52 protein-coding genes, 1 tRNA gene and 1 rRNA gene (1 of these 54 cut by a window edge) are annotated in these 56,566 nt (G+C 69.2%); 38 read left to right on the forward strand and 16 right to left on the reverse strand.

Features of this window, described 5'->3' with window-relative positions:
• A 16S ribosomal RNA gene (locus tag J7495_RS09775) occupies positions 1-292 on the reverse strand; the annotation flags it as partial.
• Between the two features lie 143 nt (positions 293-435).
• Between J7495_RS09775 and J7495_RS09780 the strand changes: the two genes are divergently transcribed.
• Positions 436-783, forward strand: coding sequence for a hypothetical protein (locus J7495_RS09780; protein WP_294056305.1), 348 nt, complete (start codon positions 436-438; stop codon positions 781-783).
• 7 nt (positions 784-790) lie between these two features.
• Positions 791-2,293: a lipopolysaccharide biosynthesis protein gene (locus J7495_RS09785; RefSeq protein WP_294056306.1), complete on the forward strand. Its 1,503-nt coding sequence runs from the start codon at positions 791-793 to the stop codon at positions 2,291-2,293.
• A 155-nt stretch (positions 2,294-2,448) separates the two neighbouring features.
• Here the strand turns inward: J7495_RS09785 and J7495_RS09790 are convergent, their stop codons facing one another.
• The 3 genes from J7495_RS09790 to J7495_RS09800 all read right to left on the reverse strand — a co-directional run bounded on the left by J7495_RS09790 (position 2,449) and on the right by J7495_RS09800 (position 4,721).
• On the reverse strand, positions 2,449-3,306 hold the full coding sequence (locus tag J7495_RS09790; protein WP_294056307.1) for a glycosyltransferase: 858 nt from the start codon (positions 3,304-3,306) through the stop codon (positions 2,449-2,451).
• Positions 3,306-3,899, reverse strand: coding sequence for a class I SAM-dependent methyltransferase (locus tag J7495_RS09795; protein WP_294056308.1), 594 nt, complete (start codon positions 3,897-3,899; stop codon positions 3,306-3,308). The genes J7495_RS09790 and J7495_RS09795 overlap by 1 nt, the downstream gene beginning before the upstream one ends.
• Positions 3,900-4,292: 393 nt before the next feature.
• Positions 4,293-4,721, reverse strand: coding sequence for a CBS domain-containing protein (locus J7495_RS09800; RefSeq protein ID WP_294056309.1), 429 nt, complete (start codon positions 4,719-4,721; stop codon positions 4,293-4,295).
• Between the two features lie 131 nt (positions 4,722-4,852).
• Between J7495_RS09800 and J7495_RS09805 the strand changes: the two genes are divergently transcribed.
• Positions 4,853-5,155: a hypothetical protein gene (locus J7495_RS09805; RefSeq protein WP_294056310.1), complete on the forward strand. Its 303-nt coding sequence runs from the start codon at positions 4,853-4,855 to the stop codon at positions 5,153-5,155.
• A gap of 71 nt (positions 5,156-5,226) precedes the next feature.
• Here the strand turns inward: J7495_RS09805 and J7495_RS09810 are convergent, their stop codons facing one another.
• The 6 genes from J7495_RS09810 to hisS all read right to left on the reverse strand — a co-directional run bounded on the left by J7495_RS09810 (position 5,227) and on the right by hisS (position 12,561).
• Entirely contained in the window at positions 5,227-6,729 is a 1,503-nt protein-coding gene (locus J7495_RS09810; RefSeq protein WP_294056311.1) for a hypothetical protein, read from the reverse strand.
• 35 nt (positions 6,730-6,764) lie between these two features.
• Positions 6,765-8,156, reverse strand: a complete 1,392-nt coding sequence (locus J7495_RS09815; RefSeq protein WP_294056312.1) for a DUF4139 domain-containing protein — start codon at positions 8,154-8,156, stop codon at positions 6,765-6,767.
• Positions 8,157-8,298: 142 nt separating this feature from the next.
• The gene (locus J7495_RS09820; protein ID WP_294056313.1) at positions 8,299-9,066 is read right to left on the reverse strand and encodes a DUF4167 domain-containing protein; all 768 of its coding nucleotides are present in this window, start codon (positions 9,064-9,066) and stop codon (positions 8,299-8,301) included.
• Between the two features lie 252 nt (positions 9,067-9,318).
• Positions 9,319-10,149: a peptide chain release factor N(5)-glutamine methyltransferase gene (gene prmC / locus J7495_RS09825; RefSeq protein ID WP_294056314.1), complete on the reverse strand. Its 831-nt coding sequence runs from the start codon at positions 10,147-10,149 to the stop codon at positions 9,319-9,321.
• Positions 10,142-11,215, reverse strand: coding sequence for a peptide chain release factor 1 (gene prfA / locus J7495_RS09830; protein ID WP_294056315.1), 1,074 nt, complete (start codon positions 11,213-11,215; stop codon positions 10,142-10,144). Before prfA ends, prmC begins: the two co-directional genes overlap by 8 nt.
• Positions 11,212-12,561 carry a histidine--tRNA ligase gene (gene hisS, locus J7495_RS09835; RefSeq protein WP_294056316.1) on the reverse strand — a complete coding sequence of 450 codons (1,350 nt, stop codon included), beginning with the start codon at positions 12,559-12,561 and terminating at the stop codon, positions 11,212-11,214. The genes prfA and hisS overlap by 4 nt, the downstream gene beginning before the upstream one ends.
• 135 nt (positions 12,562-12,696) lie before the next feature.
• On the opposite strand from hisS, the gene J7495_RS09840 reads away from it, so the two are divergent.
• The 3 genes from J7495_RS09840 (at position 12,697) to hemW (ending at position 14,967) form a co-directional block, all read left to right on the forward strand.
• Positions 12,697-13,620, forward strand: a complete 924-nt coding sequence (locus tag J7495_RS09840) for a Gfo/Idh/MocA family oxidoreductase (protein WP_294056317.1) — start codon at positions 12,697-12,699, stop codon at positions 13,618-13,620.
• Between the two features lie 74 nt (positions 13,621-13,694).
• Positions 13,695-13,768 (forward strand) — tRNA-Gly (locus J7495_RS09845).
• Positions 13,769-13,809: 41 nt separating this feature from the next.
• Positions 13,810-14,967, forward strand: coding sequence for a radical SAM family heme chaperone HemW (hemW, locus tag J7495_RS09850; RefSeq protein ID WP_294056318.1), 1,158 nt, complete (start codon positions 13,810-13,812; stop codon positions 14,965-14,967).
• A 77-nt stretch (positions 14,968-15,044) separates the two neighbouring features.
• Here the strand turns inward: hemW and J7495_RS09855 are convergent, their stop codons facing one another.
• Positions 15,045-16,256, reverse strand: a complete 1,212-nt coding sequence (locus tag J7495_RS09855) for a penicillin-binding protein activator (RefSeq protein ID WP_294056319.1) — start codon at positions 16,254-16,256, stop codon at positions 15,045-15,047.
• Between the two features lie 11 nt (positions 16,257-16,267).
• On the opposite strand from J7495_RS09855, the gene rsmI reads away from it, so the two are divergent.
• The 4 genes from rsmI (at position 16,268) to J7495_RS09875 (ending at position 19,200) form a co-directional block, all read left to right on the forward strand.
• Positions 16,268-17,110, forward strand: coding sequence for a 16S rRNA (cytidine(1402)-2'-O)-methyltransferase (rsmI, locus tag J7495_RS09860; RefSeq protein ID WP_294056320.1), 843 nt, complete (start codon positions 16,268-16,270; stop codon positions 17,108-17,110).
• Between the two features lie 127 nt (positions 17,111-17,237).
• Positions 17,238-17,594, forward strand: coding sequence for a YraN family protein (locus tag J7495_RS09865; protein ID WP_294056321.1), 357 nt, complete (start codon positions 17,238-17,240; stop codon positions 17,592-17,594).
• Positions 17,595-17,636: 42 nt separating this feature from the next.
• Positions 17,637-18,593, forward strand: coding sequence for a glutathione synthase (gene gshB, locus J7495_RS09870; RefSeq protein WP_294056322.1), 957 nt, complete (start codon positions 17,637-17,639; stop codon positions 18,591-18,593).
• Positions 18,594-18,612: 19 nt separating this feature from the next.
• Entirely contained in the window at positions 18,613-19,200 is a 588-nt protein-coding gene (locus tag J7495_RS09875) for a DedA family protein (protein ID WP_294056323.1), read from the forward strand.
• A gap of 113 nt (positions 19,201-19,313) precedes the next feature.
• Here the strand turns inward: J7495_RS09875 and J7495_RS09880 are convergent, their stop codons facing one another.
• Both J7495_RS09880 and fsa read right to left on the reverse strand, forming a co-directional pair.
• On the reverse strand, positions 19,314-20,201 hold the full coding sequence (locus J7495_RS09880; RefSeq protein WP_294056324.1) for a tyrosine recombinase XerC: 888 nt from the start codon (positions 20,199-20,201) through the stop codon (positions 19,314-19,316).
• Between the two features lie 131 nt (positions 20,202-20,332).
• Positions 20,333-20,986, reverse strand: a complete 654-nt coding sequence (gene fsa, locus J7495_RS09885) for a fructose-6-phosphate aldolase (protein WP_294056325.1) — start codon at positions 20,984-20,986, stop codon at positions 20,333-20,335.
• A 123-nt stretch (positions 20,987-21,109) separates the two neighbouring features.
• Here fsa and J7495_RS09890 point away from each other — a divergent pair, with 123 nt between their 5' ends.
• The 3 genes from J7495_RS09890 to J7495_RS09900 all read left to right on the forward strand — a co-directional run bounded on the left by J7495_RS09890 (position 21,110) and on the right by J7495_RS09900 (position 24,433).
• Positions 21,110-21,778, forward strand: a complete 669-nt coding sequence (locus J7495_RS09890) for a DUF2490 domain-containing protein (protein ID WP_294056326.1) — start codon at positions 21,110-21,112, stop codon at positions 21,776-21,778.
• 251 nt (positions 21,779-22,029) lie between these two features.
• The gene (locus tag J7495_RS09895; RefSeq protein ID WP_294056327.1) at positions 22,030-23,553 is read left to right on the forward strand and encodes a hypothetical protein; all 1,524 of its coding nucleotides are present in this window, start codon (positions 22,030-22,032) and stop codon (positions 23,551-23,553) included.
• A gap of 208 nt (positions 23,554-23,761) precedes the next feature.
• Positions 23,762-24,433 carry a DUF2490 domain-containing protein gene (locus tag J7495_RS09900; protein WP_294056328.1) on the forward strand — a complete coding sequence of 224 codons (672 nt, stop codon included), beginning with the start codon at positions 23,762-23,764 and terminating at the stop codon, positions 24,431-24,433.
• Positions 24,434-24,559: 126 nt separating this feature from the next.
• Here J7495_RS09900 and J7495_RS09905 read toward each other — a convergent pair whose 3' ends face one another.
• Positions 24,560-24,955, reverse strand: coding sequence for a hypothetical protein (locus J7495_RS09905; protein ID WP_294056329.1), 396 nt, complete (start codon positions 24,953-24,955; stop codon positions 24,560-24,562).
• A gap of 88 nt (positions 24,956-25,043) precedes the next feature.
• Here J7495_RS09905 and J7495_RS09910 point away from each other — a divergent pair, with 88 nt between their 5' ends.
• The 9 genes from J7495_RS09910 to J7495_RS09950 all read left to right on the forward strand — a co-directional run bounded on the left by J7495_RS09910 (position 25,044) and on the right by J7495_RS09950 (position 36,510).
• Positions 25,044-25,367, forward strand: coding sequence for a DUF1905 domain-containing protein (locus J7495_RS09910; protein ID WP_294056330.1), 324 nt, complete (start codon positions 25,044-25,046; stop codon positions 25,365-25,367).
• Between the two features lie 53 nt (positions 25,368-25,420).
• Positions 25,421-27,592 carry a primosomal protein N' gene (locus J7495_RS09915; protein ID WP_294056331.1) on the forward strand — a complete coding sequence of 724 codons (2,172 nt, stop codon included), beginning with the start codon at positions 25,421-25,423 and terminating at the stop codon, positions 27,590-27,592.
• A 56-nt stretch (positions 27,593-27,648) separates the two neighbouring features.
• Entirely contained in the window at positions 27,649-29,154 is a 1,506-nt protein-coding gene (locus J7495_RS09920) for a hypothetical protein (RefSeq protein WP_294056332.1), read from the forward strand.
• 79 nt (positions 29,155-29,233) lie between these two features.
• Positions 29,234-30,766, forward strand: a complete 1,533-nt coding sequence (locus J7495_RS09925; RefSeq protein WP_294056333.1) for a hypothetical protein — start codon at positions 29,234-29,236, stop codon at positions 30,764-30,766.
• Between the two features lie 91 nt (positions 30,767-30,857).
• Positions 30,858-32,450, forward strand: coding sequence for a hypothetical protein (locus J7495_RS09930; RefSeq protein ID WP_294056334.1), 1,593 nt, complete (start codon positions 30,858-30,860; stop codon positions 32,448-32,450).
• 88 nt (positions 32,451-32,538) lie between these two features.
• Positions 32,539-34,059: a serine protease gene (locus J7495_RS09935; protein WP_294056335.1), complete on the forward strand. Its 1,521-nt coding sequence runs from the start codon at positions 32,539-32,541 to the stop codon at positions 34,057-34,059.
• Positions 34,056-34,214, forward strand: a complete 159-nt coding sequence (locus tag J7495_RS09940; RefSeq protein WP_294056336.1) for an AtzG-like protein — start codon at positions 34,056-34,058, stop codon at positions 34,212-34,214. The genes J7495_RS09935 and J7495_RS09940 overlap by 4 nt, the downstream gene beginning before the upstream one ends.
• Positions 34,211-35,536, forward strand: coding sequence for an AtzE family amidohydrolase (locus J7495_RS09945; RefSeq protein WP_294056337.1), 1,326 nt, complete (start codon positions 34,211-34,213; stop codon positions 35,534-35,536). The genes J7495_RS09940 and J7495_RS09945 overlap by 4 nt, the downstream gene beginning before the upstream one ends.
• A 74-nt stretch (positions 35,537-35,610) precedes the next feature.
• Positions 35,611-36,510, forward strand: coding sequence for an IS1595 family transposase (locus J7495_RS09950; RefSeq protein ID WP_294056338.1), 900 nt, complete (start codon positions 35,611-35,613; stop codon positions 36,508-36,510).
• Positions 36,511-36,554: 44 nt separating this feature from the next.
• On the opposite strand, the gene J7495_RS09955 is transcribed toward J7495_RS09950, so the two are convergent.
• Positions 36,555-37,415, reverse strand: a complete 861-nt coding sequence (locus J7495_RS09955; protein ID WP_294056339.1) for a hypothetical protein — start codon at positions 37,413-37,415, stop codon at positions 36,555-36,557.
• A gap of 280 nt (positions 37,416-37,695) precedes the next feature.
• Between J7495_RS09955 and J7495_RS09960 the strand changes: the two genes are divergently transcribed.
• The 12 genes from J7495_RS09960 (at position 37,696) to xdhC (ending at position 51,258) form a co-directional block, all read left to right on the forward strand.
• Positions 37,696-39,045 (forward strand): NCS2 family permease, encoded by a 1,350-nt coding sequence (locus J7495_RS09960; RefSeq protein ID WP_294056340.1) that lies wholly within the window; start codon positions 37,696-37,698, stop codon positions 39,043-39,045.
• Complete coding sequence (locus tag J7495_RS09965) at positions 39,045-40,613, forward strand: gamma-glutamyltransferase family protein (protein WP_294056341.1); 1,569 nt, start codon at positions 39,045-39,047, stop codon at positions 40,611-40,613. Before J7495_RS09960 ends, J7495_RS09965 begins: the two co-directional genes overlap by 1 nt.
• Positions 40,607-41,839 (forward strand): allantoate amidohydrolase, encoded by a 1,233-nt coding sequence (locus tag J7495_RS09970; RefSeq protein WP_294056342.1) that lies wholly within the window; start codon positions 40,607-40,609, stop codon positions 41,837-41,839. The genes J7495_RS09965 and J7495_RS09970 overlap by 7 nt, the downstream gene beginning before the upstream one ends.
• Before the next feature lie 37 nt (positions 41,840-41,876).
• Complete coding sequence (locus tag J7495_RS09975) at positions 41,877-43,058, forward strand: alanine--glyoxylate aminotransferase family protein (RefSeq protein ID WP_294056543.1); 1,182 nt, start codon at positions 41,877-41,879, stop codon at positions 43,056-43,058.
• 104 nt (positions 43,059-43,162) lie between these two features.
• Positions 43,163-44,044, forward strand: a complete 882-nt coding sequence (puuE, locus tag J7495_RS09980) for an allantoinase PuuE (RefSeq protein ID WP_294056343.1) — start codon at positions 43,163-43,165, stop codon at positions 44,042-44,044.
• Positions 44,041-44,421: an oxalurate catabolism protein HpxZ gene (gene hpxZ, locus J7495_RS09985; RefSeq protein WP_294056344.1), complete on the forward strand. Its 381-nt coding sequence runs from the start codon at positions 44,041-44,043 to the stop codon at positions 44,419-44,421. The genes puuE and hpxZ overlap by 4 nt, the downstream gene beginning before the upstream one ends.
• Positions 44,418-44,897, forward strand: coding sequence for a 2-oxo-4-hydroxy-4-carboxy-5-ureidoimidazoline decarboxylase (gene uraD / locus J7495_RS09990; protein ID WP_294056345.1), 480 nt, complete (start codon positions 44,418-44,420; stop codon positions 44,895-44,897). Before hpxZ ends, uraD begins: the two co-directional genes overlap by 4 nt.
• A complete protein-coding gene (locus J7495_RS09995) occupies positions 44,894-46,309 on the forward strand; it encodes an NAD(P)/FAD-dependent oxidoreductase (RefSeq protein ID WP_294056346.1) in 1,416 nt (471 codons plus the stop codon). The genes uraD and J7495_RS09995 overlap by 4 nt, the downstream gene beginning before the upstream one ends.
• Positions 46,306-46,644, forward strand: coding sequence for a hydroxyisourate hydrolase (uraH, locus tag J7495_RS10000; RefSeq protein WP_294056347.1), 339 nt, complete (start codon positions 46,306-46,308; stop codon positions 46,642-46,644). The genes J7495_RS09995 and uraH overlap by 4 nt, the downstream gene beginning before the upstream one ends.
• A gap of 1 nt (position 46,645) precedes the next feature.
• Entirely contained in the window at positions 46,646-48,067 is a 1,422-nt protein-coding gene (gene xdhA, locus J7495_RS10005) for a xanthine dehydrogenase small subunit (protein WP_294056348.1), read from the forward strand.
• Complete coding sequence (gene xdhB / locus J7495_RS10010; RefSeq protein ID WP_294056349.1) at positions 48,060-50,375, forward strand: xanthine dehydrogenase molybdopterin binding subunit; 2,316 nt, start codon at positions 48,060-48,062, stop codon at positions 50,373-50,375. Before xdhA ends, xdhB begins: the two co-directional genes overlap by 8 nt.
• On the forward strand, positions 50,368-51,258 hold the full coding sequence (gene xdhC / locus J7495_RS10015; protein ID WP_294056350.1) for a xanthine dehydrogenase accessory protein XdhC: 891 nt from the start codon (positions 50,368-50,370) through the stop codon (positions 51,256-51,258). Before xdhB ends, xdhC begins: the two co-directional genes overlap by 8 nt.
• A 14-nt stretch (positions 51,259-51,272) precedes the next feature.
• Here xdhC and J7495_RS10020 read toward each other — a convergent pair whose 3' ends face one another.
• Positions 51,273-51,686, reverse strand: a complete 414-nt coding sequence (locus J7495_RS10020) for a hypothetical protein (protein WP_294056351.1) — start codon at positions 51,684-51,686, stop codon at positions 51,273-51,275.
• A gap of 101 nt (positions 51,687-51,787) precedes the next feature.
• Between J7495_RS10020 and guaD the strand changes: the two genes are divergently transcribed.
• From guaD to J7495_RS10040, 4 genes are all read left to right on the forward strand, one after another.
• Positions 51,788-53,077, forward strand: coding sequence for a guanine deaminase (gene guaD, locus J7495_RS10025; protein ID WP_294056352.1), 1,290 nt, complete (start codon positions 51,788-51,790; stop codon positions 53,075-53,077).
• Between the two features lie 72 nt (positions 53,078-53,149).
• A complete protein-coding gene (locus J7495_RS10030) occupies positions 53,150-54,112 on the forward strand; it encodes a bile acid:sodium symporter family protein (protein WP_294056353.1) in 963 nt (320 codons plus the stop codon).
• Positions 54,113-54,172: 60 nt separating this feature from the next.
• Positions 54,173-56,449 (forward strand): adenylate/guanylate cyclase domain-containing protein, encoded by a 2,277-nt coding sequence (locus J7495_RS10035; protein WP_294056354.1) that lies wholly within the window; start codon positions 54,173-54,175, stop codon positions 56,447-56,449.
• Positions 56,449-56,566, forward strand: partial view of a hypothetical protein gene (locus J7495_RS10040; RefSeq protein ID WP_294056355.1) — the 5' portion only. The gene runs 62 nt beyond the window's last position; only the first 118 of its 180 coding nucleotides appear in the window; it begins with the start codon at positions 56,449-56,451; its stop codon lies beyond the right edge, outside the window. The genes J7495_RS10035 and J7495_RS10040 overlap by 1 nt, the downstream gene beginning before the upstream one ends.

Raw genomic sequence — 56,566 nt, forward strand, 5'->3', positions numbered from 1 at the left:
CAGTCCCAGTGTGGCTGATCATCCTCTCAGACCAGCTAAGGATCGTCGGCTTGGTGAGCCTTTACCTCACCAACTACCTAATCCTACGCGGGCTCATCCTTGGGCGATAAATCTTTGGTCTTGCGACATCATCCGGTATTAGCTCAAATTTCTCTGAGTTATTCCGAACCCAAGGGCAGATTCCCACGCGTTACGCACCCGTGCGCCACTAAGGCCGAAGCCTTCGTTCGACTTGCATGTGTTAGGCATGCCGCCAGCGTTCGTTCTGAGCCAGGATCAAACTCTCAAGTTTGATGTCCGATACCTCCCAGGTGGAATATCCCGGAGAGGCACCGCTCATTTCAAGGAGCCGTTCCTGCACAAATCTTTCACGTATGGAAACGTGTAGGACATGTTTGATCCTGCCCCCGAGGCGAACCTCAAGAAGCGAAGATCATGGAACGGCTTATTTTGGTTACCCAAGCACCCGGCACCTTGAAGCTGCCGGACCTGGGGCCGCCGCCCACATGTCCCTTCATCTCGACTTACGATGTCAAAGAGCGCAAAAGACCGACGCGTTCCCTAACCCCTTTTTTCATCGGGGCGGTCATGCGCCTGTTTTTGAGTGACCGCTTCGTCGTGCCCGCCGTTTCAGTGGGCCGCGTCGCTGCGGTGAAGGGGCATATATGTGGGGGGTTCGGACCCGTCAACGGCCTTTTGCAATTTTGTGTCGTTTTTTTCGGAGCCGTCCAGAAAACCGCAGAAAACTGCGGTTTACGCGATCTCAATCGGAAGCGGGCATGACGGGTTCGTGACCGAATCAGCCCCCGAATCGCCGAATCAGGCCCCCGAATCGCTGCGCGAACAGGTGCGCAGCGCGATCTTCTGGCGATCGGGCACCCAGATTCTCGCGCAAATGATCTCCTGGGCCTCGACTCTCGCGGTCGTGCGAATCCTCACGCCCGCCGATTACGGCCTGTTCGCGATGACCTCGGTGATCCTGGTCTTCCTCAACTTCCTCAACGGCTCCTCCTTCGCGAGCGTGCTCGTGCGCGACGAATCGGTGAGCCCCCAGCGGATCCGCCAGGCGTTCGGAATGCTGCTGCTGCTGAACGGCGCGCTCGCCGCGATCCAATGGTTCGGCGCCGGCGCGGCCGCGGCCTATTACCACCAGCCGATCATCGCCTCGCTGCTGCGCTGGCAGGCGCTGCTCTACCTGGCGACGCCCTTCCTCGCCGTGCCCGAGGCGCTGCTCAGCCGCCGGATGGAGTTCCGCACCCCCGCGATCATCACCATCGTCTCCACCGCGTGCGGCGCTGCGACCGCGATCGGCACCGCGCTCTCGGGCGCGGGGGTGTGGACGCTGGTCGCTGCCCCGATCGTCATCTTCTGGACGCGCGCGATCATGCTGGTCGTCGCGACTCGCTTCTATGTGTGGCCGAGCTTCGATTTCCGCGGCGCGGGCGGGATGATGCGATTCGGCTCGATGCTGATCCTCAGCCAGGGGCTGTGGATCGTGCAGAGTCAGGCCGACGTCTTCATCGGCGGCCGGATGCTCGATCCGCATGCGCTGGGCATCTATGCCGAGGCGCTGTTCCTCACCCAGATCGTCGCGACCAAGTTCGTGCCGCCCTTGAACGAAGTCGCCTTCCCCGCCTTCGCGCGGCTCCAGCACGATCGCGAGGCGCTGGCCTGGGCCTTCCTCAAGGCGGTGCGACTCGTGCTGCTGCTCACCTGCCCCTTCTATTTCGGGCTCGCGGTCTCCGCCGCGCCGGCAGTGGAGACCTTGTTCGGCGCGAAATGGCTCGAGATGGCGCCGCTGGTCGCGCTGCTCAGCCTGGCGATGCCGGTGGTGACGCTGCAGATCCTGTTCGTGCCGCCGCTCAATGCGCTGGGAAGCCCCCATATCGTCGCGCGAATCGCGATGGCCGGCGCGGTGAGCATGCCCGCGGTGTTCCTCGTGGCGGTGCGCTGGGGGACGTTGGGGCTGGCGCTCGGCTGGCTGGTCGCGGTGCCGCTGCTGTTCGCGGCGACCTTCGCGATGGCACACCGCACGCTGCGGATCAGCGTCGGCGGGCTCGTCCAGGCGGTCGCGCCGGCGGTGACCGCGTCGCTGGTGATGGCCTCGGTGGTCGAGATCGCCGAGCGCTACCTGATCGCTCCCCTGCCCCCGCTCGCCGCGCCCACGCACCTGCTGCTGCTCGGCGCGATCGGCGGGGCGAGCTATGCCGGCATCCTCTGGTGGCTGGCGCGCGACACCGCGCGCGAAGCGCTGGCGCTGGTGATCCGGCGGCGGACGCCGGCGGCGGCCTGAGCTTCCCTCGCCTTTTCACCCGCCATCCCGACACCCTTCAACCGTCATCCCGGCGAAAGCCGGGACCCAGGGTTACGCAAGGAATCGCTCGCTGCCCTGGGTCCCGGCTTTCGCCGGGATGACGACTTATGGGGATGGCTTACAGGGAATGGCCCTCAGGCCGCCTTGGCCATTCGTGCCAGGGCCAGCCGATCGAACCACCAGCTCGAAAGCTCCAGCCGCGGCGCCTCGCGCGCGAGCAGCTCGGGGTAGAGCGGGGCCAGCCGCTCGGGCAGGCCCGCCGCGCCGCGGGTACGCAGGATCTCGCTGACGAGGGCGTTCTGATAGTGGCGCAGCGAATAGTTGATCATCCGGCGATACTGCATCCGCCAGCTCCGCGGCGAAACGAGCGACACCGGCTCGCAGCGGAAGCGCGCCGCCGGGCATAGGATTTGCCGTGCCTCCTGCCAGTCGGCGAGCGTGCCCAGATCGATCTTGGCGAGCGCGCCGATCAGCCCGTCGTCGCCGACGAGGTCGACCGGTAGCCGCACCCCCGCGGCCTTCATCCGCGCGAGGAAACTGCCCTTCAGCGCATAGAGGTCGCCGAACAGGCCATGCTCCTCCTCGATCGCACCTTCATAATAATGGAGGCCCCGCCCATTGTCGGGAAAGCCCGAGGCGCCGTTGGCTTGCGGATCGGCGGCGAGCGCGGCGGCGAGCGCGTCGATCGCGCCGGGGAGGACCTCGGCATCGCCGTCGACGAAGACGTGCGCGGGGCTGAACACGGGCAGTTCGTCGAGCACCAGCCGGTTCCAGCTGCGCGCCTTGCCACCCTCGGCGAAGCGGTGGACGGTGAGGTTGCCCGCGCGCGCCGCGATCGCCTCGGCAATGTCGGCGGTCGAATCGCTCGAGCCGTTGACCGCGACATGGATCGCGACATCGGCGCGGCCGAGCGGCAGGCTCTCGAGGCAAGCAGCGATCCGCCGCTCCTCATTGTGCGCAAGCACCGCCACCGTGATCGCGGGCGCTTCCATCAGTCGGCCTCGGCGATCGCCCAGACGGTGACGGGGAAGCTCGGATCGTTGCGCAGCCGCCGCTGCCAGCCCGCGCGCGCCCAGCGGCGGAAGTTGGCCTTCACCGCCGCGGCATTGCCCCAGCTGCCGGTCTTCACCTTGCCGCCATCGAACCCCGCTTCCTCGAGGAAGTGGCGCATGCCCATCTCGGTCCAGCGCGAGCAATCGATCGGAATCGGGTGGTAGCGGATCAGGAAGGGCGTGATGTTGATGAAATACCCGCCCGGCTTGAGCATCGCGCGCACGTTCTTCGCGGCACGATAGGGATAGGCGAGATGCTCCCAGACATTGTCGGCGATGATCACGTCGAACTTGCGGTCGAGCGTGTCGTTGCAGATGTCGTGGTCGGGCCAGTTCATCTCGGTGAAGCTGCCCCAGGGCCGGTCGCGCCATTTCCAGCCGGCCGAGATCTCGAGCGCGTCGAGGCCGGCGGTGCCGAGCGAATCGAGGAAGGCATCGATCTCGCGATAGGCGACGACGCGCGTGATGTGCGTCTTGTCATAGCCCACCGCCCTCGCCGCGCGCTCCGCCACTCGCAGCAATTGTTCGTGCATCGCGCTTTCCGTCCGTGGCCCTCCCCCCGGAGGTAGCCCGACGGGCGTGAAAGCGGCGTTAAGGCGATGGCAGGTCGATCCAAGCGCCGCTTGCAAGGGCGTGTCATCAATTGCCCAACGGGTTTCGGCACTCCTACAGCTGTCATCCCGGCGAAAGCCGGGACCCGGGGTTACAGAAGTCGTCGCTCGCGGCCCTAGATCCCGGCTTTCGCCGGGATGACGATTTAGGAAGACAGCGTGCCCCTCCCAACCTGCCTTCAAAGGCCGCAATTGATGGCACGCCCAAGGATATGGCGGTCAGGTGTGTCCGAGGCAGCAATCAATCCTCTCCTTCCAGGGGAGGATTTGAATACTGCGGCGTTCGGTCGCGCCGAACCGAAGTGCCGCTACACGCTACGCCGTCTGGATATAGACGCGCATCGCCTCGGCCTCGGACTCGATCCGCTCGATCCGGTACTTCACCAGGTCGCCGATCGAGACGAAGCCGACGCACGCGCCGGCTTCCACCACGGGCAGATGGCGGATGCGACGCTTCGTCATCAGCGCGAGCGCGCCGAGCACCGATTCGCCGGGCTCCACCGTGATCGCCGGGGCGGTCATCACCTCGCTCACCTTGCGGTTCAGCGCCGCGGCGCCTTCGCGGGCGACGCAATAGAGCACGTCGCGCTCGGAGAAGATGCCGGCGACGGTCCTCCCCGAAAGCACCGGCACCGCACCGATCCGCTTCTCCGCAAGTAGCGTGACGGCGTCGGCGACGCTCGCATCGCCGGAAGTCGAGATTACGCTGTCACCTTTACCGTCCAGGATTGCCGCGATCGTCATCGCCACCTCTCCTCATCCTGTGAGGCGCATGAGTCTCCCACGAATGCGCGGCGATTGCAAAGCAACAAGCCGTGATTCACGATCTTTCGGAACCCGTTGAGTTCGCCGCTGCGCGGGCCCACATCGACGGCATGGAACCGCAGCAGCCGCACGGCCTCGACGATCCCGACTATGCCGCCTTCGCCTGGGGCCGGTTCCGGCGGATCCTCGGCTGGATGGCGGCGGCGGCGGTGGTCGCGTCGGTCGCGGCGGATGGGGTGCTGTGGTGGATGATGGGCTGGTTCAGCCCGTTCACGATGATCGTCACCTTCCTCGGCACCTTCCTCACGATCATGAGCGCGGCGCTGCTGATGGGGCTGATGTTCCTGAGCTCGGGCTCGGGGCACGACGAGCAGGTCGAGGATCGGCTCAAGGGCGAGATCGACTTGGATTGAGCGCAGACGCCATCGACGGCGCCATTCCCCTCCCTTCCAGGGAGGGGAGCCAGGCGTTGAGCCGCTACAGCTCAGTCCTTCGCGCCCGCGTCGGTGACGGTGTAGCGCAGCGTCGCGGTGCCGTTCGCGGGGATTTCGGTGATCCACACGTCGTGGCCGTTGCGGCGCCGGAGCCCGTTCGCGCGCACGCGCTCGCTCGCATTCAGCTCGGTGAACTCCGCCTCATAGTGGATCGGCGTGGGCAGCGCGTTGGTGACGGTGAGGCGGAACCGGCCCTCTCTCACCTCGCGCTCGATCCGCGCCGCGACCTGGGTGGCGCCCGCCACGTCGATCTCGACTTCCTCGTTCACCGCCTTGTCGCCGATCGAGCCCTCGCCGACGAGCAGCCGCGCATCGCCCGACGGCTGGAACACCGCGACCGGCCCGGCGGGGAGCGGCAGGCCGAGCCCGCGTTCCTTGCGGTTCTGCGCGCGCAGCATGATGCGCGTGTCGTCGGCCACACCGGCACCAAGGCGGTTGCGGTAGAAGATCGTCACCGGCACCGCATGCCGGTCGAGCATCGTCACTTGCTTCTGGCTCTTCGCACCGATCGTCGTCGCCATCGGCACGCGATAGAGCTTGAGGTCGCCGAGTTCCTCCTGGATCGCGACGACGCTGTCCGAATTGCGCTTGATGCTGACTGAATTGGCCAGCGACGCGCGTATGCCGGTGACGACGATGTCGCCATCCTCATAGGCAGGCGCCAGCGGCGCGGCGACGGGCATGACGGCGGGGTGGAAGAAGCATTTCAGCACCAGCGGCGGCGCCTCGCGCTCGCTCGAGCCCGGCGCCCGGTCGGTGCGGTTGACGTGGCCGGCGACCACCATCGTCTGCGCATCGGCGAAGCTGGTGACGTCGCCGTTGGCCAGCGTCACCCAGGCGAACAGGTCGGCGGTGCGCCCGTCGGGGCGGAGCGTCGCGACATAGTTCGCCTGCCAGTCGAAGCCCCAGGCAAGATAGGAGAGCGTGAGCGTCACCCGCCGCTCGGCGGTCGAATCGGTCTGGACCGAGAGCGTCGGCTTGGGGGTGAGCCCGGCGGGGACTTGCGGAAACAGCACCGATTCGCTGCCCGGTCCGCAGTTCGCCGCGACGAAGCCGTCGCGCGTCTGGAGGATCGCACCGCCGTCGGGGCCCGAGCGCAGGATCGCCGGCTCCTCGACCGTGCCGCTCGCGAGCCGGCGGCGCAGCGTCACCGGCCGGCCGAGGCTGCGGGCATAGAGGCTGTAGGGCGCGAGCAGGTCGGCATCGAGGTTCTTCTCGCGCACCCCGTCGGGCAGGCCCGAGACGATCGCGCTCTTGGGCAGCATCCCGCCCGCGACGCCTTCGAAGCGGATCGTCGCGCGGCCGGCGGGGATCGTCACGGTGCGCGTCTCGGTCACCAGCGCATAGCCGCGCAGCCAGGCGAGATCGAGCGCATCGTCGCTGCCGCGATCGGGCGCGCGATAGACCGTGACCGCGACCGATTCGGGCCCCGCCGACGCGACCACAGGCTGGGCGCGCGCGACGCCCGCCGGGGCCGCCAGCGCCAGGAGCATCGCGAGGAGTGCCCGGGGGCCCATCTGCCCGCGGCTCAATAGCGCGTGTTGAAGACCGCGGTCACCGTCGCCTCGCCGTTGGCGGGCACGGCGACTTTCCACATAGCCTCGTCCGCGCTGCTGCGGTCGCTCGGCTGGCTCTCGCTCTCGATCCGCGTGTCGGCCCACCAGGCGTCGAGCCCCGACTGGGCGAGCTCGACCGTCACCGGCTCGGGCCGGGCGTTGGTGAAGGTGTAGCGCATCGTCGTGCGCCAGCGGTCCGCGCTCAGCCGCTCGCGCTTCTCGACCACGGGGCGGACCTTCACGTCGAACGCCTCGCCGGTCTTGAGCGCGATTCGCGAGCCCATCGGCGTGTGCGGGATCGCGGCCTCGCCGATGAACTGCGGCACGCCGCGCGCGTCGCGCATGTAGACGCGCACCGTGCCCGCGGGCAGCGCATCGCCCAGCCCACCCTCGCGCGACGAGGTGAAGCGCAGCACCGAATCGACGCTCTTCGCTTCGTCGGACGAGCTCAGCCAGCCGTTGCGGAAGAAATAGGTCTTGGCCGCGGGCGCGTTGACGTCGAGGAAGCTGACCTGCTTCTGCTGGGCGTTGGCGATCGTCGTCCGCCCCTTGAGCGGATAGAGATAATAGTCGCCCAGCCGCTCGCGGCTCGCGCTCTCGGTGCCGGGCTTGTTGCCGGGAATCCCGATCGAGCCGGTGGTGCGATAGGGATAGGGCCGCGCCACGCCCGACAGCTGGCCCGGCGTGCCCGCGACGAGCAGGGTGTTGGCGTTGGCGTAGGTCGTGCCGCTGTTGTTGGTCAGTGTGATCCAGCCCTGGACGTCGATCCGGCCCGCGGTCTCGTCGAACAGCGCGACATAGTCCGCCTGCCAGCCGAAGCCGCGCGAGAGATAGTTGAGCGTCACCGGCTGCGCGCCCGCGCGATCGCCCGCGAGCGTGATCGACAGCGTCGGCCGCGCGCGCAAATTGGGCGGCAGCGTCGGGAAGATGACGCGCTCATGCTCGGTGTCGAGCACTTCGATGCGGTCGCCGATCTGCAGCACCGTGCCGTTGTTGTTGGCGAGCACCCTGGCGGTCTCGCGCGTCTCGCCGCCCTTGGCGTCGGTGCGCACCAGCGTCACCGTCGTGCCGACTGCCTTCTCCATCAGCTTCTCTGGCGTCAGCAGGTCGAAGTCGAAATTCTGCTCGACCACGGTGACAGGGCCGGAAAGCGTCACCGTCTCGGGACGGATCTGCGCGGAGACGTCGGGGAATTCCTGGCGCCAGCGGCCGTCGCGGATGCTGAGCGTGCGCTTGTCCTGCACCAGCGCGAGGTCGTTGTTGTAGATGGTGACCGAGACGTCGCCCTGCGCGGTTCCACCCGGCGCTTCCTGGGCCTGGGCCGCGAGGGGAATCGCAACCAGCGTGAGTGCCAACCAGCGCATGTGCGTCCTCCCCAGGCTATGTGCCAGCCATGCTAGCAGCCCCGAGGCTATCGGCCACTAGCTTTCCGGCAAGTGAACGCATGAAAAAGCCCGGCGCGGACGGCTCCGCACCGGGCTTTTCGGTCTCGACGCGCGCCTGAGGTCAGGCGGCCGCTTCGCCTTCGGGATTGCGGCGCGGACGGCCGCGGCGCTTCTTCTCCACCGGCTCCTCGTCGTTCGCCGTCTCGGTGGCGATCGCCGGCGGCAGCACCGCCAGGTCGATGCCCGCGGGCTCGGCCTCGGCTGCAGCGGCTTCCTCGCGGCGCGGACGGCCACGGCCGCGGCGCGGCGCGGGGGCGGCCTCCTCGGCGACGGGCGCCTGCTCGGGCGCTTCCTCGGCGTCGGCGTGGTAGCTGTTGCCGTTGGCGTGACCGTTCACGCCATTGGCGCGGCCGTTGCGCTGCTCGCGATCGCCCCGCTCGGCGCGATCACCCCGCGCCTCGCGGCGGTCGTCGCGCTGCTGGCGGTCGCTGCGCTGCGGACGGTCGTCACGATCGTCGCGCTCGTAGCGGACCTGGTGCTCGCGCGGCTCGTCGGAACGGTTGCCGTCGGCTTCCATGTCGTAATCGTCGCCATCGTCGTCGTCGCGCTGGCGACGCTGCTGGTTCTGATCCTCGAAGCGGGCGCGGTTCTCGTTGAGAACGCGGAAATAATGGTCGGCGAACTGGAGATAATATTCGGTGTTGACCCGATCGCCCTGCATCTGCGCGTCGCGCGCGAGATTCTTGTATTTCTCGAGCAGCTGCGCGGCATTGCCGCGGGCGCGGTTGTCGATCCGGCTGCCGTTGCCCTGGTTGTTCGGGTTTCCACCCTGCGACCGATTCTGGCCGCCGCGGCCGCGACGGCGGCCGGCCTGACGATTGTTCATCAAGGTCTCTGTGTCCTGTCTAAAAAACTGTCCGCCGATCCATTCAGGGTCCCGGATGCCAAGTTAAGCCACGGGAGGGGCCATGATGCTCCTCCCGATTGCCACGGCTGCCGGACTAGGCAGCTCGCATGCCTGGATTGGGGCGCGCACGCCTCAACGGCCTGATTTTCAACGGCTTGGTTGAATGTGCCTTGCCCCGTGGCCGTCTTAGCCGGTGGAGCCACATTCTCCAAGCACAAATATGTGTCTTCCGTCTTACAATTCAACTGCTGCCACCACTCGGGAAAGTCCCCTAAGGTCGGAAATTACGCGAGGGCTCAGGCCCGATCGGCGGACGAGCGTGGACACTGCCTCTCCCTGGGTCGAGCCGATCTCGAGCAGCGCGATCCCGCCTTTCGCCAGCAGCCTGGCCAGGTCGGGGACGATGCGGCGGTAGTCGTCGAGCCCGTCCGCACCGGCGAACAGCGCCTGGGGCGGCTCATGCTCTCGAACCTCGCGCGGCAGCGCTTCGGCCGTCCCGATATAGGGCGGGTTGGCGAGGATCAGGTCGAATTGGCCGTCGAGGCCCCTCGCCCAGTCGCCGGTGCGGAGCTCCGCACGATCGGCCATCCCCAGCGCCTCGGCATTGCGGCGGGCATAGGCAAGCGCGTCGCCCGACGCATCGATCCCCAGCCCCTGCGCCTCGGGCCATTGGTCGAGCGCGGCGAGCAGCAGCGTGCCGGGGCCGGTGCCGAGATCGAGGACGCGCCCCGGCGCGCGATCGGCAAAATGCTCGACCGCGGCTTCGATCAGCGTCTCGCTGTCGGGCCGCGGTACCAGCACGCCGGGGCCGACGCCCAGCTCGATCGTCCAGAAGCCGCGGCGTCCGGTGATATAGGCGATCGGCTCGTGCGCGAGGCGGCGCCCGACCAGCGCGGCGAAGGCGTCGGGCACCGGATCGTCGAGCCGCGACAGCAGCAGCGCGTCGCGCGACACGCCCAGCGCATGCGCCATCAGCAGCTCCGCATCCAGCCGCGGCGTCTCGGAGACGGCGGCGAGCGTCCCGGCGGCGTCCGCGAGCGCGGCGCGCACCCGAAGCTCACCCATCCAGCTGCGCCAGCCGGTCGGCCTCGTCCTGGGCGATCAGCGCGCCGAGCATCTCGTCCATCTCGCCCTCGAGGATCGCGGGCAGGCGGTGGAGCGTCAGGTTGATCCGGTGATCGGTCACGCGGCCCTGGGGAAAGTTGTACGTCCGGATCCGCTCCGAGCGATCGCCCGACCCCACCATCGAGCGCCGCGCGCCCGCGCGCTCGTTCGCCAGCCGCTCGCGCTCCAGTTCGTAGAGCCGCGTGCGCAGCACCTTCATCGCCTTGTCGCGGTTCTTGTGCTGCGAGCGCTGGTCCTGCTGGGTCACCACGATGCCGGTGGGGATGTGGGTGATGCGGATCGCGCTGTCGGTGGTGTTGACGTGCTGCCCGCCCGCGCCCGACGAGCGGTAGATGTCGACGCGCAGGTCCTTCTCCTCGATCGCGACGTCGACGTCCTCGGCCTCGGGGAGCACTGCCACCGTCACCGCCGAGGTGTGGATGCGCCCGCCCGCCTCGGTCGCCGGCACGCGCTGCACCCGGTGCACGCCGCTCTCGAACTTCAGCCGCGCGAACACGCCGCGCCCCTCGACCCCGATCACGACTTCCTTGTAGCCGCCCGCTTCCGATGGCGAGGCCGAGATCAGCTCGACCTTCCAGCCCATCCGGTCGGCATAGCGCTGGTACATGCGCAGCAGGTCGCCGGCGAACAGCCCGGCCTCGTCGCCGCCCACGCCGGCGCGGATCTCGAGCATCGCGGCGCGCTCGTCGGCGGCGTCCTTGGGGAGCAGCGACAGCGCGAGCTTGCGCTCGGCGTCGGCGAGCGCGGCGTCGTTGGCGCGCAGTTCCTCCGACGCCATCGAGCGCAGTTCCTCGTCGGCGTCGTGCGTCATGTGCTGGAGCGACGCCGCCTCGGCGCGCAGCCGCCGCACCTCGGCCGCCGCGACGGCGACGGGCTCGAGCTCGGCATATTCCTTCGAGACCTGGACGAAACGGTCGCCCGGCAGGTCGCCGGTCGCCATCATCGCCTGCAGTTCATCGCGCCGCGCTTCGATCGCGGCGATGCGATCGGCGGGGATTTTGGTCATGGCTCGGAAACGATCCCCAACGAGATGCCTCGCGCCAGCGCTTCACCGAACGCCGGCGAGACGCGCGCCGCCGCTTCGATGGTGAGAGCGCGCTGCACTGCCTCGTAGATTTCGCGTCCCAAGGTCTCCAGCGGCACCGCCGCTTGCATCCCATCGTCGAGATTCTTCAAGCTGGCCTCGCCGCGAGACAACTCGTCGTCTCCGATGATCACGGCGAAACGCGCCTTCAGGGCATCCGCTTTCTGCATCCGACGCTTCATATTGCCACGAAAAGCCATGTCTGCAGACAGACCGCCGCGCCGAAGCTCGGCGAGTACCCACTGCCCCTTGAGCGCTGCAGCATCGCCCATCGGGACGATCACCGCATCCACACGCGATCCGGCCGGCTCCTCCAGCATCATCGCCAGCCGCTCGACGCCTGCCGCCCAGCCCACACCCGGCGTCTCGGGCCCGCCGAGCGAGCCGATCAGCCCGTCGTAGCGCCCGCCCGCGAGCACGGTGCCCTGCGCGCCGAGCCGGTCGGTCACGAACTCGAACGCGGTGTGCCGGTAATAGTCGAGCCCGCGCACCAGCCGGGCATTGCGCGTCCAGGCGACCCCGGCCGCGTCGAGCCCCCTGGTCACCGCCTCGAAGAAGTTGCCCGCCTCGGCAGTCATGAAGTCGTCGATCCCCGGCGCGCTGTCGGCGATCGGCCGGTCGCGCGGGTCCTTCGAATCGAGGATGCGCAGCGGGTTCTTGTCGAGCCGCGCGACGCTGTCCTCGGAAAGCGCGCCGCGATGCGCTTCGAAGTGGCGGACCAGCGCGTCGCGCCAGGCGTCGCGCGTCTCGGCGTCGCCCAGCGTGTTGAGCTGGAGGGTGATGCCCTCGGCGATCCCCAGCTCCTTCAGCAGCTGATCGGCGAAGACGAGCAGCTCGACGTCGGCGGCAGGCTCGGCCGCGCCGATCACTTCGGCGTCGAGCTGGTGGAACTGGCGGAACCGCCCCTTCTGCGGCCGCTCGTAGCGGAACACCGGGCCCGAGGAGACGAGCTTCAGGGGCGCATGCTGCTGCCAGCCCTCGGTGATGAAGGCGCGCGCGATGCCCGCGGTGAACTCGGGGCGCAGCGTGATCGAATCGCCGCCGCGATCCTCGAAGGTGTACATCTCCTTGGAGACCACGTCGGTGGTCTCGCCGAGCGAGCGCGCGAACACCGCGGTCGCTTCGAACACGGGGATGTCGACGCGCTGGAAGCAATAGAGCTTGCGCACGCGATCGAACGCTTCGAGCACCGCCGCGAACCGGCGCTGCTCGTCTCCGAAAATGTCCTGGGTGCCCCGGATCCGGCCGGGCGTTTCTATGCGTGCCATTGGGGGCGGCTACCTAACGAAAGCCGAGGCGGAGCGCCAGTATTCCGTTACCCCCAGCCGTCATCCCGGCTTTCGCCGGGATGACGGCTGGGAAGCGCGCTGCTAGGCGGCCCGCGGAACGGGTCGGAGAACGACATGAGCGAGCGGATCAGGCTGGGGCTGGTGGGCGTGGGCAAGATCGCGCGCGACCAGCACCTCCCCGCGCTCGCCGCGAGCGAGGACTTCGCGCTGGTCGCCACCGCGAGCCAGGGGCCGCAGCTCGACGAGGTGCCGGGCCATCCCTCGATCGAGGCGCTGCTCGCCGCCGAGGACATTGACGCCGTCTCGATCTGCACCCCGCCGCGCGGCCGCCACGCCATCGCGCGCGCGGCGATCGAGGCGGGCAAGCACGTCATGCTCGAGAAGCCGCCCGCCGCGACGCTCGCCGAGATCGCCGACCTCGCCGAGCGCGCGCGGGCACGGGGCGTGACGCTCTTCACCAGCTGGCATTCGCGCGAGGCCGGCGCGGTCGACCGCGCGGGCGAATGGCTCGCGGACAAGCGCGTCACCGGCGTGCGGATCGTCTGGAAGGAAGACATCCGCAAATGGCACCCCGGACAGGAGTGGATCGTCGAGGCGGGCGGCTTCGGCGTGTTCGATCCGGCGATCAACGCGCTGTCGATCGCAACGCGGATCCTGCCCGAGCCGCTGCTGGTCGAATCGGCCGCGTTCGAAGTCCCCGCCGGCCGCGGCGCGCCGCTCCGCGCGACGGTGGCGATGCGCTGCGGCGACGCACCCGCCAGCGCCGACCTCGACTTCCTCCAGACCGGCCCGCAGACCTGGGACCTGGAAGTCGATACCGACGGCGGCGCGCTCCGGCTATCGATGGGCGGCGCGATCCTGCACCTGCCCGGCGAGCCCGACCTGACCTGGCCCGACCGGGAGTATCCCCGGCTCTACGCACGCTTCGCCGCGCTGGTGCGCGAGGGGGCAAGCGACGTCGACCTGCGGCCGTTCCAGCTGGTCGCCGACGCCTTCGTGCTGGCGGAGCATCGGATGGGCGAGCCGTTCGCGTTCTGACGCCCGGGTTGACCTTCCCCCGCCGCTCGTGGCACTGGCGGCGCCCGCGGCGCAATCTGCCCCGATGGCGACGGGCGGGTATAGCACAATGGTAGTGCAGCAGCCTTCCAAGCTGAATACGCGGGTTCGATTCCCGCTACCCGCTCCAGCCTTCCAGATGCGCGCGACACCCTCTCTACGAGCGTTTCGATGAACTCGCCTTCGCCGGTGACCGAGCAGCCCCTCGCCCTCTACATCCACTGGCCCTTCTGCGTGTCGAAGTGCCCGTATTGCGACTTCAACAGCCATGTCCGCGAGTCGGTCGACCAGGCGGCGTGGCGCGCGGCGCTGCTCGCCGACCTGGCGCACGAGGCGGCGCAGCTGCCCGGCCGCCGGCTCGGCTCGATCTTCTTCGGCGGCGGCACGCCCTCGCTGATGCCGCCCGAAACGGTCGCCGCGCTGATCGAAGCGGCCGAGGCGCATTGGGGCTTCGAGCCGGGGATCGAGATCACGCTCGAGGCCAATCCCTCCTCGGTCGAGGCCGCACGCTTCGCCGACCTCGCTTCAGCCGGGGTGAACCGGGTGTCGCTCGGGCTGCAGGCGCTCGACGACGCCGCGCTCAAGTTCCTCGGCCGCGCGCATGGCGTCGACGAGGGACTCGCCGCGCTCGCCACCGCGCAGCGCGCCTTCGAGCGCGTGAGCTTCGACCTGATCTATGCCCGCCCCGATCAATCGCTCGCCGACTGGGAAGCCGAGCTGACCCGCGCGCTGGGCTTCGGCACCGGGCATCTCTCGCTCTACCAGCTCACCATCGAGCCCGGCACGCGCTTCGCGACGCTGTTCGAGAAGGGCGAGCTCGCCGCCTACGACCCCGACGAGGCCGCCGACCTGTTCGCCGCGACCCAGGCGCTCACCGGCGCCGCGGGGCTGCCGGCGTACGAAGTCTCCAACCACGCCCGCGCGGGCGAGGCGAGCCGCCACAACCTCGCCTATTGGCGCTACGCCGATTACGCCGGCGTCGGCCCCGGCGCGCACGGGCGGCGCGGCGGAGTGGCGACGCTCCGCCGCAAGAAGCCCGAGAACTGGATCGCCGCGATCGAGCGCAACGGCCATGGCATCGAGCGCGAGGACGGCCTCGTCCCCGCCGAGCGCGGGATCGAAGCGCTGCTGATGGGCTTGCGGCTCGCGGAGGGCGTCGACCTGCGCCACGTCGCGCGCGTCGCCGAGGGCGAGCCGCCGCTCGACCCGGCTGCGCTCGCTCGCCTCGAATCGCACGGCCTGCTCCGCCGCGACGGCGACCGGCTGCGAGTCACCGGCGAAGGCATGCCGGTGCTCGAAGCGATCCTGCGCGAGATCGTGCGGGCCTGACAGCCGCCGGCAATACAACCGTCATCCCGGCTTTCGCCGGGATGACGGCTTATGGGTCGGGGAGAATTGAAGCCCGCTCAATCCGCGAACTTGGCCGGCGCCGGCGACACCGTCACCGTCGTGCCGCCGCGGATCTCCTGCACTTCGAACGCGCGCTCGGCGATGCCGTCGCGGCCGAAGCGGAACGCGCCGTCGAGGCCCGCGAAGCCGTCGCGCTCGGTGAGGCGGCGCTCGGGGAAGATCGTCCCCGGCTCCCATTCGCGCGCGATCCGCACGGTCAGCAGCACCGCGTCATAGCCCATCGTCGACAGGCGATAGGGCGCCACGCCGAAGCGCGCGCGGTACTTGGTCGCATATTGGCGGTAGAGCGCGTTCGGCACGCTCGCATACCAGGCGCCGGTGAGCGCCGGGTTGGCGCCGATCCCCGAATCGAGGTTCCACTGGTCGGTGCCGAGCACGCGCGCGGCCTTGCCGCCCGCGGTCTTGCGCAGGATCGGCACCGCCGTCACCGCCGAGCCGCCGCTGCCCGCGATCAGGACCGCCTGGAAGGGCTGGCGGCCGAGCTTGTTGATCGCCGCGGTCATCGAGCCGGCGCGGCCGTCATAGCTCTCCATCGCCACCACCGTGCCGCCCGCCGCCTCGACGGTGCGCAGGAACGCGGTCGACGAACGCTCGCCGTAGAGGCCGACGGGCATCAGCCCGGCGAACTGCGTCACGCCGCTGGTCCGCGCATATTGCACGACGCGCTCGATCGACTGCGCCGGATTATAGCCGAGCAGATAGGTGCCCGCACCCGCGACGCTGGTGTCGTTCGAGAAGCTGAGCACCGGGATGTGCGCCTGGCGCGCGATCGGCGCGACCGCGCGCGCTTCCTCGGCGAGCAAGGGCCCCAGGATCAGCCGGTTGCCGTCGGAGATCGCCTGCTGCGCCGCCACCGCCGCGCCGCCCTGGCCGGCGGTGTCGTAGGTGGTGATGCGGATCATGTCGCTCTTGGTGTCGAGGATCGCGAGCTGAGTCGCGTTCTGGAGCGAGCGGCCGACCGCGGCATTGGGGCCCGAGAGCGGCACGAGCAGTGCCACTCGGTGGCGCTCGACGTCCTGCGGGAGCGCCGCGGTGAGCGGGCGCTCGACCGGCTTGGGCTTGGGGGCTTCGGGCACCGGGCGCGGCGGCGCGGGCGGCACGACGCGCGGGCCCGACGCGCAGCTCGCGAGAAACATCGCGGCGCCGAGCGCGGCCCAGCGAAGCGCGTGCAACACGCCCCGTTGCGGTTTGGTTGCTCCCTCTGCCATGATTCCTCCCGATGACATCTGCTCTTTCCCCCGGCCTCTACATCGTCGCGACGCCGATCGGCAATCTCGGCGATCTCTCGCCGCGTGCCGCCGAAATACTCACGAACGCCGCGGTAGTTGCGGTGGAAGACAGTCGCGTGACGGCCGGCCTCTTCCGCCACCTCGGCGTGAAGGGCCGGATGACTCCCTATCACGACCATAATGCCGATGCGGTGCGCCCCGGCCTCATCGCGCGGATGGGCAGCGAAGCGGTGGCGCTGGCGAGCGACGCGGGGACGCCCTTGATCTCGGACCCCGGCTACAAGCTGGTCCGCGACGCGCGCGCGGCGGGGCATATGGTGACGACGATCCCCGGCCCCTGCGCGGCGATCGCGGCGCTGACGCTGGCGGGGCTGCCGACCGACCGCTTCCTGTTCCTCGGCTTCCTGCCGGCGAAGCAGCAGGCGCGCGCGACCGAGATCGCCGAAGTGGCGAGCGTCCGCGCGACCCTGGTGCTCTACGAATCGGGCCCGCGCCTCGCCGCCTGCCTGTCGGCGCTCGCCGAGGGGCTGGGGAATCGCGAGGCGGCGGTGGCGCGCGAGATCAGCAAGAAGTTCGAGGAATGCGTGACCGGCACGCTCGCGACGCTGGCCGACCGCTATGCCGAGGCGCCGCCCAGGGGCGAGATCGTGGTGATCGTCGCGCCGCCCGGCGAAGCGCCCCCCGCCACTGCCGAGGACGCCGACGCGGCGCTGGCCGAGGCGCTCACCCGGCTGCCGGCGAGCAAGGCGGCGGGCGAAGTCGCCAGGCGGCTCGGGCTCGACCGCAAGGCGCTGTATGCCCGGGCAATGGCGATGAAGGAGGACGGGGGATGACAGCGAAGCATGCTAGCCCCTCCCCTTCAGGGGAGGGGTTGGGGGTGGGGCGTGTAAGTCTCGCCGAGACCGACGTATTTGCTGACAGGCCCCACCCCAACCCCTCCCCTGAAGGGGAGGGGCTTTAGTGGCGCGCAACCGCCGCCTCGCCGAGGCGCGCGGCCGCGAGGGCGAGCGCCGCGCGGCATGGTGGTTGTGGCTGCAAGGCTGGCGCATCCTCGACACCCGCGTGCGAACGCCGGCCGGAGAGGTCGATCTCGTCGCGCAGAAGGGCAAGCTCATCGCCTTCGTCGAAGTGAAGACCCGCGCAACTGCCGCCGAGCTCGACTATGCGATCGACGAATACCGCCTGCGCCGCGTCGCCGCCGCCGCGGAGGTGCTGATGCCCCGCTACGCCACCAACGGCGAGGACATCCGCGTCGACGTGATCCTCATTGCTCCCCGCACGCTCCCTCGCCATATCGAGAACGCCTGGATGGGGTGACTTAGTTCCCTAAATCACCTAAGCATGGGCGAAGGAGATCGAATGCCGCTCAACGTCGCCGTCCAGATGGACCCGCTCGATGCGATCAACATCGCCGGCGATTCGACCTTCGCGCTGATGCTCTCGGCGCAGGCGCGCGGACACCGGCTGTTCCACTACGCGCCCGAGGATCTCAACTATTCGGGCGGCCAGGTCTGGACGAAGGCGCATCCCGTCTCGGTCCAGCGCGTCGTCGGCAGCCATTTCCAGTTCGGCGAACCGGTGCGGCTCGACCTCGGCGACGAGGCCGACGTCGTGCTGATGCGCCAGGACCCGCCCTTCGACCTCGGCTATATCACCGCGACGCACCTGCTCGAGCGGATCGCGCACAAGACGCTGGTGGTCAACGACCCCGCCTCGGTCCGCAACGCCCCCGAGAAAGTGTTCGTGCTCGACTATGCGCGCTTCATGCCGCCGACGCTCGTCACCCGCAGCCTCGACGAGGCGCGCGCCTTCCTCGCCACCCACGGCGAGATCGTCGTCAAGCCGCTCCACGGCAACGGCGGCAAGGCGATCTTCAAGGTGGGCAAGGACGGCGCCAACCTCGCCTCGCTGATCGAAGTGTTCAACACCGCCTATCGCGAGCCGCACATGGTGCAGGCCTTCCTCCCCTCGGTCGCGGCGGGCGACAAGCGGATCGTGCTGGTCGACGGCGTGGTGGCGGGCGCGGTCAACCGCGTGCCCGGCGAAGGCGAGATCCGCTCGAACCTCGCGGTGGGCGGCACCGCGGCCAAGACCGAGCTGACGGCGCGAGAAGTCGAGATCTGCGAAGCGCTCGGCCCCGAGCTCGAGAAGCGCGGGCTCATCTTCGTCGGGATCGACGTGATCGGCGGCGAATGGCTCACCGAGATCAACGTCACGTCCCCCACCGGCATCGTCGCGATCGATCGGTTCAACGGCACCGACACCGGCGGCATGATCTGGGACGCGATCGAAGCCCGCATCGCGGCGCGCGGCTGACAGGGAAGCATCGGGGGGGATGAACGCGGCGGACCTGGGCTATCTCGGCATCTTCCTGCTGATGGTGCTGGAGAATGTCGTGCCCCCGATCCCGTCCGAGGCGATCATGGGGATCGGCGGCATCGCCGTCGCCAGGGGCGAACTCGACTTCGTGCTGCTCGTGCTCGCCGGCACCGCGGGCACGGTGGTGGGCAACCTCTTCTGGTGGGAGATCGGCCGGCGGCTCGGCTATGCGCGGCTGAAGCCGATTTTCGACCGCTGGGACCGCTGGCTGACGATGGACTGGCAGCATGTCGAAGCACTCCGCCGCTATTTCGACCGCTGGGGCGGGCCCACGGTGTTCCTGTTCCGCTTCATGCCGATCGGGCGGACGATGATCTCGCTGCCCGCCGGGCTGATGCACATGCCCTTCTGGCGCTTCGTCGGCTATACCGCGGCGGGAAGCGCGGTGTGGAACCTGCTGCTCGTCGGGCTCGGCTACGGGCTCGGCGTGGGGATCGCGGACATCGACGCCTGGGTGAAGCCTGCCGTGATCGCGACCGCGGTGGCGATCGTCGCCTGCTATCTGTGGCGCGTGATCACCTGGAAGCCGCGCGAGAGGCGCTGACCGCTCTCTTCAATCGTCATCCCGGCGAAAGCCGGGACCCAGGGCCACGAGCGACGTCCTCTGCAACCCTGGGTCCCGGCTTTCGCCGGGATGACGGTTAAGGGGTACCGGGCTTAGGCCCGCGGATGCGCATGGCGGTAGACGTCGAGCAGGTGCGCGGCGTCGACGGCGGTATAGACCTGGGTCGAGCTGAGGCTGGCGTGGCCGAGCAGCTCCTGCAGCGCGCGCAGGTCCGCCCCTCGACCGAGCAGGTGCGTCGCGAAGCTGTGGCGCAGCGCATGCGGCGTGGTGCGCTCCGAGAGGCCCAGCGCGGCGCGGGCCGAGCGCACCGACTTGCGGATCGCCCCCGGCGGCAGCGGCCCGCCCCTGGCGCCGCGGAACAGCGGCTGGTCGCGCGGCGTCCCCCAGGGCGTGAGCCGGGCATAGGCCTCGATCGCTTCGCGCACCTCGGGGAGCAGCGGCACGATCCGCGTCTTGGCGCGCTTGCCGGTGACGCTGATCGTCTCGCCGAGCGGAAGGACGGCGCCGGTCAGCCCTACCGCCTCGCCGATGCGCAGCCCCGCGCCGTAGAGCAGCAGCAGCACCGCCCAGTCGCGCGCGGCGATCCAGGGCTCGGCGGCTTCCTCCGAGGCGAGTTCGGCGAGCGCCACCGCTTCGTGCGGCGCGACCGGGCGCGGGATGCCCTTCTTGACGCGCGGGCCCCGGAGGCGGGGAAGGTCGGCGCCCTCGGTCGCGAACCTGAGAAACCCGCGCACCGCCGACAGCTCCCGCGCGGCCGAGGCGTTGGCCAGCCCCTCGTTCCGGCGATGCGCCAGGTAGGCGCGCAGGTCGGCGGCGGAGGTTTTCGCAAGCGCCGCGGGGGTGACCTCGCCGCCCCAATGGCCCTGGAGGAAGGCGAGCAATCGCTCCGCGGTCGCCTGATAGGCCCGCACCGTATGCGCCGAGCGCCGCCGGTCGCGCGCCAGGTGCCGGGCGTAACGGAGGGGCAGCGGATCGGTCATCGCCTCACCATACCCCGCTTCGTCATCCCGGCGAAAGCCGGGACCCAGGGCCGCGAGCGATGTCCTCTGCAACCCTGGGTCCCGGCTTTCGCCGGGATGACGGTTGGGTTTTCAATTGGAGGGGGCGCCCGTCACCCGATCTTCTGCCCGGTCTTCTCCCAATCGGCCATGAACGCCTTGATGCCGTTGTCGGTCAGCGGGTGCTTGACCAGCATCTTGATGACCGAGGGCGGCGCGGTCATCACGTCGGCGCCGATCTTGGCGGCCTCGAGCACATGGATCGGGTTGCGCACGCTCGCGACGAGGATTTCGGTCGCGAAGTCGTAATTGTCGTAGATCAGCCGGATGTCCGAGATCAGCTCCATCCCCGGATAGCCGATGTCGTCGTGGCGGCCGACGAAGGGCGAGATGAAGGTCGCGCCCGCCTTGGCCGCGAGCAGCGCCTGGTTCGCCGAGAAGCAGAGCGTGACGTTGACCATCGTGCCGTCGTCGGTCAGCGCCTTGCACGCCTTCAAGCCGTCGATCGTCAGCGGCACCTTGACCGCGACATTGTCGGCGATCTTCCGCACGATCTCGGCCTCGCGCATCATCCCCTCGAAATCGAGCGCGACCACCTCGGCCGAGACCGGTCCGTCGACGATCTCGCAGATCTCCGCCACCACTTCGAGGAAGTCGCGCCCCGCCTTGTGGATCAGCGAGGGATTGGTGGTGACGCCGTCGAGCAGCCCGGCGTCGGCCAGGTCGCGGATGTCGGCGGTATCGGCGGTGTCGGCGAAGAATTTCATGGATGCGGGTCCCGATGCGGTGATCGCCGCCCGATAGCGCAGCCGCTCCACCCTGGCCAGTCGCGCCGGCGGACGCGCGGCACCGTCGCCTTGTTACGGAAATGTTGCTACGCGCCCTCCCCCATGCGCTCCCTCTTCCCGCTCGCCCTCGCTTCCCTCACGGCGCTCGCCGCGACGCCCGCCTCGGCGCAACAGACCGACGAGCAGCTGTGGCTTGCGAGCACGGGCTCCGCGCCGCTCGGCGACGGCATGCGCGTCACGGTCGAGGCGATCGCTCGCTTCAGCGATCGTGCCGCGGGCTTCTTCCACGACGAGATCGGGGGCTCGCTCAGCCGCACGGTGGCGCCGGGTGTCGAGCTCGCGATCGGCTATCGCCACGTCGACGACTATGACCACGGCCGCGCCAAGCCCAACGAGGAGCGCCTGCGCCAGTTCGTCACCGCGCAGCTCGGCCATGGCTTCACCGCGCGGCTGCGATTCGAGGAGCGGTTCCAGCGCGGCGGCAGCGAAGTCGCCTTCCGGATGCGCCCGCAGCTGCGCTTCACCCTGCCGCTCGATCGCCACGGCCTCCAGCTCTTCGCGACGCAGGAGCATTTCCTCAACTTCAACGGCACGCGCTGGGGCGTGCGCTCGGGCTATGAACGCATGCGCAATGCGGTGGGGCTCTCGATCCCGCTCTCGCCGAAGCTGCGCGGCGACCTGGGCTATCTCAACCAATATCGCTTCGGCCGCGCCGGCGCGCGCGACCAGATGGACCATGCCGCCACCTTCTCGATCGCGCTGACGCTCTAAGTCGATCCCGGCCATTCGGGATCCGTATCGCGAATGATTCCATATTGATCGATATTCACGTCGCAGATCCGCTGACACGATACCTATGGGATTGGAGTCGAACCCGAATCCATCCGAAGTTGGAATCGTCGAATTTTCTGGCGACTTTCATTGTCGAACGATCGCCTTGACTCGCATTAACCATGACGGAATCCCGCTTCTCCCGGGCGATTGCTTGAGTCGTCCGCAATCCCGCAAGAGGAGCACCCCCGATGGACGAACTCACGCTCGATCGCGAACCCGACGCCCTTGAAGCCCTGGGCGCCGCGCCGACCCCGTCGCTGACCGCCGGCTACGATACGATCGGCAGCGCGCTGCGCGCCTCGGCGGTGACCGCGGACATCGTCGAGGGCGGATCGAAGGTCACGGTCAACGTCACCGTCTGCGAAGGCGTGGTCGAGATGAGCGAGTCGCTCAAGATCAGCCAGTCGCTGTCGGTCGACTATCTCGGGCTCGTCTCGGTCGACCAGAAGCTCGACTTCGTGCGCAACCAGAAGGCGACAAACGAAAGCGTCTCGATCGTCGTCTATGCGCGCCACGAGCTCGGCAGCCAGACCGCGCGCGACCCGAAGCTCAAGCCCGACCTGCCCGGCGATCCCGCCAAATTCGCGCGCGAGCGCGGCGATTCCTACATCGATTCGATCGAGCGCGGCGGCGAATATTATGCGGTCTACACCTTCTACACCCAGACGACGGAGGAGCAGAAGTCGCTGGTCGCGTCGCTCAAGGCGAAGGGCATCTTCTCGAAGGTGACGGTCAATGGATCGCTCGAGACCGCGATCGACAATTTCACCAAGACCACCAAGACCAACTGGCGCTACGACCAGGAGATCTCGGGCATCCGCAATCCCTCGCCGCCACCGCGCGAGCAGCTGATCGACTATGCGCTGAAATTCCCCTCGATCGAGCTCGATGCGCCGACGGTGATCGGCTTCACCACCGCGGGCTATGAGAATGTCCCCGGCTTCAGCCTCGACTTCCAGCGGATCGTCGCAAATCGCCGCTATTTCGTAGGCAGCACGATCGACGACGGGCTCACCAGGTCGCTGCTCAAGATCGTGTCGCTGCAGAACAAGGTGGCGTGGCTGAAGGGCATCTACGGCTGCTACGGCTTCACCGGCGACCCCGAGCTCGACGCGTTCGGCACGCTGCTCGAGGCCGACCGCCGCACGATCCGCACCCAGTTCGAAGCCTATGAGGATGCGCCGCTCAGCGAGTTCAAGCACCCCGCCCTGCCCTCGCTCGACAAGGGGATGCCGCTGCTCAGCTTCACCAAGGGCACCTCGCCGATGTTCGGCAGCAACGGCGGCAATCCGTTCGACTATGGCATGCCGATCGAGGATGCGCTCGCCAACCAGCGGCGGCTCAACTGGCTCCAGCTGCGCGGCAACAAATATGTCGACCAGATCGGGCTGCGCTACGTCGACGTGCACGGCGAGGGCCCGATCCAGCGCTTCGGCCAGGACGGCGGATCGCTCCAGAATGCGCTGAGCTTCGAATCGAACGAGTTCGTGAAGCGCGTCGACAGCCGCACGGGCGACCTGGTCGACCGGCTGCGGATCGAAACGACCCGCGGCGCGGTCACCGAGGTCGGCCGCAACGGCGGCGATCCGCACAATTGGGAAGTGCCCCAGGGCACGGTCGTGCTCGGCATCCAGGGCCGCGCGAACAAATATCTCAACGCGATCCAGATCGTCTGGGCGAAGCTCGAACCGGCGACGTTCCGCAAGAGTTGAGAGTCCGTTTGAAATGCGCCTCACGGCGCGTGGCGGTGCCGGCCCACTCCCCCCGGGCGGGGAAGTGGGCCGGCACCGCCTGGAAACTCGCTCTTCCGCGAGTTTCCACACGAAGGCTGATCCGCCTGTCCCGCGCCTGCACGGCGGTCCCTCCGCCGTGCGGGCGAAGACAGCTTCCAAGCCGTGCAATTTCGGCTAGGAAACGGCCATGCTTCGCGAACCGGCCATCGCGGCGCTGCTTCTTGTCGCGACTCCCGCGGCGGCGCAGGACGTCGACACGCAATTCTGGCTGAGCGGCTCGCTCCAGGCCGACGTCGTCTCGCACCTACCCGTCTCGCTCGACACCACCGCGCGCTTCGGCGACGCGGCGGACGGGCTCTACGAATGGGCGCGCGGCGGCTTCGCCGGCTATCGCACCGACGGCGATGTCGAGCTGCTCGGCGGTTACCAGCGCGTCACCGGCTATCGCGGCGGCCAGGTCACCCGGCTCGAGCAGCGCATCCGCCAGCAGGTGACGGTGCCGGTGGCGAAGCTGTTCGGCGGCACGCTCACCTCGCGCACGCGGATCGAGGAGCGCTTCCGCCGCGGCACCGGCGGCATGGGGCTGCGCATCCGCGAGCAGGTCCGCTTCACGCTCCCGCTCCGGAAGGGCGGCCCTTCGTTCATGGCCTGGCACGAGAGCTTCCTCGAAGCCAACGACACGCGCTGGGGCTCGAACGCGGGGCTGCGGCGGATGCGCAACTACCTCGGCTTCGAGCTGCCGCTGACCAGGGAGCTCCGCGCGCAGGCGGGCTATCTCAACCAGTATGACTTCGGCGTCGGCGGCAAGCGCGACGCGATGGCCAATGTGCTGCTGCTGTCGATCGGGGCGAAGTTCTAGGATTGGACGGCATCAAGCCCCAAATCGTCATCCCGGCGAAAGCCGGGACCCAGAGCCACGAGCGATGTCCTTTGTAACCCTGGGTCCCGGCTTTCGCCGGGATGACGGGTAATGGAATGGGGCAGCCTACGGTGCCACCAGCATCAGCCTGGCCTTGGGCTGCGCCAGCTTGCTCAGCTTGATCGTGTACACCCCCGGCTCGAGCTGGAAGGCGACGATCTTGGCGATCGACGAGCAATCGGGGCCATGGCCGTGCTCCACCGATTCGAGCGGCTTGTCCGCGCCGAACGGAGTCACGTCGATCCAGCCCTTCTGGTCGAGCGCGACGCCGTACTTGCCCGCCGCCTCGATCTTGAAGCCGATCATCACCGCACCGTCCCTGGCGTCGAGCACCACCGCCTTGCCCGGCCCGAACGAGTCAGCCGGCGTAGTCCAGCCGGCGAGCTTCGCGGGCAGCGCCGCATCGGTCGCGGCGCATTGCGGCGCGGTCTGGACGGCAAGCAACAGGGCGGCGAACAGCATCGGCGAGTCTCCTTCTGTCCCGCGATAAGCGATTCGCAGCGCTGCGGGAACGCTTTCCCGCCATGCCGCCCACGGCTAAGCCAGCCGCATGCCGCGCGAAGCCGAACCCCTGCTGGACGTCGCCTTCGACGCCGAAGTGATCCACTGGCGCGGCCCCGCCCCGTTCCTCTTCCTGCCGGTCCCCGAGCCGCTCGTCGGCGAGGTCCGCTACGCCGCGCGGTTGGCGAGCTACGGCTGGGGCTGCGTGCCCGTCGCCGCGGAGATCCAGGGCTTCGCCTTCACCACCTCGCTCTTCCCCCGGGACGGCGGCTACATGCTGCCGGTGAAGGTCGCCGTGCAGCGCGCCTGCGGCATCGGCCTGGGCGACCGGGTGCAGGCCAGCATGCGCATCGAGGACCGCAACCCGGGCTGAGCCGCGCCCGGCCGGGACTGGACCTGCGGCCAGCACGCCCTAGATGAAGCGCTATGCCCGGCAACCGCGCCCGCGTCCTCGTCCTCCACCCCGCGCTGGGGCCGCTCGACTATCGCGTGCCGCACGGCATGCACGTCGAGCCCGGATCGATCGTCACCGTGCCGATCGGGCCGCTGCAATATGCCGGCGTGGTCTGGGAAGCCGAGCGGCTGCCGACCGAGGAAGTCGGCGACAATCGCCTGCGCAACCTGATCTCGGTCGCCGACGCGCCGCCGATCCCCGCGCCCGTCCGCCGGCTCGTCGAATGGACCGCCGACTATTATCTCGCCCCGCCCTCGGCCGTGCTGGCGATGTCGCTGCGCACTTCGGCGGCGTTCGAATCGGCGCCGACGATCGTCGAATACCGCGCCACCGGCACCCAGCCGCCGCGGATGACCGAGCAGCGCACCCAGGCGCTCGAGCGGATCGGCGAGCGCCAGGGCGTCGTGCGCGAGCTCGCCGCGATCGCCGACGTCTCGGACGGCGTAATCCGCGGCCTGATCAAGGCCGGCGCGATCGAATCGGTGATCGTCGACACCGACACGCCCTATCCCCGCCCCGACCCGAGCTACGCCCCGCCGACGCTCTCGCAAGCGCAGGCCGACGCCGCGAGCATCCTGCGCCAGTCGGTCGGCGCGGGCGGGTTCCAGCCCTTCCTGCTCGACGGCGTCACCGGCTCGGGCAAGACCGAAGTCTATTTCGAAGCCGTCGCCGCCGCGATCGCCGCGGGCAGGCAGAGCCTCGTGCTCCTGCCCGAGATCGCGCTCACCGAACCCTTCCTGAGCCGCTTCGCCAGGCGCTTCGGCTGCGATCCCGTCGCCTGGCATTCGGACCTGCGCCAATCGCAGCGCCGCCGCGCGTGGCGCGCGATCAGCCGCGGCGAGGCGCTGGTGACCGTCGGCGCGCGCTCGGCGCTGTTCCTCCCCTACCCCAACCTCGGCCTGATCGTCGTCGACGAAGCGCATGAGACGAGCTTCAAGCAGGAGGAAGGCGTCCACTACCACGCGCGCGACGTCGCGGTGGTACGCGGCAAGTTCGAAGGCTGTACGGTCGTGCTTGCCTCGGCGACGCCTGCGATCGAGACGCGCCACCAGGTCGAGCTCGGCCGCTATGAGGAGCTCAAGCTGCCGGGCCGCTACGGCAAGGCCGAGCTTCCCGACATCGAGGCGATCGACCTGATCCAGGAGCCGCCCGAGCGCGGCCGCTGGCTCTCGCCGCGGCTGGTGACGGCGATCGACGCGACGCTCGAACGCGGCGAGCAGGCGCTGCTGTTCCTCAACCGCCGCGGCTATGCCCCGCTGACGCTCTGCCGCAATTGCGGCCACCGCTTCCAATGCCCGAACTGCACCGCCTGGATGGTCGAGCACCGGCTGGTCCGCCGCCTCGCCTGCCACCATTGCGGGCTGGTCGCGCCGGTCCCCGAGAGCTGCCCCGAATGCAAGGCCGAGGACAGCCTCGTCGCCTGCGGCCCGGGGGTCGAGCGGATCGCCGACGAAGCCAAGGCGCTATGGCCCGAGGCCCGCACCGCGATCGTCACGTCGGACACGCTCTGGTCGCCCGCCAAGGCCGCCGAGTTCGTCCACCGGATGGAGCATGGCGCGATCGACATCGTGATCGGCACCCAGCTCGTCACCAAGGGCTATCACTTCCCCAACCTCACGCTGGTCGGCGTGGTCGATGCCGATCTCGGCCTCTCGGGCGGCGACCTGCGCGCCTCGGAGCGGACCTTCCAGCAGATCATGCAGGTCGCCGGGCGCGCCGGGCGCGGCGAGAAGCCGGGGACGGTCTACATCCAGACCCATGCGCCCGAGGCGCCGGTGATGCAGGCGCTCGTCTCGGGCGACGTCGAGGGTTTCTACGCCGCCGAGACCGAGGCGCGGCGCGAGGCCGAGGCGCCGCCCTTCGGCCGCTATGCCGCGATCGTCGTGTCGAGCGAGGACAAGGCCGCCGCCGAGGAGACCGCCAGGGCGATCGGCAAGGCGGCGCCGCGGATCGAGGCGATGCACGTCTTCGGCCCCGCCCCCGCCCCGCTTGCGATGCTGCGCGGCCGCCACCGCTACCGGCTGCTGGTCCACGCCACCCGCGCGCTCGACGTGCAGGACGTGATCCGCGACTGGCTGGGAGGCCTCTCCTGGCCCAGCAAGGTCCGCGTCGCGGTCGACGTCGATCCTTACAGTTTTGTGTAGCGGTTGCATGGACTTGCACCCTCGATAAGGTAGCGCCGAGCCGAGAGGATTCGCCGATGATCCTGCGTTGCCTGACCGCGTTGCTGCTGCTCCTGCTGCCCGTCGCGGCGCATGCCGAATGGATGCGCGCCACCTCGCAGCATTTCGTCGTCTATTCGAACGACAGGCCCGAGGCGGTGCGCGCCTATGCGACCAATCTCGAGCGCTACGACAAGGCGATGCGCACCTTCCGCAACCTGCCCGATCCGCCGGTGCCGCTCTCGGCGCGCGTCACCGTCTATGTCCTCGACAATATCGCGGACGTGCAGCGGCTGAGCGGCCCCAATGTCTGGGGCTTCTACATCCCCCGGCCGGCCGAATCGGTCGCGTTCGTGCCCAAGCGCGCGGGTAGCCAGGGCTATGTCAACTTCGATGCGCAGGTGATCCTGCTCCACGAATATGCCCACCACTTCATGTATGTGAACGCGCCCAACGCCAGCTTCCCGGCCTGGTTCACCGAAGGCTGGGCCGAGTTCAACTCGACCGCGCGCTTCGATCCCGACGGCAGCATCGCCTTCGGCGAGCCGCCCAGGGCGCGCGCGAACATGGTGCTAAAGGGCAATGCGCTGCCGATCCGCAAGCTCCTGTTCGCGCCGCGCGACAGCCTCAGCGGCGAGGAGTGGCTGGGCATGTACGCCCGCGGCTGGCTGCTGGTCCATTATCTCACGCTCGGCGGCAAGCGCGACGGCCAGCTCACGGCCTATCTGATCGCACTCAACCAGGGGAAGAGCCCCGAGGAAGCCGCCAAGGTGTTCGGCGACCTCGATGCGCTCGACCGCGAGCTGGGTCGCTACAAGCTGGGAACGCTGCGCGTCGCCGAGCTCAACCCGGCGGCGCTGGCGATCGAGCCGGTGGCGGTCGAGCCGCTGAACGCCGCCGAGGCCGCGATGATGGACGTGCGGGTCCGCGTCGCGCGCGGCGTTCGCGACAAGGACGCCGCCGGCGTCTACGCCGACGCCCAGCGCGCCGCTGCAAGCTATCCGAACGATCCCGTCGCCCAGTTGCTGCTCGCCGAGACGGCGCTCTCCGCCAAGGACTATGCGGCCGTCGACGCCGCCGCCGACCGCGCGGTCGCCGCCGACCCCAAGTCGGTCGAGGCCTATCTGGTCAAGGCACGCGCGAAGATGGCGGTCGCGGTCGCTGCGGGCGATCAGAGCAAGGAGAGCTGGAACGCGATCCGCAGGCTGATCGGCATCGCCAACCGGACCGATCCCGACGATCCCGAGCCGCTGATCGCCTATTTCGAGAGCTATGCGCTCGCCAGGCAGCCCCCGACGCCGGTCTCGCGCCAGGGGCTATACAAGGCGTTCGAGCTCGCGCCGCAAGTGCCGTTCGTGCGGCTGAAGGCGGCTGAATCCTATCTGTTCGAAGGCAAGCCCGAGGCGGCGCGGACGCTGCTGCTGCCGCTGGTCAACTCGCCCCACGGCGGCGCCTATGCGAAGCAGGCGGCGGCGCTGATCGCGAGGATCGACGGCAAGCCCGCGCCCGCCGACGACGGCAAGACAGGCGACGGCGGGGATTGAATCCGGTCCGGATCAGAGCGTCGCTTTTCGACCGTAGGGGAGCGAGTTAGGCTTCGATCCGAATCGGGGGAGAGCGGGGATGGTTCGCGGGCTGTTCATGGCGCTGTGGCTGCTGGTCGCCATGCCGGGCGCGGCGCGGGCGGCGTGGATCGAAGTCGATACGCCGCACTTCATCGTCTATGCCAACGACGGCGCGGACAAGGTGAAGGCCTTCGCCACCGATCTCGAGCGCTTCGACAAGATGATGCGCCTCATCCGCAACGCGCCCGATCCCGCGCTCAGCCGCAACAACCGGCTCTCGGTCTACATCACCGGCGACACCGACGACATCGCCAAGCTGGCGGGAGCGGCCAATGTCGCGGGCTTCTATCGCCCGCGCGCCAGCGGCTCGGTGGCGTTCGTGCCGCGCGTCTCGGGCGCGGGCGGGTTCAACGACCTCGATCCCAAACAGATCCTGTTCCACGAATATACGCATCACTTCATGTGGAGCGTCTATCCCAATGCCGCCTATCCCGGCTGGTTCATCGAAGGCTTCGCCGAATTCTACGCGACGGCGAAGTTCCGCAAGGACGGCACGGTCGAGATCGGCTATCCGCCGCAATATCGGGCGGACACCCTGCTCGGCGGCAATGCGCTGCCGATCGAGAAGCTGCTGACCGCGGACACGCTGAAGCTGACCGACGACCAGCGCAACGGGCTCTACGGCCGCGGCTGGCTGCTGGTGCATTACCTGTCGGTGGGCAGCACCGAGCGCCGGGGCCAGCTCGCCGCCTATATCCGCGCGGTCAACGAAGGCAAGTCGGCGCTGGAAGCCGCGGAGGTGTTCGGCGACCTCAAGGCGCTCGACCGCGAGCTCGAACGCTACAAGACCGGCCGGCTCACCGGCTATGCGGTGCCGGGCGACAAGCTGCCGATCGGCGAGATCACCGTACGCCAGCTCACCCCCGGCGAAGCGGCGACGATGAAGGTGCGCATCCTCTCGAAGAACGGCGTCGACGCGAAGACCGCGCCCGGCGTCTACGACCTGGCCAAGCGCGCCTGCGCGCCGTTCGCGACCGATCCGGGCGCGCAGATGGTGCTCGCCGAAGCCGCGTTCGACGCGGGCGACTATCCCGCCGCGCTGGCCGCGGTCGACCGCGCGCTCGCCGCCGATCCGAACCGCGAGGACGCCTACGTCTATCGCGCGATGGCGCTGATGGAGGCGGCGAAGAAAGCCAAGGACTCGAGCAAGCCCATGCTCTCGGCGATCCGCAAGGCGATCAGCGCGGCGAACCGGCTCGACGTCGAGGATCCCGAGCCGCTGATCCTCTTCTTCCAAAGCTATGTCGAGTTCGGCCTGACCCCGCCCCCGATCTCGCGCGAAGGGATGTACAAGGCGTTCGAGCTCGCGCCGCAGGATGCCGAGCTGCGGATCAACGTGGCGCGGGTCTATATGCAGGACAAGCAATATGACTATGCCCGGGTGATCCTCCAGCCGCTCGCCTTTGACCCGCACAACCGCTCGATGGCGCAGGCCGCCGCCTCGATGATCGCGGCGATCGACGAGATCCGGAAGGCGGAGGCAGGCGCGAAGGCGAAGGACTCGCCCGCGCCGGGTCCTGCTCCGGGTTGAATCGATCCGCCGGGCGGCGAAACCTCGTGTCATCATGGGCACTTGCACGTGCGGAGCGAATGGATAGGCTCGGCGCAAAAGGGGCACTTCCATGATCCGGACTCTCGTTTTCGCATTGCTGCTGCTGCTCGTCCCCGGCACCGCGAACGCCGCCTGGCAGGAAGCGACCACCAAGCATTTCGTCATTTATTCGGACGACACGCCCGCCCGCATCTCGAAGTTCGCGGTCTCGCTCGAGCGCTATGATCGCGCGATGCGGATCTTCCGCGGGGTGCCGGACGACCCCGTCCCGCCTGTCGACCGCGTGACGATCTACGTCCTGTCCTCCAGTTCCTCGATCACCTCGCTCGGCTATGAGGGCGCCGCCGGCTTCTACCTCGCCCGCGCCGGCGAGCCGGTGGCGTTCACGATCAAATACGGCGACCGCCCGGGGGGATCGCGCGAGCGCGTCAAGGAGGAATATGAGCTGAGCCCCGCAGTGGTGCTGCGGCACGAATACGCGCACCATTTCATGTTCGGCTACATGCTGAACATGTTCCGTCGAGGCGCGCTGCCGACGTGGCTGACCGAGGGCTTCGCCGAATTCCACGCGACCGCGATCGAGGGCGAAGACGGGTCGATCACCTTCGGGCAGATGCCCGGCTATCGCGCCGGCAACTTCCTGTTCGGCGGCGCCGGCTGCAACGCGCAGAAGATCCTGACGTCGAACGACCTGCGCAAGCTCACTGCCTGCTATTACAGCGATCTCTATGCCTATGGCTGGCTGATCGTCGACTATTTCACCTTCACGCCCGACGGGCCGAAGCGGATGGGCGACTATCTCCGGGCGATCAACGAGGGCAAGCTGCCGAGCGAGGCCGCGAAGGGGCTGGGCGATCTCGACGAGCTCGACAAGAAGCTCGAACGCCACCTCACCGGCCGCAAGCTGCCGGCGTTCGTCGTTCCCGCCGAACAGCTCAAGATCGATCCGCCGCAGATCCGCGCGCTCACCCCGGCGCAGGCGGCGATGATCGGCGTGAAGATGCGCGCCAAGGCCGGCGTGGAGGAAAAGGAAGCGCCGGCGCTCTACGAGCGAGCGGCGCGCGCCGCGGCACCCTATCCCGACGATCCCTATGCCCAGACCGTCCTCGCCGAAGCCGCGTTCGACGCCAAGCGCTACGACGAAGCCGAGGCGGCGGGCAAGCGCGCGTTCGCGGCCGATCCGAAGGCGACCGAGGCGATGCTCTACATCGGCCAGGCGAGGATGGCGCGCGCCGCGAGCGCCAAGTCGACCGATCCGGCCGCCTGGAAGGAAGCCCGCGGCTGGTTCGTCAAGGCCAACCACAACGACCCCGACGATCCCCGCCCGCTGATGCTCTATTATCGCAGCTTCCTCGTGGCCGGACAGGCGCCTTCGGCGAACGCGCTGGCGGGCCTCTACCAGGCGTTCGAATTCGCACCCTATGACCGGCGCAACGTGTTCCTCGCCGCCTATGCCTTCCTGACCGAGCGCAAGCTGCCCGAGGCGCGTGCCGCGCTGGCCACCGCCGCCTACAATCCCGACTGGCCGAAGCTGCGCGAACGGGCGGGCAAGTTCATGGACCTGATCGAGGCGGGAAGGATCGAGGAGGCCGAGGCCGCGCTGCTCCCCTGGGCGCGCGACCCCGACTATGAGGATCCCGCGGACAAGAAGAAGGGCGAGTGAGGGCGCCGGTCCTGCGAGCCGACGCCTTGAACCCGCGGCGATTTTCGCCGAAAGCCTGAAGCCTCGAGCGAAGGGATTTCGGGTCGCGATGCGTCGGTTGCTTTGGCTGCTTTGGATGATGCTGGCCGCGCTCGGCCTGGGCGCGGCGCCGGCGCATGCCGACGACATCTCGGCGGCAGGCCGCGGCGTGGTGCGCATCGTCACCATCGCCACCGTCGGCGACGAAGTGGTCGGCTTCGGCTATGGCAGCGGCTTCGCGGTCGCGCCCAACCGCGTCGTCACGAACTTCCACGTGATCGAGCTCGCGACGCGCTATCCCGACAATGTGCTGATCGGCGTCGTCCCCTCCGAAGGCGACAAGCCCTATCAGGGCAAGCTGATCGCGGTCGACCGCGACCATGACCTCGCGCTCGTCGAATTCTCGGGCGGCCGGCTGCCGCCGCTCACCCTGTTCAGCGGGCCGGTGCAGGAGGGCGATTCGCTGATCGCGCTCGGCTATCCCGGCAACGTCGACCGCGCGGTGGCGAAGAGCGGTGCGGACTATATCACGCCGCAGTCGCCGGTGCGCTCGCAGGGCAATCTCTCGGGGCTGCGCACGCTCGACGGCACCAGCGTGCTGCTCCACACCGCGAGCATCGCGCACGGCAATTCGGGCGGGCCGCTGCTCGATCGCTGCGGGCGCGTGCTCGGCGTCAATTCGGCCGTGACCAACACCGAATCGGGCGATTCGACCTTCGGCTTCGCGATCGCCGAGAGCGAGCTCGGCGCCTTCCTCGAGTCCGCCAAGCAGAGCTATGCCAAGGTCGACGTGCCCTGCACGAGCATCGAGGAGCAGCTCCAGCAGGACCGCAACGCCGACGAGGCGGCGAAGCTCCAGGCCGACGAAGCCGCGCGCCAGGCCGCCGCGCGCGCCGCGAGCGAACGCCAGTCCGCGCTCGAGCAGGCGCGCGCCAATGCCGAGAACACGCGCGAGAACTACATCTTCATCGCGATGGCGATGCTGGTGTTCGGCGGGCTGTGCATCGGCGGCGCGGGGCTGCTCTATTCGCGCGAGCGCCAGCGCGAGGCGATGTGGGTTGGCGCGGGGGGCGTGGTGCTGTTCATCGGCGCGGTCGCGCTGTTCCTCAGCCGGCCGAGCTTCGACGAATCGAAGATCGTCCCCGTCGCCAGCGCCACGGGTGCGGCGGCGCCCGCCGCGGCGGTGCTCGGCAAGCAGGTCTGCACGATCGTGCCCGAGCGCAGCCGCGTGACGGTGAGCAACAACCCGCAGGTCGAGCTCGAAGTCGGTGCCGACGGCTGCATCAACGGCAAGACGCAATATGCCGAGGACGGCGCACGTTGGCAGCGCATCCTGGTGCCCGAGCAGGAGCAGACCGTCTCGGTGCTCGACTACGATCCGGCGAGCGGCACCTACAGCAACACGCGCTACCTGCTCTCGGCCGAGCAGATGAAGCGCGCGCGCGAGCTTCGCGCCGCGGTGGTGCTCAAGGCCTGCTCGGCCGACCAGGCAGCGCGCGGCAACCTCGTCACCCAGCAGCAGCAGATCCGCGCGGCGCTGCCGCAGCAATATAACGAGAAGCTCGTCTACCATTGCGCGCCGGCGCGATGAGCGCGGACCGCGACGCGCTGGAGGCAATGCTCGCGCTCGCCGCGATCGGGCTGCCCGAGGAATGCGTGCCGGGCGTGAAGGCGAACCTCGAGCTGCTCGCGAGCCATTGGCGCAACGTCGAGGCGTTCGAACTGCCGGCGGACGAGGCCGAATGAGTCTGTTCGCGATCGCTGAGGCGGTCCGCATCGGCGCGAGCAGCGCCGTCAACGAGGTCGACCGGGCACTGGCGCGCATCCGTGACGCGAACGGCACGCTCAACGCCGCCACCCGGCTGCTCGCCGATCGCGCCTTCGCCGATGCCGATGCGATCGACCGGCGGATCGCACTGGGCGAGGACGTCGGGCCGCTCGCGGGCGTGCCCTTCGGGGTCAAGGACCTGTTCGACGTCGCCGGGCTGCCGACCACCGCCGGCGCAGGCATGCGCCGCGACGCCGCGCCCGCCACGCGCGACGCCGAGGCGGTACGGCGGCTCACGGCCGCGGGCGCGTTGCTCGTCGCGACGCTCAACATGGACGAGTACGCCTATGGCTTCGCGACGGTGAACGCGGCCCATGGCACCACGCGCAACCCGCACGATCCGGCGCGGCTCGCGGGTGGCTCCTCGGGCGGCTCGGCGGCGGCGGTGGGCGCCGACCTGCTGCCGCTGACGCTGGGATCGGACACCAACGGATCGGTGCGCGTGCCCGCGAGCCTCTGCGGCATCCACGGGCTCAAGCCGACCCACGCCAGCTTGCCGATGCAGGGCGTCTTCCCCTTCGTCGACAGCTTCGACGACATCGGGCCGTTCACGAAGCGCGCGGACGAGCTCGAGCTGGTCTGGCGGATCCTGGGCGGCGCCGGCACCGCGGCCACCGCCTCCCCGCGCGCGGCGAGGCTCGGCGGCTGGTTCCTGGCGGACTCGGACCCCGACTTCGTCCCCGCGCTCGACGCGATCGGCGAGTTGCTCGGCGGCCTCCCCGAAGTCGAGCTGCCCGAAGTCGCCCGCGCGCGCTCGGCCGCCTTCCTGATGACTGCCGCGGAGGGCGGCGCCTTCCATTTGCCGACGCTGCGCAGCCGCGCGCTCGAATACGACCCCGCCACCCGCGACCGGCTGATCGCGGGCGCGCTGCTGCCGCACGCGGCCTATGCCGCGGCGGAGGCCTTCCGCGCCTGGTTCCGCGCGCAGGTGGCGGCGCTGTTCGAGCGGTTCGACGTGCTGGTCGCGCCCGCCGCGCCGTGCGTCGCGCCGCTGGTCGACGATCCGGTGATCGAGGTCGGCGGCCAGCGCGTCCCCGCGCGCGCCAACCTGGGGATGCTCACCCAGCCGATCAGCTTCATCGGCCTGCCGGTGGTGACCGTGCCGCTCCGCCGCCCGGGCCAGCTCCCGCTCGGCATCCAGCTGATCGGCCGCCGGGGCGACGAAGCGACGCTGTTCGCGCTGGCCAAGCAGCTCGAGGCGGTGGGGATCACGGGGTATTCGGCACCCCGTTCCGCCTAGGTTCCGTCGGCGGGTTGCAAAATAGGGCAATTATCCCCTTGCGACATGTAAACGTTTGTGGTACACAATCGGGCATGACGAAAACCAGAGCCCCCACGCTCCGCGAGTTTCAGGACCGCTTTCCGACCGAGGAGGCGTGCCTGGATCACCTGTTTCAGGTTCGCTACGGCGCCGACTTCGATTGTCCGGGCTGCGGGCGCGAGGCGCGCTATTCGCGTGTGGCGAAGCGCCGTTCGTACCAATGCCAGTGGTGCGCGCACCAGATTTACCCGACTGCCGGAACCCCCTTTGAGCGCACGCGCACGCCGCTGCGCGACTGGTTCTTCGTGATGTTCCAGTTCTGCGCCTCGCGGAACGGCGTGGCGGCGAAGGAAGTCGAGCGGCAGCTTGGCGTCACCTACAAGACCGCTTGGCGCATGTGCCACGAAATCCGGAAGTACATGGGCGAGGTCGATGGCAGCGGGCCCATCGGCGGCGATGGCAAGATCGTCCAACTCGACGAAACCTTTGTTGGCGGGCGCTTCGATCGCGGCAAGCGCGGCGGCGATCCGGCAGAAGGCAAGGCTATCGTGTTCGGCATGCTCGAATGCGGTGGCGCTGTGGTTACGGCGCTCGTTCCGAACCGCACGCGAGGCACACTTTTCCCGCTGGTGAAGGCGACGGTCGCGCCGCGATCGCTGCTTCATACCGACGAATATCGGACCTACATCACGGTGGGGAACATGGCGGGAATGGCGTACACGCATGAGGCGGTGAACCACCGGATGGGCGAGTATGTGTGCCGCCGCACTGGTGCGACCGTGAACGCCCTTGAGGGGTTCTGGGCATCGCTCAAGCGGGGCATCAACGGTACGCATATCCATGTCAGCTCGAAGCATCTGCCGAAGTATCTCGGGGAGTTTGAGTATCGTTGGAACATGCGTCAGATGCCCCATCTGATGCTGCCTCGCCTGATGGCCTCTTTCGCTCGATAGGCGGCGCCATCGCCTCTAGGAGGCGGTCAAACCGTTCGTTGGGATCATTCATCAGAAGCCCCTCCTTTCCGGAATGGCAGGTTTTTGAGCCACTGTTCCGCCTGACCATTCGACACATGCAAATCTCTGTAGCTGTCGCGCTTACCCCAGTCATGGGCACGCATATTGTAGGTGCGCACATTCAGGTTTTTGTTGGCGGAGCACATGCTGATCGTGTCGATCTCAAAGGCTATCCAATGCGACTTATCGATCAAAAGCAGCGGCTCATTTGCCACAAGCTCGTCAACGTCACTGCTGTTCTGCCGGCCCCACACATTCAGCAAACCGTCAACGGCAGACTGTCGCAACGCCTTCGTGAAATCGAGCCATTTTGCGTCTTGATGGTCTGTCGGCCAGCCAGCGCCGATCGCCAGGTTACGCAAATCAAGCAGTGGAATACGTTCATTGGCTATCGCTCCCGCGCGCGAAACCTTGGTTTCAACGGATGCAGTCACCCGCGCTACAGCGCGCAATCCTAATACGGTTCGAATCCGCTCGATTATCATGACCACAAGACCGCGCGCCTGATGTGTCGGATCACTTTTCAACTTGGCAGTTTCGCGCATCTGGCGCGCAGACCACAGCACCACCACAATCCAGAGGCCGAGCAAAACGGATGCCCAAGGCAGAACGTACGCGGCTTTGGTCATTGCGGCCAACATGACCCATTGATTATCTGACCAAGCCTTGGCGATCGGGTTAGAGGCGCTGCTCGCGATCTCGAGAAGGAAAAAATACCCGGTGATAAGCGCGCTAGGTACCCAGACAATGAATTTATGAATGAGTTCCCAAGTGTGCCGATGCATGCGCGCGATCTCGCCCCCGCCGACTCGCAGTTCGCGACCGGCCTCATTGGAGGCGACCAACTACTAGATTTAACGCTACATGTCCAAAGGGGATAGGTGCCCAAAATAGGAATTGAGGCGCGAGCCTGCCTGCCGCTCTTTCGCATCGTCGATCCGCACCCGCGCCCCCTTCGAGCCGACGCGCACTCGCTCATGCCGAACAGCGGTTTCTCGCATGATTGGTGTCAACCGTGTAAACTGTATTATTCAAATAATACACTCGCCTTCTTGCTCCAGGGACTCTTTTCATGCCGCACCCGCCCGCTATGCTCGCGGGCAACGAGCTTGCGGGGGCGCAACCATGACCGACACCGAGGAACCGACGCTGGGGCCGCTCGACCGGCGCTTCGAGCTCAGCGCGCGCGGCACCGACGCGCGCACCGAAGTGCTGGCGGGCGTCACCACCTTCCTCACCATGGCCTATATCGTGCTGGTCAACCCCGCGATCCTCGGCGAGGCGGGGCTGCCCGTTGCGGCGGTGGCGGCGGCGACCTGCATCGCGGCGGGGTTTGCGAGCATCCTGATGGGCCTCGCCGCCAACATGCCGCTCGCGCTCGCGCCGGGCATGGGGCTCAACGCCTATTTCACCTACACCGTCGTGCTCGGCATGGGCGTTCCCTGGCCGGTGGCGCTGGGCTGCGTGCTGATCTCGGGCGTGGCCTTCCTGCTGCTCACCGTCGCGGGCATCCGCCAGCTGATCATCGCCGCGATCCCGCAGCACCTCTTCGCCGCGGTCGCGGGCGGGATCGGGCTGTTCATCGGCTTCATCGGGCTCGAGAACGCCAGGATCATCGTCGCCAGCCCCGCCACCCTCGTCACGCTCGGCAATCTCCACGCGCCGAGCGCCTGGCTCGCGCTGCTCGGCCTGCTGGTGATCGCGGTCCTCGCCGCCTGGGGCGTGCGCGCGGCGATCCTGATCGGCATCGTCGCGACCACGCTGGTCGGCTGGCTCGCCGGCGCGGTGAGCTTCCACCCGCAGCCCTACGACCTCGCCGCCATCTCGCAGACCGCCTTCCACCTCGACCTCGCCGGGGTGTTCGGCCTTTCGGGCAGCCACGGCCTGGGGCTGTTCGAGATCCTCTTCGTCTTCCTGTTCGTCGACCTGTTCGACAACATCGGCACGCTCGTCGGCGTCACCAAGCGCGCCGGGCTGATCGACGCCAACGGCAAGGTGCCCCGGCTCAACCGCATCCTCCTGACCGATTCGATCGCGACGATCTTCGGCGCGCTGATGGGAACGAGCACGGTGACCAGCTATGTCGAGAGCGCCGCCGGCGTGCAGGCGGGCGGGCGCACCGGCCTCACCGCGGTGGTGACCGGCGTGCTCTTCCTCGCCGCGACCTTCCTCGCGCCCTATGCCCAGCTCGTGCCCCTCGCCGCGACCGCGCCCGCGCTGATCCTCGTCGGCGGGCTGATGATGGCGCCGCTCGCCGAGATCGACTGGGCCGATGCCGAAGCCGCCGTGCCTGCCTTCCTCACCGTCGCGATGATCCCGCTGACCTTCTCGATCGCCAACGGCCTCGCCTTCGGCATCACCGCGCATGCGCTGATCAAGCTGATCCGCGGCAAGATCGGCGGCAAGGACTGGCTGCTGCTCCTGCTCGGCGCGCTGTTCGTCGCGCGCTTCGTCTGGCTCTCGGCGGCGGGCTGATGCAGAAGACCGTCCGATACGCGCGCGGCGTGGTGACCGCGCCGCACCATCTCGCCAGCCAGGCAGGGCTGAGCGTGCTGCAGGAGGGCGGCACCGCGGCCGATGCGGCAGTGGCGGTCGCGGCGACGCTGGCGGTGGTCTATCCGCACATGACCGGGATCGGCGGCGACAGCTTCTGGCTGGTCAGCGAGCCAGACGGCACGATCCACGCGGTCCATGGCTGCGGCGGCGCGGCACAAGCGGCCACGCTCGAGCGCTACGCCGGGTACGACGCGATCCCCACGCGCGGGCTGCTCGCCGCGAACACCGTCGCGGGGACGATCTCCGCCTGGGAGGCGATGCTCTCGGCCAGCCTGCTCCCGCTCGACCGCGTGCTGCGCGACGCGATCCACCATGCCCAGTCCGGCGTCCCCGTGACGCGCAGCGGCGCCGACATCGTCGCGACAAAGGGCACCGAGCTCGCCGCCCAGCCCGGCGACTGGAGCGCGATCTACGGCGAGGTGAGGAAGGGCGACCTGCTCTACCAGCCCGCGCTGGCGCGGACGCTGCGCACGCTCGCGGCCGAAGGGCTTCGCAGCTTCTACACCGGCAGCGTCGGCGCCGCGATCGCCGCGGACTTCGCCGAGCTCGGCGGGCTGGTCACCGCCGACGACCTCGCGGCACACAGGGCCGAGCGCCCCGAGCCGCTCCACCGCCGCATCGACGGCGCGCGGCTCTACAACAGCGCGCCGCCGACGCAGGGCTTCGCCTCGCTGATGATCCTCGCGCTCTACGACCGGATCACCGCAACGGCGGCGGACGGCTTCGACCATGTCCACCGGCTGGTCGAAGCGACCAAGAGCGCCTTCATGATCCGCGACGACGTGGTCGGCGATCCGCGCTACATGCCGGGCTATGTCAATCTGCAGGCCATGCTCGATCACAATGGCTGGCTGGAGCAGCGCACCAGCGCGATCGACCTCGAGCGCGCCCTGCCCTGGCCGCGCCCCGCTTCCGCCGGCGACACCTGCTGGTTCGCCGTCGCCGATGCCGAGGGGCGTGTCGTCAGCGCGATCCAGAGCGTCTATTTCGAGTTCGGCTCGGGCGTCACCCTGCCGCGCACCGGCATCACCTGGCAGAACCGCGGCAGCAGCTTCCGCCTCGCGCCCGACGGCTGGAACGCGCTGATGCCCGGCCGCAAGCCCTTCCACACGCTCAACCCCGCGCTCGCCGAGTTCACCGACGGGCGGATCATGGCCTATGGCACGATGGGCGGCGAAGGCCAGCCGCAGACCCAGGCGGCGATCTTCACGCGCTACGCCCACCACGGCGTCGAGCTGCAGGACGCGATCACGCGCCCGCGCTGGCTGCTCGGCCGCACCTGGGGCGAGGCGAGCGTGACGCTCAAGATCGAGGACCGATTCCCGCCGCCGCTGATCGAGCAGTTGCGCGCGGCGGGGCATGACGTCGAAGTGGTGGGCGGGTTCAGCCAGATGATGGGCCACGCCGGCGCGATCGTGCTCCACCCCGACGGCAGCTACGAAGGCGCGACCGATCCGCGCAGCGACGGCGCGGTGGCGGGATGGTGAGCGGCGCGCGAGCGGTGGCGCGATGCGACGAACTCGGCGCCGCGCCCTACAGCGACGCGCCCGACCTGCTGTTCCGCGCCTATCTCACCCCCGCCTTCGCCGCCACCCAGCGCGCGATCGCGGGCTGGATGCAGGAAGCGGGGATGCAGACCCGCATCGACGAGGCGGCGAACCTGGTCGGCAGCTACGAGGGCATCGGCGACGCGCCGCCGCTGATCCTCGGCAGCCATATCGACAGCGTCCGCGACGCCGGCCGCTACGATGGCCCGCTGGGCGTGATGCTCGCGATCGAAGCGGTCGACGCGCTCCACCGCGCCGGGCGGCGGATGCCCTTCGCGATCGAGATCTACGCGTTCGGCGACGAGGAAGGCTCGCGCTTCCCCGCCTCGATGCTCACCAGCCGTGCGGTCGCGGGGACGCTCGACCCTGCGACGCTGGAAGTCGAAGACGTCAAGGGCCTGTCGCTCGACGAAGCGCTCGCCCCCTTCGAACTGTCGACGCTGCGCTTCGCCCGCGCCGCGCACGGGCCCGCGCTCGCCTATTTCGAAGCGCATATCGAGCAGGGCCCGGTGCTCGAGGCCCATGGGCTGGCGGTGGGCGTGGTCACCGGCATCGCCGGGCAGCTGCGCTACCGGTTCACCGTCACCGGCATGGCCGGGCATGCGGGCACCACGACGATGCCGCTCCGCCACGATGCCCTCGCCGCCGCGGCCGAGATGGTGCTCGCCGCCGAGCAGGTCGCGCGCGAGGCGGCGTCGGACCTGGTGGCGACGGTCGGCCGCCTCACGGCTGCGCCCGGCGCGCCCAATGTGATTCCGGGGAAGGTCGAGTTCACCCTCGACGTCCGTTCGCTCGACGCCGGCCGCCGCGACGCTGCGGCGCGCACCATCCTCGCCGAGTTCGACGCGATCGCGGCGGCGCGCGGCGTCGCGCTCGTCGGCGAGCAGGTCAACGACCTTGCCGCCAGCCCCTGCGATCCGGCGCTGATGGACCTGCTCTCGGCGGCGGTCGCCACCGCCGGTCGACCCGCGTTCCGCCTCCCCTCGGGCGCGGGGCATGACGCAATGACGATGGCCGCGCTCTGCCCCACCGCGATGCTGTTCCTCCGCTGCCGGGACGGCATCAGCCACAACCCCGCCGAGCATGTCGACGCGCAAGACGCCGAGATTGCGCTACAGGTGATGCTCGGCTTCATCGAACGGCTTGGAGACAGCGTTGCACCCTGACCTATTCGGCGAGATCGATCCCCCGCAGCGGCTGCTGATGGGCCCCGGCCCGGTCAACGCCCACCCCCGCGTGCTGCGCGCGATGTCGGCGGACCTGCTCGGCCAGTTCGACCCCGAGATGACCGGATACATGGAGCAGGTGATGGCGCTCTACCGCCCGATCTTCGGGACGGAGAACCGCTGGACCTTCCTGGTCGACGGCACTGCGCGCGCCGGGATCGAGGCCGCGCTGGTCAGCCTCGTCGCGCCCGGCGACACGCTGCTGGTGATCGACTTCGGCCGTTTCGGGCTGCTGCTCCGCGAGATCGGCGAGCGGATCGGGGCGAGGGTCGAGATGCTCTCGGTGCCGTGGGGTGAGACCGTGCCGATGGACCAGGTCGCCGCCGCGATCGAGCGGACCGGGCCCAGGGTCGTCGCCTGCGTCCATGGCGACACCTCGACCACCATGGCGCAGCCGCTCGACGGGCTCGGCGACCTCTGCAAGGCGGCGGGCGCGTTCTCCTATGTCGACGCGACCGCGACCATCGGCGGCATGGCGATCGCCGCCGACCGCTGGAGCGTCGACGTCGTCACCGGCGGGCTGCAGAAGTGCTTGGGTGGACCCCCCGGCTCGGCACCGATCACCGTATCGGATCGCGCGGCCGGGCACATCTTCGCGCGCCGCCATATCGAGCAGGGCATCGCACGAGCCGATCTGGCGAACGGCACCGGCGCCCGCATCGGCTCCAACTATTTCGACCTCGCGATGGTGATGGACTATTGGAGCGAAAAGCGGCTTAATCACCACACCGAGGCGACGACGATGCTCTATGGCGCGCGCGAATGCGCCCGCGTCGTGCTCGGCGAGGGTCTGGAGGCGCGTTACGCGCGTCACGCGGCAGCCGGCCGCGCGGTGGTCGCGGGCGCAAGGGCCCTGGGACTGACCGTGTTCGGCGACGACCGTTTCCGCATGACCAACGTGACCGGCATCCTGATCCCCGAGGGCGTCGACGGCGAGGCCGTGCGCCGCCGGATGCGCGAGGATTTCGAGATCGAGATCGGGACCAGCTTCGGCCCGCTCCAGGGCCGCGTGTGGCGGATCGGCGCGATGGGGTACAATGCGATGAAGCACAAGGTGCTGATCACGCTGGGCGCACTCGAAGCAGTGCTGCGCGCGGAGGGCTTCGCCTGTCCCGCGGGTGCCGGCGTGGATGCGGCGCTGCGGAGCTACCACGGATGATCGTTTCCATGCCCGTCATCCCGGCGAAAGCCGGGACCCAGGGTTGCAGAAGACGTCGCTCGCGGCCCTGGGTCCCGGCTTTCGCCGGGATGACGGTGTAGCGGATGACCCGCGACCTCGTCGGCTACGGCCCCAATCCCCCCGACCCTCGCTGGCCGGGCGGGGCGAAGGTCGCGGTTCAGTTCGTGATCAATTACGAGGAAGGCGCCGAGAACAGCACCCTCAACGGCGACGAACGCTCGGAAGGCTTCCTCTCCGACATGGTCGGCGCCGCTACCCATCCTGCACGCGCGATGGCGATGGAGAGCCTCTACGAATATGGCTCGCGCGCCGGTTTCTGGCGGCTCCACCGCCTCTTCGCCGAGCGACAGGCGCCGGTCACCGTCTTCGGCGTCGCGCAGGCGATGGACGCCAACCCCGCCGCGGTCGAGGCGATGCTCGCCGCCGGCTGGGAAGTCGCGAGCCACGGCTATCGCTGGATCGACTATCAATCGATCCCCGAGGCGGTGGAACGCGAGCACGTCGCCAGGGCGATCGAGATCCACACCCGCCTCACCGGCAGCCGCCCGCTCGGCTGGTACCAGGGCCGTACCTCGCCCAACACTGCGCGGCTGGTCGTCGAGGAGGGCGGCTTCGTCTATGACGCCGACAGCTATGCCGACGACCTGCCCCATTACGACCGCCGGCATGGCCGCGCGCAGCTGATCGTCCCCTACAGCCTCGACGCCAACGACATGAAGTTCGTCGCGCTCAACGGCTTCACCGAGCCCGACCAGTTCTTCCGCTATCTCCGCGACACCTTCGAGCAACTCCGCGCCGAGGGCGGTCGGATGATGTCGGTGGGGCTGCACGGCCGCATCGCCGGGCGGCCGGCGCGCGCGCTCGCGGTGGCGCGCTTCCTCGACCATGTGATCGCCAGCGGCGACGCCTGGATCGCGCGCCGCATCGACATCGCGCGCCACTGGCTGGCGGAGCATCCGGCATGACGCTCAACGACCCCGCCATCGTCGCCGAAGTGACCGCCGCCTTCCACGAATACGAGCGCGCGCTGATGGCCGACGACATCGCCGCGATGGACCGGCTGTTCCATGCGAGCGAGTTCACGGTCCGCTACGGAGTCGGCGAAGTCCTCTACGGGATCGAAGCGATCCGCGAGTTCCGCAAAGGCCGCGGCGGCTCGCCCCAGCGGCGCCTCGGCCGGGTCGCGATCGCCACCTATGGCAGCGACTTCGCCACCGCGAACGCCGAATTCTTCCGCGAAGGAATCGACAGGCGCGGTCGGCAGAGCCAGGCCTGGGTGCGCTTCGACGACGGGTGGAAGGTGGTCTCGGCGCATGTCTCGATCGAAGGGGCAACATCGTGACGCGGCTCGAGGATCGCGAAGCCTTCATCGCGCGCTATTCGGCGCTGTTCGAGCACAGCCCCTGGGTGGTCGAGCGCGCCGCCCAGCGGCTGCCGCTGCCGAGCCTCCACGCCGGGCTGATGCGCGTCGTCGCCGACGCCACGCCCGAGGAGCAGCTGGCGCTGATCCGCGCGCACCCCGAGCTCGCCAGCAAGGCCGCGGTCGACGGCACCCTCACGCAAGCGAGCGCCGCCGAACAGGCCAGCGCCGGGCTCGACCGGCTGACGCACGCCGAATTCGACCGCTTCCACGCGCTCAACACCGCCTATCGCGACAAATTCGGCTTCCCCTTCATCGTCTGCGTCCGCCTTTCCAACAAGGCCGGCATCCTCGCCGCGATGGAACGCCGGCTGGGTAACGATCGCAATGTTGAGGTCGCCGAAGCGCTGTACCAGATCGGCGAAATCGTCCGGCTGCGGCTGGAGATGATCGCATGAGCCTGGCCGAACTCGAAGCGCGCGTCGCGCACGACCTCGCCTGCCTCAACTGGGGCGAAGCCGACTGGCTCGCACCGCAGTCCGATACCCACGACGTCGTCATCATCGGCGGCGGCCAGAGCGGGCTGGGCGCCGCCTTCGCGATCATGCGCGAGCGGATCGGCAACGTCCTGATCCTCGACGAGAACCCATCCGGTTACGAAGGCCCCTGGGACAGCTACGCCCGCATGGCGACGCTGCGCACCCCCAAGCATCTCACGTCGATCGATCTCGGCGTCGGTAGCCTCACCCCGCGCGCCTGGTGGGAAGCGCAGCACGGCGCCGAAAGCTGGGCCGAACTCGGCAAGATCCCGCGGCTCGAGTGGATGGCGTACCTCCGCTGGTACCGGCGTGTGCTCGGGCTGCCGGTGCGCAATGACGCCAGGGTCACGCTGATCGAGCCGCTCGGCGGCCGCTTCCGGCTGCACCTTGGCGATGGCACCAGCCTGCTCGCGCGCAAGGTCGTGCTCGCCACCGGCATCCAGGGCGGCGGCCATTGGCACATTCCGCCGATGATCGCCGAAGCGCTGCCGCGCCACCGTTACGCGCACACCAGCGAAGCGATCGACTTCGCGAGCCTCGCCGGCAAGCGCGTCGCGATCCTCGGCGGCGGCGCCTCGGCGTTCGACAATGCCAGCACCGCGCTCGAGGCCGGCGCGGCGCGCGTCGAGGTGCACATGCGGCGCAGCGAGATGCCGCGCGTCAACCCGATCCGCTTCATGGAAGGCGCCGGCATGATCCAGCGCTATCCCGCGCTCGACGACGCCGGCAAGTACGACGTGATGAAGAGCTTCTTCGGTCGCGCGATGCCGCCGACGACCGACATGTTCGAGCGCGCCGCCGCCTTCCCCGGCTTCGCGCTGCGGCTCGGCAGCCCCTGGCTCGACGTCGTCGAGACGCCCGAAGGCGTCCGCGTCTCCACGCCCAGGGGCAGCTTCACCTGTGACCAACTGATCCTCTCGACCGGCCTCGTCACCGATCCCGCGCTCCGCCCCGAGCTCGCGCTGGTGCAGGGCAGGATCGCGCGCTGGGGCGACCGCTTCACCCCGCCGCCGGGCAGCGCTGACCCGGTGATCGACACGCATCCCTATCTCGGCCCCGGCTTCCAGCTGCTCCCGCACAAGCCCGAGGATGCCGACGCGCTTCACGGGCTGTTCGCGTTCAACTATGCTGCGGTGGTCAGCCTCGGGCTGTCGGCCTCGGCGATCTCGGGTCTCAGGCACGCATTGCCGCGGCTGGCGACGGGGGTCGCGGACCAGCTGTTCCTCGACGAGCGCGAGACGATCGTCGCCGCCTATCACGCCTATGCGGTGCCCGAATTCACCGCCGAATGGCGCGACGAGACGCCCGGCGAGACAGGAGAAGCCGCATGACCAGCCTCAGCACGCATGTGCTCGACACCGCGCACGGGCGCCCCGCCGCGGGTGTGAAGGTTCGGCTCTGGCACGATGGCTCGCTGCTGTTCAGCGGCGCGACCAACGACGATGGCCGCTGCCCCGAGCTGATCGCCGACAAGCCGCTGACGCCGGGCACCTACACGCTGGAGTTCTCGATCGCCGACTATTTCCGGGGCCTCGGCATCGCGCTCGCCGATCCGCCGTTCCTCGATCTCGTCGCGATCGAGTTCGGCATCGCTGAGGCGGGCGGTCATTATCACGTACCGCTGCTCGTCTCGCCCTATGGCTATTCGACCTATCGGGGGAGCTGAGTTGACGGTCTCGCGCATCCGCTTCCTGCTCGACGGCAAGACCGACGTCGAAACGGGTGCGCGCGCGATCGGAACCGCGCTCGAGCTGCTGCGCGAGCATCTCGGGCGGACGGGCACCAAGGAAGGCTGTGCCGAAGGCGATTGCGGCGCCTGCACGATCCTGCTCGGCGAGCTGGACGGCGAGCGCGTGGCATGGCGCGCGGTCAATGCCTGCATCCTCTTCGCGCCGATGCTCGACGGCAAGGCGGTGCTGACCATCGAGAGCCTCGCGCGGGGCGGCGTACTTCATCCGGTGCAGCGCGCGATGGCCGACGGGCACGGCTCGCAATGCGGTTTCTGCACGCCGGGGTTCGTGATGTCGCTCTACGGCCGCAGCATCGGGGCGGTCGGCACCGAGGGGGTGGCGGTGAAGGATGTGGTGGCGGGCAACCTCTGCCGCTGCACCGGCTATGGGCCGATCCTGGCAGCGGGCGAAGCCAATCCGCCCGGCATGCGCGACGATGCCAAGGTGGCAGCGCTGCTGCGCTGTCTCCCCCCAGCAACCGAGGGTGACGGCTGGTTCAAGCCACAGACGGCCGATGCGCTTGCGGCGCTATTGCTCGATCATCCCGAGGCGCGGATCGTCGCGGGCGCGACCGATGTCGGGCTGTGGGTCACCAAGGCGATGCGCGAGCTCGGCACGGTGATCTTCATCGGCGACGTGGCCGATCTGCGCGGGATCGAGGAAAGCGATACCGGCCTCACGCTCGGCGCGGGGGTGCGCTATTCGGACGCACGCGCGGCGCTGGCGCGGCTGCATCCCGATCTCGGCGAGCTGGTGCGGCGGATCGGCGGGGTGCAGGTGCGCAACTCGGGGACGATCGGCGGCAACATCGCCAACGGCTCGCCGATCGGCGACACCCCGCCCGCGCTGATCGCGCTCGGCGCGACGCTGACGCTGCGGCACGGTGACGAGCGGCGGACGATGCCGCTGGAGGATTATTTCCTCCGCTACGGCAAGCAGCACCGCTTGCCCGGCGAGTTCCTCGAGAGCGTCTTCATCCCCCGCCCCGCCCCTGACGCGCTGATCCGGATCACCAAGCTTTCCAAGCGCTTCGACAGCGACATCTCGGCGGTGTGCGGCGCCTTCGCGCTGCGGATCATCGACGGCGCGGTAGCCGAAGCGCGCGTCGCGTTCGGCGGAATGGCGGGAACGCCCAAACGCGCAGCCGCTTGCGAAGCGGCGCTCACCGGCAGCGCCTGGAGCAAAGCCACGATCGAAGCCGCGGCGGCGGCGCTGTCCCAGGACTATCAGCCGCTCAGCGACTTGCGCGGCTCCTCCGCCTATCGGCTCGCGGTCGCGGCGAACCTGCTGCGCCGGCTGTGGCACGAGACGCAGCGCGGCGAGCCGGTCAGCGTGCTCGACGAGACGCTCGATGGCTGACGCGCCGCCCCCGCCGCCGGGCTCGGTCCATGCCTCGTTCCCGCACGACAGCGCCGAGGGCCATGTCGCGGGCACGGCGCTCTACATCGACGACGTGCCCGAGCCCGCGCGGACGGTGCACCTCGCCTTCGGACTGGCGCCGGTTGGGCATGCCCGGATCGTGAAGCTCGACCTGTCCAAGGTCCGCGCATCGCCGCTCGTCGCGCGAGTCTATACCGCCAAGGACATCCCCGGGATCAACGACGTCAGCCCCGTCGCGGGCGACGACAAGCTCTTCGCCGAGGACGAGATCCTCTATCCCGGCCAGCCGCTGTTCGTGGTCGAGGCCCTTACTCGCGACGCCGCCCGCGCCGCCGCCCGACTGGCGGTCGTCGAGACCGAGCCCCTCCCTGCGCTCGTCACCATCGACCAGGCGCGCGCAGCCGGCTCCACGATCGAACCCGCCCAGCGCATGGCGCGCGGGGATGCCGAAGGCGCGCTCGCCGCCGCGCCGCACCGGCTCCAGGGCCGGATCGCGATGGGCGGGCAGGAGCATTTCTACCTCGAAGGCCAGGTCGCACTCGCCACGCCGGGCGAGGGCGGCCAGATGCACGTGCTGAGCTCGACCCAGCATCCGAGCGAGGTCCAGCACCTCGTCGCCAAGCTGCTCGACATCCCCGACGCCGACGTGACCGTCGAGGTCCGGCGGATGGGCGGCGCGTTCGGCGGCAAGGAGACCCAGGCCGCCGCGATCGCCGCCGCCGCCGCGCTGGTCGCGCACAAGACCGGCGTTCCCGCCAAGCTCCGCCTCGACCGCGACGACGACATGGCGCTGACCGGCAAGCGCCACGAATTCGACATCGCCTATGACGTCGGCTTCGACGGCGAAGGCCGCATCCAGGGCGTGCGCTACGACCTCGCCTCGCGCTGCGGCGCCACCGCCGACCTCTCGCCCGCGATCAACGACCGCGCGATGTTCCACGCCGACAATTGCTATTTCTACCCCGCGGTGGAGATCGTCAGCCATCGGCTCAAGACCCACACGGTCTCGAACACGGCGTTCCGCGGCTTCGGCGGGCCGCAGGGGATGCTCGCCGCCGAGCATCTGATCGACGCGATCGCCGAGCACCTCGGGCTCGACCCGCTCGCCGTGCGCCGCGCCAATCTCTACGGGCCGGGGCGCGATCTCACGCCCTATCACATGGCGGTCGAGGATAATGTCGCGCCCGAGCTGATCGCCGAGCTCGCGGCGTCGGCGAACTACGACGCGCGGCGCGCGGCGATCGCGGCGTTCAATGCGTCGCACACGTTGCTCAAGAAGGGGCTGGCGCTGACCCCGGTGAAGTTCGGGATCAGCTTCACGACCACCTTCCTCAACCAGGCCGGGGCGCTGGTGCACGTCTATGCCGACGGCTCGATCCAGCTGAACCATGGCGGCACCGAGATGGGCCAGGGGCTGATGGTGAAGGTGGCGCAAGTGGTCGCCGACGTGTTCGCGGTGCCGGTCGAGTCCGTGCGGATCACCGCGACGCGGACCGACAAGGTACCCAACACCTCTGCTACCGCCGCTTCCTCGGGCACCGACCTCAACGGCATGGCCGCCTTCCGCGCCGCCGCGACGATCCGCGAGCGGCTGGTCGCCTTCGCCGCGGGCAAGTTCGGCGTGGCGGAGAAGCAGGTGCAGTTCACGCGCGACGGCGTGATCGTCGGCACCGAGCGGCTCGGCTTCGCCGAGCTGGTGCGCATGGCCTATCTCGGCCGCGTGTCACTCTCCTCAACCGGCTATTACGCCACCCCCAAGATCGCCTACGACCGCGCGACCCACCGCGGCCGGCCCTTCCTCTACTTCGCCTATGGCGCGGCGCTTTCCGAAGTCGTGATCGACGCGCTCACCGGCGAGCATCGCGTGCTCGCGGTCGACATCCTCCACGACGTCGGCCGCAGCCTCAATCCGGCGATCGACCTGGGGCAGGTCGAGGGCGGCTTCATCCAGGGCATGGGCTGGCTGACCACCGAGGAGCTGGTCTACGACGACCAGGGCCGCCTGCTCACCCATGCCCCTTCGACCTACAAGATCCCCACTGCCGGCGACCGGCCCAGGCACATGGACATTCGCCTGTGGGAGCACGGCCGCAACGCCGAGCCCACGATCCACCGTTCGAAGGCGGTGGGCGAGCCGCCGTTCATGCTCGCGATCTCGGTCTTCTCGGCACTCACCCAGGCGGTGATGGCGACGGCACCCGGTAAGGGCATGCCCCGCCTCGACGCGCCGGCGACGCCCGAGCGCATCCTTGCGGCGATCGACGAACTGCGGCGGCGCGATGCGTGACTGGACCGTCGCGGCGCGCGACGCGCTCGCCCATGGGCCCGCCGCACTGGTGACCGTGCTTGCGACCGAAGGCTCGGCGCCGCGCGGGCCGGGCACGCGCATGCTGGTGACTGCCGAGGGGCTCGCGGGGACGATCGGCGGCGGCGCGCTCGAGCACCAGGCGGCGGCGCAGGCGCGCGCGATCCTCGATCAAGCGCCGGGGAGCTGGCGCGTGCAGGACTGGCCGCTGGGCCCCCTGCTGGGCCAATGCTGCGGCGGGCGCGTGCGGCTGCTGGTCGAGCGGCTCGCCGAAGCGCCCGAGGGGCACGGACCGTGGGACGTCACGCTGGGCGAGCCCTTGGTCCGCGTGGCCGCCGAGCGCCGCGCCTCGCTGACGCGGCTGCCGGCGCGCGGGGCGCTGCCCGAGGCGGGGTCGCGCTTCGTCGAGCCGGGCGAGGAACCGATGCTGCGGGTGCTGATGTTCGGCGCGGGCCATGTCGGCCGCGCGATCGCGGCCCGCGCGGAAGGGCTGCCGCTGCACCTGGGCTGGTTCGACGCGCGGCCCGAAGCGGCCGAGACGCCGGGCATGTCGCTGGCGAGCGAGGCGGAGATGGTTGCCTGCGCCGAGCGGGCGGCGGCGGGGTCGGCCGTGGTGATCCTCACGCACGACCATGCGCTCGACTATCGCCTGGCCGCCGCGGCGCTGCGCGGCGAGGCGGGATTCGTCGGGCTGATCGGCTCGGCGACCAAGCGCGCGCGTTTCCTGTCGCGGCTGGCGAAGGAAGGGATCGACGCCGCGCGCCTCACTTGCCCGATCGGCCTCGCGGGGATCGCAGGCAAGGCGCCCGACGTCATCGCGATCGCGGTGCTCGCGCAGCTACTGATGCTGGAGGCGGAGGGTTGAGCCGCCCGCCAGGATCAGGGGCTCGCGGGCTTGTTCTTGCCGCCGGCGGCCAGCGCGCCGCCGACCACGGCGGTGAGCGCGAGCAGCGCCACCAGCCAGCTCGAGCCCTTCATCGCGCTCGCACCGGTCATCGCGACATCGGCGCGCGCGAGCGACAGCGACTTGACGGCGGCGCGGCAGCCCTCGCCGCTCACCGTCGCGACCGAGCCCGCTTCGAGCGTCATCGTGCAGCCCTCGAAGGCGATCGTGGCGCCATCCCGCGAGACGAGGCGGTCGCCCTGGCGCAACGCGGTCGAGGCGCTCGCCGCGATCACCTTGCCGTCGCGGACGATCGTGACGTCGCCAGACTGGACCACCGGCCCCGCCAACGCCTGGCCAGCCACCAGCGCGGTCGCCGCGCCGCATGCGAAGAGATTCGCGAATTTCATGTCGATGCTTCCCTGCCGGTTGAAGGTTTGTTCTGCTCTTGTATCCATCATAGGAAGCGCGCGATGCTGACCCCAAGCGCCTGGGCCAGGAAAGTCGGCGCATGACGCGCCGCGCCTTCCGCGCCGAGATCCTGCGCGTGCCCGAGGACCCCGCCAGGGCGGGACCGGCGGCGGTGCGCCACGAGACCGATGGACTGCTGGTGGTCGAGGACGGGCGCGTGCTTGCCTGCGGATCGCATGACGCGCTGGCGAGACAGTTCGCCGAAGTGCCGGTCGAAGCCTTCCCAGGCGGGCTGATCGTCCCCGGCTTCGTCGACGCGCATGTCCATTATCCGCAGACCGACCGCATCGCCTCGCACGGCGAGCAGCTGCTCCACTGGCTCGCGCGCCACATCTTCCCCGCCGAGACCGCCTTCGGCGACCGCGCGCATGCCGGCGAGACCGCGGCCTTCTTCCTCGACGAGCTGCTGCGCAACGGCACGACCAGCGCACTGGTGTTCGCGACGGTGCATGCGGAGTCAGTCGACGCGCTGTTCGAGGCCGCGCTGGCACGCAACATGCGGATCACCAGCGGCAAGGTGCTGATGGACCTGGGCCCCGAGGACTTGCGCGACACCCCCGAGACGGGCCGTGCCGAGAGCGAGGCGCTGATCGCGCGCTGGGCGGGCAAGGGGCGGCTCGGCTATGCGGTCACCCCGCGCTTCGCGCTCACGTCGTCCGACGACCAGCTTGCCGAGGCCGGCCGGCTGCTCGCCGAGCATCCCGAGGTGCTGCTCCACACGCATCTCTCGGAGAATTGGGGCGAGATCGGCGACGTCGCGCGCCGCTTTCCCGAGGCGGCGGATTATCTCGGCGTCTACGAACGCTTCGGGCTGGTCGGCCCGCGATCGGTGTTCGCGCATTGCGTGCACCTCGAGGCCGAGGCGCTCGAGCGGATGGCGGCGGCGGGCGCAGGGATCGCCTTCTGCCCGACGAGCAACCTGTTCCTCGGCTCGGGGCTGTTCGATCTTGACCGCGCCACCCGACACGGCGTGAAGGTCGGGATCGGCACCGATGTCGGCGCGGGCACGAGCTTCTCGATCCTCGCGACGCTGGGCGAGGCCTATAAGATCGGCCAGCTGCGCGGGAGCGCGCTCGATCCGTTCCGGGCACTGCACCTCGCGACTGCGGGCGGCGCGAAGGTGATGGGGATCGGCGACAAGGTCGGCGGGCTGCTGCCTGGGCAGGAAGCCGATTTCGTCGTGCTCGACGCCGCCGCGACGCCGCTGCTCGCGCGGCGGACGAAGGGAGCGAGCCTGTTCGACCGCCTCTTCGCGCTGCAGGTGCTGGGCGACGACCGGGCGGTGCGGTTCACTTATGTCGCCGGCGAGCGGGCGCATGCGCGTGACTGAGTCTGGCGGCCGCCACCCAACCAGCGTCATCCCGGCTTTCGCCGGGATGACGGAGTAGGTAGGAAAAAGGGGATGCTCCGCCGCTTCCTCGCCGTGTTCGAGCCCTTCATCCTCATGCTGGTGGGGACGGTGGTGCTCGCGTCGATCCTGCCGGCGCGCGGCGGCTTCGTGCCGCTGTTCGACGCGGCGGCGGACGCGGGGATCGTGCTGCTCTTCTTCCTCCACGGCGCCAAGCTGTCGCGCGAGGCGATCGTCGCGGGGGCGAGGAACTGGAAGCTGCACCTCGCGGTCTTCGCCTCGACCTATATCCTCTTCCCGATCCTCGGGCTCGCCACGGCCTCGCTCCTCACCGGGCCGATCGCCGCGGGGATGCTGTTCCTCACGCTGCTGCCCTCAACCGTGCAATCCTCGATCGCCTTCACCGCGATCGCGCGCGGCAATGTCGCGGCGGCGGTGTGCAGCGCGTCCTTCTCCAACCTGATCGGCATCGTCCTCACCCCCGCGCTCGTCGCGCTGCTGATGCATTCGACCGGCGGCGGCATCTCCTTCGCAAGCGTCGAGACGGTCCTGCTCCAGCTGCTCCTGCCCTTCGCGCTCGGCCATGCGCTCAGGCCGTGGATCGGCGGCTGGGTGACGCGCAACAAGAAGCTGGTGACGGTCGTCGACCGCGGCTCGATCCTGCTCGTCGTCTACACTGCCTTCGGCGCGGCGGTGGTCGCGGGGCTGTGGCACAAGCTCTCGGGCGGGGATCTCGCGCTGATCCTCGTCGCCTGCTGCGCGATGCTGGGCGTGGTGCTCGCCGCGACCTGGGGCGCGGCCAGGCTGCTCAAACTGCCGCGCGAGGATGCGATCGTGCTGCTGTTCTGCGGCTCAAAGAAGAGCCTCGCCTCCGGCGTGCCGATGGCGGGCGTCCTCTTCCCCGCGGCACAGGTGGGCGTGGTGATCCTGCCGCTGATGCTGTTCCACCAGATCCAGCTGATCGCCTGCGCCTTCATCGCGCGGCGGATGGCGGACGGGGACGATACGGCCCGCTGAACTTCGCGGGTCCCGATAGCTGCAAATCCATGCTAGCTTCCACCCACCGAGGGGAGCGGGATGGTCGTCGAAGGCGGATGGAAGCGGTTCTGGCGGCGGACGGGCCTGTCCGTTCCCGGGCTGATTCTGCTGGTCGCGCTGATGGCCGCGCAGCTCTCGGGCGGGTTCGGCCTACAGCGGCTCGGCAACCTGCTGTTCGACAGCTACCAGCGCGCCGCGCCGCGCCCCTATGACCCGGACGGCCCGGCGCGGATCGTCGACATCGACGACGAGACGATCAAGCGCCTCGGCCAATGGCCCTGGCCGCGCAGCGACGTCGCCGAGCTCACCAAGCGGCTGACCGACGCCGGCGCCTCCGCGATCGCCTTCGACATCGTCTTCTCCGACCGCGACCGTACCGCGCCCGAGCTGCTCGCCAGGCGCGCCGAGCGCGACGGCGCCAGCCCGCAATCGCTCGCCGCGCTCAAGACGATTCCCGATCCCGATGCGGTGTTCGCTGGCACAATCCGGCAGTCGCCGGTGGTGCTCGGCTATTTCCTCGGCCACGACGCCAGCACCACGCCGGTCGAGCCCAAGGCGGGCTATGCAGTCATCGGCACGCCGCCGACGGGGAAGATCGAGAAATACACCAGCTCGATCGAAGCGCTGCCGCAGTTTCGCAGCGCCGCGACCGGCCTTGGCTTCATCAGCCTGCCGCCCGACAGCGACGCGATCATCCGCCGCGTGCCGACGATCGCGATGCAGGACGACCAGATCCTGCCTTCGCTCTCGGTCGAGGCGCTGCGCGTGGCGCAAGGCGCGGGATCGGTGATCGTCAAGTCGAGCGACGGCAGCGGCGAGATCGAGCAGGGAGACGCGACCGACAATTCGACTGCGGCGGCCGACCCGCTCGTCGCCTCGGTCAAGGTCGGCGAGTTCGAAATCCCCACCGCCGCTTCGGGCGAACTGTGGATGTACTATACCGCGCCGACGCTGAAGCGCGTCACGCCGGCGTGGCAGATCCTCGAGGGCAAGCTCTCGCCGCAAGAGATGGAGAAGCGCTTCGGCGGCCGGATCGTCTTCATCGGCGCGAGCGCACAGGGACTGTACGACCTTCGCTCGACGCCAGTGCAGGGGCGCGAGATGGGCGTCGCGATCCACGCCCAGGCGATCGAGCAGATGGTGTCGCACGTCTTCCTGACGCGCCCCTATTGGGGTCCGCCGCTCGAGAATGGCCTGATGCTCGCGGCCGGGCTGCTGATGGCGCTGCTGCTGCCGTGGATGGGCGCGGCGCGCGGGGCGCTGCTCGGGCTGCTGATGGTCGGCGGGATGTTCCTCGGGAGCTGGCTCGCCTTCCGCCAGCAGCATTACCTGCTCGATCCGGTGGTCCCGGCGCTCGCGCTCGCGGCGATCTGGATCGTCGGCACGGTCTACACCTTCTACCGCGAGGAGCGGCAGCGCGCGTACATCCACCATGCGTTCGACCGCTATCTCTCGCCCGACCTCGTCAAGCGCATCGTCGACGACCCGAGCCGGCTCGAGCTCGGCGGCGAGGAGCGCGAGATGACCGTGCTGTTCTGCGACATCCGCCAGTTCTCGCGCACCTCGGAGCAGCTGAGCCCGCAGGAGATCATCCGCTTCCTGATCGCCTTCCTCACGCCGATGTGCGACATCCTGCTCGCGCGCCACGCGACGATCGACAAGTTCATCGGCGACGCGATCCTCGCCTTCTGGAACGCCCCGCTCGACGATCCCGACCAATATTCGAACGCCGCGCGCGGGGCGCTCGAGATGGTCGGCAAGCTCCGCGAGCTCAACCGGACGATGCCCGGCGGGCCCGAGCCCTGGCCGGGCGAGATCGCGATCGGCATCGGGATGAACTCGGGGCCGTGCTGCGTCGGCAACATGGGCTCGGCGCAGCGGCTCTCCTATTCGCTGATCGGCGACACGGTGAACCTCGCCTCACGGATCGAGGGGCTCACCAAATACTACGGCGCCCCGATCGCGATGGGCGAGGACCTGCAGGTGCACCTCCGCGAATTCGCGACAGTGCCGCTCGACCATGTCCGCGTGGTGGGACGCGAATCGCCCGAAGTGATCCACGCGCTGCTCGGCGACGAGCGGCTGGCGGCGCAGCAGGGATTCCGTGCCTTCGCCACGGGGCATGAAGCGATGGGCCGCGCCTATCGCGCCCAGGCCTGGGACGAAGCCGAGGGACTGCTCGACGAACACCAGAGCTATGCCGAGAGCCTGGGGTTGGCGAAGCTCTACGCCCTGATGCGCGAGCGGATCGAACGCTACCGCGCGAACCCGCCGGGGGCGGAGTGGGACGGCGTGTTCGGGGCGACGGAGAAGTGATGCCCGACGAACGGGCACTCGCGGCGGAGCAAGAGGCAAAGCTGCAAGCACTGCGAGACCATATCAACGCTGCGATCGACAAGGGCGGCTCACGCACGGACGAGGAAGTCCGCATGG

The organism is Sphingomonas sp. (assembly GCF_017745215.1).
Lineage (GTDB): Bacteria > Pseudomonadota > Alphaproteobacteria > Sphingomonadales > Sphingomonadaceae > Sphingomonas.

Coding starts and splice junctions, on each gene's coding strand:
- J7495_RS09970 (WP_294056342.1), top strand. CDS start 40,607: ATGGTGAGCGGCGCGCGAGCGGTGGCGCGATGCGACGAACTCGGCGCC.
- xdhB (WP_294056349.1), top strand. CDS start 48,060: ATGGCTGACGCGCCGCCCCCGCCGCCGGGCTCGGTCCATGCCTCGTTC.
- J7495_RS09935 (WP_294056335.1), top strand. CDS start 32,539: ATGCGTCGGTTGCTTTGGCTGCTTTGGATGATGCTGGCCGCGCTCGGC.
- rsmI (WP_294056320.1), top strand. CDS start 16,268: ATGACATCTGCTCTTTCCCCCGGCCTCTACATCGTCGCGACGCCGATC.
- J7495_RS09940 (WP_294056336.1), top strand. CDS start 34,056: ATGAGCGCGGACCGCGACGCGCTGGAGGCAATGCTCGCGCTCGCCGCG.
- prfA (WP_294056315.1), bottom strand. CDS start 11,215: ATGACCAAAATCCCCGCCGATCGCATCGCCGCGATCGAAGCGCGGCGC.
- J7495_RS10030 (WP_294056353.1), top strand. CDS start 53,150: ATGCTCCGCCGCTTCCTCGCCGTGTTCGAGCCCTTCATCCTCATGCTG.
- J7495_RS09910 (WP_294056330.1), top strand. CDS start 25,044: ATGCCGCGCGAAGCCGAACCCCTGCTGGACGTCGCCTTCGACGCCGAA.
- gshB (WP_294056322.1), top strand. CDS start 17,637: ATGCCGCTCAACGTCGCCGTCCAGATGGACCCGCTCGATGCGATCAAC.
- J7495_RS09925 (WP_294056333.1), top strand. CDS start 29,234: ATGGTTCGCGGGCTGTTCATGGCGCTGTGGCTGCTGGTCGCCATGCCG.
- J7495_RS09930 (WP_294056334.1), top strand. CDS start 30,858: ATGATCCGGACTCTCGTTTTCGCATTGCTGCTGCTGCTCGTCCCCGGC.
- J7495_RS09995 (WP_294056346.1), top strand. CDS start 44,894: ATGAGCCTGGCCGAACTCGAAGCGCGCGTCGCGCACGACCTCGCCTGC.
- xdhC (WP_294056350.1), top strand. CDS start 50,368: ATGCGTGACTGGACCGTCGCGGCGCGCGACGCGCTCGCCCATGGGCCC.
- hpxZ (WP_294056344.1), top strand. CDS start 44,041: ATGACGCTCAACGACCCCGCCATCGTCGCCGAAGTGACCGCCGCCTTC.
- J7495_RS09875 (WP_294056323.1), top strand. CDS start 18,613: ATGAACGCGGCGGACCTGGGCTATCTCGGCATCTTCCTGCTGATGGTG.
- J7495_RS09890 (WP_294056326.1), top strand. CDS start 21,110: ATGCGCTCCCTCTTCCCGCTCGCCCTCGCTTCCCTCACGGCGCTCGCC.
- J7495_RS09895 (WP_294056327.1), top strand. CDS start 22,030: ATGGACGAACTCACGCTCGATCGCGAACCCGACGCCCTTGAAGCCCTG.
- J7495_RS09810 (WP_294056311.1), bottom strand. CDS start 6,729: ATGCTCCTGGCGCTGGCGGCCCCGGCGGGCGTCGCGCGCGCCCAGCCT.
- hisS (WP_294056316.1), bottom strand. CDS start 12,561: ATGGCACGCATAGAAACGCCCGGCCGGATCCGGGGCACCCAGGACATT.
- J7495_RS09920 (WP_294056332.1), top strand. CDS start 27,649: ATGATCCTGCGTTGCCTGACCGCGTTGCTGCTGCTCCTGCTGCCCGTC.
- J7495_RS09815 (WP_294056312.1), bottom strand. CDS start 8,156: ATGCGCTGGTTGGCACTCACGCTGGTTGCGATTCCCCTCGCGGCCCAG.
- J7495_RS09795 (WP_294056308.1), bottom strand. CDS start 3,899: ATGCACGAACAATTGCTGCGAGTGGCGGAGCGCGCGGCGAGGGCGGTG.
- J7495_RS09965 (WP_294056341.1), top strand. CDS start 39,045: ATGCAGAAGACCGTCCGATACGCGCGCGGCGTGGTGACCGCGCCGCAC.
- J7495_RS09905 (WP_294056329.1), bottom strand. CDS start 24,955: ATGCTGTTCGCCGCCCTGTTGCTTGCCGTCCAGACCGCGCCGCAATGC.
- uraH (WP_294056347.1), top strand. CDS start 46,306: ATGACCAGCCTCAGCACGCATGTGCTCGACACCGCGCACGGGCGCCCC.
- J7495_RS09880 (WP_294056324.1), bottom strand. CDS start 20,201: ATGACCGATCCGCTGCCCCTCCGTTACGCCCGGCACCTGGCGCGCGAC.
- hemW (WP_294056318.1), top strand. CDS start 13,810: ATGAACTCGCCTTCGCCGGTGACCGAGCAGCCCCTCGCCCTCTACATC.
- J7495_RS09780 (WP_294056305.1), top strand. CDS start 436: ATGGAACGGCTTATTTTGGTTACCCAAGCACCCGGCACCTTGAAGCTG.
- J7495_RS09900 (WP_294056328.1), top strand. CDS start 23,762: ATGCTTCGCGAACCGGCCATCGCGGCGCTGCTTCTTGTCGCGACTCCC.
- guaD (WP_294056352.1), top strand. CDS start 51,788: ATGACGCGCCGCGCCTTCCGCGCCGAGATCCTGCGCGTGCCCGAGGAC.
- J7495_RS09840 (WP_294056317.1), top strand. CDS start 12,697: ATGAGCGAGCGGATCAGGCTGGGGCTGGTGGGCGTGGGCAAGATCGCG.
- J7495_RS09790 (WP_294056307.1), bottom strand. CDS start 3,306: ATGGAAGCGCCCGCGATCACGGTGGCGGTGCTTGCGCACAATGAGGAG.
- J7495_RS09805 (WP_294056310.1), top strand. CDS start 4,853: ATGGAACCGCAGCAGCCGCACGGCCTCGACGATCCCGACTATGCCGCC.
- J7495_RS09800 (WP_294056309.1), bottom strand. CDS start 4,721: ATGACGATCGCGGCAATCCTGGACGGTAAAGGTGACAGCGTAATCTCG.
- J7495_RS09960 (WP_294056340.1), top strand. CDS start 37,696: ATGACCGACACCGAGGAACCGACGCTGGGGCCGCTCGACCGGCGCTTC.
- puuE (WP_294056343.1), top strand. CDS start 43,163: ATGACCCGCGACCTCGTCGGCTACGGCCCCAATCCCCCCGACCCTCGC.
- fsa (WP_294056325.1), bottom strand. CDS start 20,986: ATGAAATTCTTCGCCGACACCGCCGATACCGCCGACATCCGCGACCTG.
- J7495_RS09950 (WP_294056338.1), top strand. CDS start 35,611: ATGACGAAAACCAGAGCCCCCACGCTCCGCGAGTTTCAGGACCGCTTT.
- J7495_RS09915 (WP_294056331.1), top strand. CDS start 25,421: ATGCCCGGCAACCGCGCCCGCGTCCTCGTCCTCCACCCCGCGCTGGGG.
- J7495_RS10020 (WP_294056351.1), bottom strand. CDS start 51,686: ATGAAATTCGCGAATCTCTTCGCATGCGGCGCGGCGACCGCGCTGGTG.
- J7495_RS09855 (WP_294056319.1), bottom strand. CDS start 16,256: ATGGCAGAGGGAGCAACCAAACCGCAACGGGGCGTGTTGCACGCGCTT.
- J7495_RS09945 (WP_294056337.1), top strand. CDS start 34,211: ATGAGTCTGTTCGCGATCGCTGAGGCGGTCCGCATCGGCGCGAGCAGC.
- J7495_RS10035 (WP_294056354.1), top strand. CDS start 54,173: ATGGTCGTCGAAGGCGGATGGAAGCGGTTCTGGCGGCGGACGGGCCTG.
- J7495_RS09975 (WP_294056543.1), top strand. CDS start 41,877: ATGGGCCCCGGCCCGGTCAACGCCCACCCCCGCGTGCTGCGCGCGATG.
- prmC (WP_294056314.1), bottom strand. CDS start 10,149: ATGGGTGAGCTTCGGGTGCGCGCCGCGCTCGCGGACGCCGCCGGGACG.